Consider the following 57,671-nt stretch of genomic DNA (forward strand, 5'->3'; position numbering starts at 1 on the left):
CCCAAAAGATACAAAAAAAAGAGTAGAAAACTTTTAGCTTCTACTCCTTTAATTAACAATTATTCCTGAAAAGGACTTTTTCAGTGCCCTCATTTATTTAGTCCGGCTTTTTTTGTTTTAATATTTTCTTGTCCTCACTTAGATTTACAAGATCACTCAAGAATTTATATTTAAAGCTTATACCAGAAGAGTGTGTTTTTTTTTAAGTTCATTTGCATATTTTGTCATCTCGACAAAGGAGAGATCACAAAAGAAACTAGACAAAGATTGGCGAATATTTGAACGGAAATACTACCGTGATCTCTCCTTCGTCGAGATGACAAAGAATGTGGTTACTTTCTGTAAAATAAAGACACTATAAGTCTTTTTAATCCTTAAAATCTGTAACTAAAAACTCAGCTCTAAACTTCATAAAAAAAATCCCCGAATAATTATATTATCCGGGGATTTCAATAAAAATCTAATTTTACTATTTTTTATTTATAATAGGAAAGTTTCTTGCGCGCATTAAAGCGTCAGACTTAGGAGCTCTTCCTCTAAAGTTTTCATAAGCTTTCTCCTGATCAATAGTATTTCCTACACTAAAAATATCATCATAAAGTCGTTTTGCAACTTCTTTATCATAAGGTCCTTTTCCTTCTGTAAAAGCCTCATAAGCATCTGCATTAATAACATCTGCCCATAAATAGCTATAGTATCCGGCAGCATATCCATCTCCAGAGAAAATATGTCCGAATTGAGGAATTCTATGACGCATTACAATTTCTGATGGCATATGAAGCGCATCTAAAGTCTCTTTTTCGAATTTATGAGGATCAATAGTTTCTGTTGCCAAGTGAAGTTTCATATCAATTAATGAACTTGAAATTGTTTCTACAGTTGAGAAACCTTCATTAAAATTAGCCGCTTTTTCAATTCTGTCTACCAAAGATTGTGGCAAAGGTTGATTTGTTTTGTAATGCAAAGCAAACTTATTCAATACCTCAGGAGTAGCCAACCAGTGCTCTAACAATTGTGACGGAAACTCTACATAATCTCTCGCAACATTAGTTCCTGATAAACTAGGATACGTTACATTAGAACATAAACCATGAAGCGCATGTCCAAATTCATGAAACAAAGTTGTAGCGTCTTCCCAGGAAATTAAAACTGGCTCATTTGCAGTACCTTTTATAAAATTACAGTTATTAGATACGATAGTAAGAACTTCGCCATCCATTTTTTGCTGATCACGGTAAGCATTCATCCATGCACCAGAACGCTTTCCTGCGCGTGCATAAGGATCAAAATACCACAATCCTACAACTTTACCTGTAATCTTATTACTTACCTCCCAAACACGTACATCTGGATGATATACAGGAACGTTTGTAATTTGTTTGAAACTTAAATTAAACAATTCACCGGCAACCCAAAACATACCTTCACGTAAGTTTTCTAATTGCAAATAAGGCTTCACTTCGTTTTGATCTAAATCGTATTTTGCTTTTCTAACTTTTTCAGCATAGAAACGATAATCCCAAGGCTGAATTTTAAATTTACCACCTTCAGCATCTACAATTTTCTGCATTTCGGCAACATCCTGATGCACTTTTTCTACAGCAGGCTCCCATACTGACAACATTAAATCTAATGTTTTCTTAGGATCTTTTGCCATTTTGTTAGACAAACTCCAATCAGCAAAAGTAGGAAAACCTAATAATTTTGCTTTTTCAGTACGCAATTGCAAAATAGTAACAAGAGTTGAATTGTTATCATTTGCATTACCATTATCACCACGTTTCACGAAAATATCAAATGCTTTTTCTCTTAAATCCCTACGAGTAGAAAAAGTCAAAAATGGCTCAATAGACGAACGTGTATTTGCAACACATCCCATAACATCTAATTTTCTGCTTTTTGCCTCAGCAATTGCTGCATTTTTTACTTCAGCCGGCAAACCATCAAAATCACTTTCTACGTTTAATGCTACATATTGATTGTGCTCTTCTGCTAATAAATTTTGACTAAATTTCGTAAAAAGACTTGCCAGTTCCTGATTGATCTTAGCAACTTTTTCTTTGTCTTTTTCATTCAATTTAGCACCTTCACGAACAAAATCAGTATAATACAACCAAATTAAACGTTGCTGCTCGCTCGTTAGTTTCTTGCTTTCTTTTGAGTTGTACAAAGTTTCTATTCTGGTAAATAGTTTTTTGTTTTGTAAAACTTTGTCATTGAACGCAGATAATTTTGGAGACATTTCTGTTTCTACAGCATCGAATTCCGGAGTGCTTAATGTAGAACCATAAATCCCGTAAACAGTATAAATTCGAGACATTGTTTTACCTGAGCGCTCTAAAGCCGCAATCGTATTATCAAAAGTTGGTGCTTTTGTACTATTTGCAATAGCATCAACCTCGTTTAGTTTTTCCTGAATCGCAAATTGAAGCGCAGGCTTAAAATCCGATACTTTGTACTCATTAAATGCAGGAACTCCTCCGTAAGGTCCTGTCCATTTTTTAAGCAATGGATTGTTGGAATTAGTTTGTGCGTTTGCCGCAAATAAAGTTGTTCCCATGAGAAAAATTGTCATTAATTTTTTCATTATCATTAATTTGATTTTTAATAGAATATTGTTCCAAATGTAACTAAAAATCAGCATTCGAAAGAAAATTTTAACTTTCAAATCAACCTCAAATCCAAGTTTAATTTAAAGCTATCCTTTAGAAGTTATATAGAAATAGTTTAAATTTGGCACATCATTTACCACTCACATGTTTAAAACCCGAAAAGAAATTGTTTTTGTAGTTCTGGCAGGCATCTTTATCACTAATGCTGTTGTCGCTGAACTTATTGGCGGAAAATTAATTCAAGTTGGCCCGTTTGTAATGAGTATTGGTATTTTGCCCTGGCCGGTAGTTTTTTTAACTACGGATTTGATCAATGAATATTTTGGAGAAAAAGGTGTTAAAAAATTATCTTTTATAACAGCCTGTTTAATAGCATACGCTTTTTTAATATTGTTTATGGCTATTGTAATTCCAGCCGCAAAAGGAATTAGTCCTGTAAATGACGAACAATTTCAAGCCGTATTCGGACAAAGTATGTGGATCATTATTGGTAGTTTGATTGCATTTATGGTATCTCAGCTAATCGATGTCTGGATATTTTGGTTCTTTAAACGACGTACCGGAGAAAGAAAAATATGGCTTAGAACCACAGGATCAACTGTAATCTCGCAATTATTTGATTCTTTTATTGTTCTTGGTATTGCATTTTGGTTACCGGGAAAAATTAATTTTGACACCTTTCTTTCGTCAGCTTTAATTGGATATATTTTTAAATTATCAATAGCCATCTTATTGACTCCGCTAATTTATGCAGGACATCATATGATTAAAAAATATCTCGAAAAAGACAATGTTTCAGAGCAAAAAGAAGATGTTAACGAATGAAAAAAGAAAATATAATCTTACTATCAATTTTACTATCATTAAGCATTTTTAGCTGTAATAAAAATGATCGGGAGAAATTACTAAAATCTACCAGCACAATTTCCGAAAAGATAAAAGACATATCAAAAAATACAGTAGAAACGATAACGGCAGTTAAAGATTCTATTGCAAAAACGATATTGCCAAACAAAATAAAAAATGATAAAAGTATTACCGGAGAAGCCAGCATTACAAAAGACAGTACAGAAATAGGAACATTAAACAATGAAAAGATAAGAGGCTTTAGCTACTTTAGAAAACTACTTTCGACTTGTAAAACAGGTGAAACATTAACCCAAAAAGAATTAATCGAAAATCATAACATTCCAAAAGAAGGTGTTAAACTGATAAAAAGCATTACGAAAACTGCTGAAGATGAAATTGACATCAAATGGAAATCTACCTGGTTCATTGAAAAAGTATCAGACGCCAAGTTCACGGATGCCAGAATGAAAATCAAATTCGAAGCTAATAAAATGTATACATCAGGAAAAGCAATCGGAATTAAATACAATAAAAAGATCTATAATGATCTAATCATCATAGGAACTTCGGCATATATTCCTTCTGTAAAAGGGTATCATTGGAAAATAGGAAAATAATGGAAAAGGAAAATTTAATTCGATGCGGCTGGTGTTCTTCCAGCGATTTATACAAAAAATACCATGACGAAGAATGGGGCATTCCTGTTTATGATGATGCATCTTTATTCGAATTTCTAATTCTGGAAACTTTTCAAGCCGGATTAAGCTGGATCACTATTTTAAACAAAAGGGAAAATTTCAGGGTAGCTTTTGATCGTTTCGATTATAAAAAAATAGCCAATTATACTGAAGAAAAAATCGAGTCCTTATTGCAAGACTCCGGGATTATTCGAAATAAACTTAAAATTCGTGCAACCATTTCAAATGCACATGCTTTTATGAAAGTGCAAGACGAATTTGGGAGTTTCTCTGATTATATTTGGAAATTCACGAACGGAAAACCTATCAATAACAATCCAAAATCCCTAAAAGACGTTCCGGCCACTACTCCACTTTCAGACGAGATCAGTAAAGATTTAAAAAAACGAGGTTTTAAATTCGTAGGTTCAACCGTGATTTACGCACATATGCAAGCCACCGGAATGGTCAATGATCATATTGAAGATTGCTTTACCCGAAAGGAAAAATAGCCTCATTCACAGTCTCCATTTTTAGTTTTTCAAAAACTTGAAACCTGAAAATTGAAACTTTTAAACAAAATTACATATATTTGCTTCAGACTTTAGGGGTGTCTACAACTTGTAGGCTGAGATTTTACCCTCTGAACCTGATCTAGTTCATACTAGCGTAGGGAAAAGTAAGATGACTTCTGCGCGCATTTTTATGCGTAATTGTAGCCATTCCTAAGGTACCTATTCACTGTAGTGAATTTTTACGGTAACCTAAAAACTTAAGGAATGGAACTAAAAATCAACCAACAAATCAAACAATTCAATGCTGAATCGTTAAGCGTTCAGTCATTGCTCGATCTCGAAATTCCACACAAACAAAACGGAATCGCCGTTGCCATTAATAATACCGTTGTTCCAAAAACCAATTGGAACCAACATCTTGTACGCGAAACTGACGAAATTCTTATTATTTCAGCAACGCAGGGAGGATAAAATTAAAATCCCAATTCAATTCCGATAACCATCGGGACCAAATTCCAAATTCCAATTGACATACATAACGTAGACGCACTGCTGTGCGCCTCTACGGAAAACCTGAAACCTTAAACAAGAAAAACTTTTAAACTTCTCCATATGACTAACGAAGAAAAAATTTCCAGAACTCCTTTTCCAAACTCCAAAAAAATATATGTAAAAGGTGAAATTCACCCAATAGAAGTTGCCATGCGCGAAGTTATTCTTAGCGATACAAAACTCTCTAATGGCGGAATCGAAAAAAATCCACCAGTAACTATTTACGATACTTCTGGCCCATACACAGATCCAAACATCGAAATTGATATTCGAAAAGGATTACCACGCTTACGCGAAAGTTGGATCCTGAATAGAAATGACGTAGAAATTCTAAATGAAATATCTTCAGATTACGGTCAAACCAGATTGAAAGATGAAAGTTTAGATCACCTTAGATTCGAATATTTACATCAGCCAAAAAAAGCAAAAAATGGCGCGAACGTTACCCAATTGTATTACGCAAAACAGGGCATTATAACTCCGGAAATGGAATATATCGCCATTCGCGAAAACCAACGCATCGAACTTTTGAACGAGCAGACTAAAGCGATGAAATGCCAACACAGCGGACATAGCTTTGGTGCAAATACTCCAAAAAGTAAAATCACTCCGGAATTTGTTCGCAGCGAAGTTGCTTGCGGAAGAGCGATTATCCCAAACAACATCAACCATCCCGAAAGTGAACCCATGATTGTTGGACGTAATTTTCTGGTAAAGATAAATGCCAATATCGGGAATAGTGCTGTAACTTCAAGCATCGAGGAAGAAGTCGAAAAAGCTGTTTGGGCTTGCCGTTGGGGCGCAGACACGATTATGGATTTATCTACGGGAAAAAATATTCATGAAACCCGAGAATGGATTATACGTAATTCACCGGTTCCAATTGGTACGGTTCCTATTTATCAAGCTTTAGAAAAAGTAAAAGGAATCGCCGAAGATTTAACCTGGGAAGTTTTCCGAGATACTTTAATCGAACAGGCAGAACAAGGCGTTTCGTATTTCACTATTCATGCCGGAGTTTTATTGCGCTATATACATTTAACTGCTGATCGTGTTACCGGAATCGTTTCTCGTGGCGGATCAATCATGGCAAAATGGTGTTTATTTCATCATAAAGAAAACTTTTTATATACCCATTTCGAAGAAATCTGCGAAATCATGAAACAATATGATGTCGCTTTTTCTTTGGGCGATGGTTTGCGTCCGGGCTCTATTGCAGATGCTAACGATGCTGCACAATTTGCCGAATTAGAAACATTGGGAGAACTGACAAAAATCGCATGGAAACATGATGTTCAGGTTTTTATTGAAGGTCCTGGTCACGTACCAATGCACATGATCAAAGAAAACATGGACAAACAATTAGAACATTGCCATGAAGCTCCGTTTTATACTTTAGGCCCTTTAACTACTGATATTGCCCCAGGTTACGATCATATTACATCTGCCATTGGAGCTGCAATGATTGGCTGGTATGGTTGCGCAATGTTGTGCTATGTCACGCCAAAAGAACATCTGGGCTTACCCAACAAAAAAGATGTAAAAGATGGCGTGATCACTTATAAAATATCTGCTCATGCTGCTGATTTAGCCAAAGGTCATCCGGGAGCACAATATCGTGATAACGCCTTGAGTAAAGCACGTTTCGAATTTCGTTGGGAAGATCAGTTTAATCTATCCTTAGATCCAGATACAGCCAGAGAATTTCATGATGAAACTCTTCCTGCTGATGGTGCAAAAGTGGCTCATTTCTGCTCAATGTGCGGACCTAAATTCTGTTCTATGAAAATATCTCAGGAAATACGCGATGTCGCTGCTGCCGAAAAAGGGATGCAGGAGAAATCAGAAGAGTTTATTGAGCAAGGGAAAGAAATTTATATTTAGGAAGAGAGAATTGATTAGAGAGAAAAGAATAAAGAAAATAGAACAAAGAGAATAGATTAGAGAGAATAGAACAAAGAGAAAAGAATAAAGACTATGATTGTAATTACAAATCCTTCTGCTATTGCAAATGAAATCAGCATTATAGATTCTTTGTTTGAAGAAGGATTGTCTTTGCTTCATGTTAGGAAACCTTATTTTTCTGAGATTGAGATGGCGGAATTTATCCATCAGATAAAACTTGACTTTCGTTCTAATCTAGTTTTGCACAATCATCACCAATTAGCTGAAAATTTTGAAATTTACAGGGTACACTTTTCTGAAAAAGAAAGGAAAAATAATTTAACAATGAGTCATAACAGAAGGACATCTTCGACATCAACACATTCCATAGAAGATTTCAATGCCTTGGAAGAGAATTTTGATTACGCTTTTCTAAGTCCTGTTTTTACAAGTATTTCTAAAGAGAACTACCATCCAGGAGAAAACCTTTTTGAAGCTTTAAAATCACGAAAAAATCATCAAACTAAAGTTGTCGCTTTAGGCGGAATTGATTCTGAAAATATTCAAAAAACACTTGAAAATGGTTTTGATGATGTTGCACTTTTAGGAAGTATCTGGAATAACGAAAATCCAATAAAACAATTCAAATTATGTCAAAAAATCGCCCATTCGTAGTCAGTATAGCAGGTTTTGACCCAACTGGTGGCGCAGGTGTTTTGGCAGATATCAAAACATTTGAACAGCATGAGGTTACTGGATTTGCCATTATAACAGGCAATACCATCCAGACTGAAAATGAATTTCATGCTATTGAATGGACAGATTTAAACTTTGTAATTCGTTCGATTGATACTTTATTTCAAAACTATAAAATTGCAACTGTAAAAATTGGGATTGTTCCCTCATTACATTATCTGAACCAAATTCTTTCGAGAATAAAAACACTTTCTCCCGACGTTAAAATTGTTTGGGATCCGGTTTTAAAATCGACTACAAAATTCGAATTCATGAATATGGAAGATCAACTGGATTTAAATACAATTTTATCCAAAATAGATTTGATCACTCCTAATTATAATGAAATCGAAGTTTTATTTCCAGGTTTTATTCCAGATCATCTTGGATTGCAAAATGAAATTCAAACAAACATTTTATTAAAAGGCGGACACAATCTTTCTGAAATTGGAACTGACCGTTTATTCCTGAAAAATGAAGTTGTTGATTTACTGCCTTCTGACAATAACTGTTTTGAAAAACATGGTTCCGGTTGTGTATTATCATCAGCAATTTCCGCCAATCTGGCATTGAATCAAAATATAAAAGAGGCCTGCAAAAATGCCAAAACCTATATCGAAAAATACCTGAGTTCAACTTCAACTTTAATCGGATATCATTATGTACCATAAACTGCAATACATTTCACAAGGAAAAACAATCGAAGAACAATTGTATAATATTCATCAGGCACTTGACGCAGGATGCGATTGGATGCAAATGCGATTCAAAGATCAAACTGCCAAAGATACTTTTGCTTTAGCTGAAGCTGTAAAATTTTTATGCGACGAATATCTGGCGAATTTCATTGTAAACGACAATCTTTATCTCGCTCAGCAAATTGCCGCTGACGGGGTACATTTAGGATTATCAGACATGAAAATCGATGAAGCAAGAGCAATTTTAGGCAATACGAAAATTATTGGCGCAACTGCAAATACATTTGAAGACATTGAAAATCACGTCAAAAATGGTTGCGATTATATTGGATTGGGACCTTTTCGATTTACTAATACTAAAGAAAAATTAAGTCCAATTTTAGGTCTGTCAGGTTATCACGAAATTCTTCAAAGACTAATAACCAATAAAATACAGATTCCTGTTTATGCCATTGGAGGAATTACTTTAGAAGATATAAATCCCTTAATGGAAACCGGAATTCATGGTATTGCAGTATCAGGAATGATCACCAATAGCAATCAAAAAAAGAAATTAATTCAACAACTAAACGAAAAGTTATATGCAAACGTCATTGTTTAAAATTGGAGATAAAACCTTAACCTCCCGCCTGTTTTTAGGAACCGGGAAATTTGGTTCTAATCGTGAAATGGAAGAAGCCATTTTAGCATCAGGAAGTGAATTAGTTACCGTTGCTCTAAAACGCATCGATTTAGAAACTGAAACCGATGCTATTTTATCGCATCTACAACATCCAAACATTCATTTATTACCTAATACATCTGGTGCAAGAAATGCAAAAGAAGCTGTTTTTGCCGCTCAATTAGCCAGAGAAGCTTTAGAAACAAATTGGCTGAAACTAGAAATTCATCCGGATCCAAAATACTTAATGCCGGACCCAATTGAAACGCTGAAAGCAACAGAAGAATTGGCTAAACTTGGCTTTTTTGTTTTACCATACATACATGCTGATCCTGTTTTGTGCAAACACTTAGAGAACGCAGGAACTTCGGCCGTGATGCCGCTAGGTTCACCAATTGGAAGCAATAAAGGTTTGAAAACTATCGATTTTCTAGAAATTATTATCGAACAAAGCAATGTTCCTGTAATTATAGATGCCGGAATTGGTGCACCGTCTGATGCTGCAAAAGCAATGGAAATTGGTGCCGATGCTGTTTTGGTCAATACTGCAATTGCCGTCGCCGGAAATCCAAAATTAATGGCAGAAGCTTTTAAGGAGGCTGTCATTGCTGGTAGAAAAGCTTTTGAAGCTAAAATCGCTAATCAGCAGAATTATGCGGTTGCTTCTAGTCCTTTGATATCTTTTCTTTATGATTAAAATATTTAACCGCAAAGTTCGCAAGGTTTTTTCGCAAAGGCCGCCAAGCTTTGCGGACTTTTTAATCAGACGTAAAAAAGACAAAGCTTAGCGGCCTTTGCGTAATTCTTAGCGCTCTTTGCGGTAAAAAAAATCAATCCAATGAATACCTTTAAAGCCATTTTTCAGCAATACGATTGGGATTCCATTCAATCAAAAATATACCAGACTACATCAAAAGATGTAGAACGTTCTTTGTCTAAAACCAAACGCAATCTCAATGATTTTCTAGTTTTAATTTCTCCTGCTGCTCAAAATTATTTGGAGCAAATGGCTCAAGAATGCCATGAAATTACTAAAAAACGTTTCGGCAGAACCATTCAAATGTATGCGCCACTTTATCTAAGCAATGAATGCCAGAACATTTGCACATATTGCGGTTTTAGTTTAGACAATAAAATCAAACGAAAAACACTTTTAGATTCTGAAATAAAACTCGAAGTCGAAGCTTTAAAAAGTCTTGGCTTTGATCATGTTTTATTGGTAACCGGCGAAGCAAATTACACCGTAAATATTAATTATTTTCTGAATGCAATTGCCTTAATAAGAGAGCAATTTTCGATTATTTCGGTTGAAGTTCAGCCACTTTCAACCGAAGATTATGAACGTTTGCATGACGCCGGCGTGTATTCGGTTTTAGTGTATCAGGAAACCTATCATCAGGAAGTATACAAAAAATACCATACTAAAGGCAAAAAATCAAATTTCGATTATAGATTAGAAACTCCTGATAGAATTGGAACTGCAGGAATTCATAAAATAGGTTTAGGTGTTTTATTAGGTTTGGAAGACTGGCGTACCGATAGTTTCTTTAATGCTTTACATCTCGATTATCTTCAAAAGAAATATTGGCAGACCAAATATTCGGTTTCTTTTCCGAGACTTCGTCCGGCTGAAGGCATTATTGAACCTAACTTTATTATGGATGATAAAGATCTAACACAGCTTATTTGTGCGTATCGTTTGTGGAATGAAGATCTTGAAATTTCAATTTCGACAAGAGAAAATGAGAAATTCAGAAACAACATTATTCCAATTGGGGTAACGAGTATGAGCGCAGGATCTAAAACAAATCCAGGTGGTTATGTGGTTGATCAGCAATCTCTGGAACAATTTGAAATCAGCGATGAACGTTCCGCCAGAGAAATTGCACAAATTATAACAAACACAGGTTACGAACCTGTTTGGAAAGATTGGGACAAAATATACAGTCATAAAGTCGAAAGTTATAAAGTCTTAGAGTAAAATACTTTACTTTGATTCCGGCCTTTCTCTTGGACTTTTGATCTTCGACTTTACACTTTAAGACTTAAATTAAATGAGCATTATACAAGAATTTTTACGTTACAACAGACAAACAATCTTACCTGAAATTGGAGACGAAGGCCAGGAAAAACTGAAAAAAGCAAAAGTTTTGGTTATTGGCGCCGGTGGTTTGGGTTGTCCCATCTTGCAATATATAGCCACAGCTGGTGTCGGTTTTATTGGAATTATGGATTATGATACAATTGAAATTCACAATTTACACCGACAGATTTTATATACTGAAAAAGAAATTGGTCAGCAAAAAACTCTTGTTGCTACAGAAGTGGTTTCAAAACTAAATCCCTTAATAGAAGTACTCGCAATAACTGAAAAACTAACGATTGAAAATGCCAATCAAATTATTCAACAGTATGATATTGTTGTAGACGGTTCAGATAATTTTGCAACACGTTATTTAGTAAACGATACTTGTGTTACTTTGCAAAAACCATTGGTTTACGGGAGTATTTTAAAATTTGAAGGTCAGATTGCCGTTTTTAATCATAACGGAAGTAAAAATCTGCGTGACATATTTCCTGAAATGCCGGATCCAAAGGATGTTCCAAATTGCAATTTAAATGGTGTTTTGGGTACTTTGCCGGGAATTATAGGAACAATGATGGCGCACGAAACCCTAAAGTTAATTTTGGATCTACCTACTTTAAAAAATGAATTAGTACTTTTTAATACGCTGAATTATAGTTTTACAAAATTGAATTTTTAAAAAAAAATATATTTACAATAGAGTATAAATTACACTCCTTTATTTTTCTAAAATAGACATAAACTCTTCACGATCGATTTCCCGACAACCTAAACTCTCTAAATGTGGATTATAAACCTGACAATCTAAAAGTTTATAATTCTCTTTTTTTAAATAATTTGCCAAAGCTATAAAAGCAACTTTCGAAGCATTTGATACTTTCGAGAACATACTTTCGCCACAAAATACATGACCCAGATCGATTCCGTACAAACCTCCTACCAAAACCTCATCTTGCCAAACCTCAACAGATTTTGCAATTCCCTGCTGATTCAGTTTACAATAAGCATCGATCATTTCGTTTGAAATCCATGTTCCGTCCTGACCATCACGTTTTATGTTTTGGCAATTTGAAATCACAGCTTCAAAGTTTTGATTAAAAGTAATTTTAAACTGATTTCGATTCAGGATATTACGCATGCTTTTAGACACAATTAATTCATCTAAAAATAAAACCATTCTGGGATCCGGAGACCACCAAAGTATTGGATCTCCTTCATTAAACCAGGGGAAAATTCCACTTTTGTAAGCTAACTTCAATCGTTCCGGATCTAAATCGCCGCCAATGGCAAGAATACCTTCTTCATCGGCTTCTGAAACCGGGGGAAAAAACAAATCGTTTAATACGTAATACATCTTTTAAAATAAAAATTCCAATCCTGAGGCTTCGGGATAAATTCCAAATTACAAACACCTGACTTCTACAATCTTGTCATTTCGACGAAGGAGAAATCACACTAGCTGGTCAACAACAATTGTCTGTATTCTTTGACGAGTTTTGTGTGTGATTTCTCCCTTCGGTCGAAATGACATAAAATGCGTTGAGTTTCTAATACAAAAAATTCCAAACTCCAATTGCATATTTATGAATTGGAATTTGGAATTTGACTTTCTGACTTTAAACCTTTTTAGAAAGGTAAATCGTCCGGTTCGTCTTCGTTTAAGTTTGTAGCCGGAGCAAAAGTCTCTGCTGTAGGCATTGCCGGAGTCTGTCCAGGACCTTCTGGCGCTACTCTTTCGATTCTCCAACCTTGAATACTATTGAAATATCTGGTTTCTCCTTGTGGATTAACCCATTCTCTTCCTCTTAAATTGATAGAAACTTTTACTGCCTCACCTTGTTTGTAGCTACTTAATAAATCGCATTTATCTTGTGTAAATTCGATCAAAATATGCTGTGGATACTGCTCATCTGTGGTAACAACCAACTCTCTTTTTTTGAATGCAGCACTAACTTGTTGCTCTGGGTTCACCACTTTTACTTTTCCTGTAACTTCCATCTTCTTCTATATTAATTATTGTTTCTTTTCTATTTTTTTTGCTAAAAGCACTTTCCATGCCGATGAAATATCATCGTTATTCAAATATTTTTTAGCTTCTAAATGTAGCTTTTCCTGATCGTCGGAACTTAATACTCCTTTGACCGAAAAGTTTTCTTTCACAAATATACTAACTTCTTCTGTTGTAGGCAAGGCTTCAATGTTACCTAATTTCCCGAGATCATTTCCGTCAAAAACGGTGCTTTTCCTGATATAATTCGGGATTACATCTACTCCAACGCCTAATGTTGTCAAGGGTTTTGGGACTTCAAAAAGTCCCGCATTAGATCTTGAATACCAATTACTTCCTAATCTCGAAACCAGGTCTATTTTATGTTGATCGATAGCACCATTTTCATCTAAAACAGCTTCGTGAATATGAATTTTCACCACTTCACAAAGAATCAAATTCCCTGCTCCGCCCTGATCTCCTAACGGAATAATCTGCGTGACTTTGCACTCAAACTGCACGGGAGACTCTTTTACACGATACGGTTTTACAAAATCTGACGGAATTTGTGTTAATCCGGCTTTGATAAATTCGTTTACTCCTTCTCCATATTCAGTACTGGCTAATGATGTTTGCTGTACCATATCATAATTGACTACATTGATTACCACTTCGCGAGTTGCTTCGGCATTGATCAAAGTATGTTTTATGGTATTATCACGAACACGACGCGCTGGCGAAAAAACCAAAATTGGCGGATTGGCACTGAACACATTAAAAAAACTAAAAGGCGACAAATTCGGGATTCCTTTTGTACTTATTGTACTTGCAAAAGCAATAGGCCTTGGCCCAACTGCACTTTGCAGATAACCTTGCAGTTTTACCGTTGTAATTTCTTTAGGATCGATGCTAATCATAGAATTTTTCTTTTTAACCGAATCTCATTTCCGCAACTGCAAAAGTATAGAAATCGTTTCTGCCAAAGAAATAGTTTTAGATTTAAAAACAAAAAATCTTTAGAGGCTTACAAAATATTAAATGTGTTTATTTCGTTATATTTATACCTCAAAAAATATTTTATGTCTTTTTCCGAAAGAAGAAATACAACCCGGTGGATTATTGTTTTCATTTCCTTTTTAATCATTTCTTTGATTCTCTGGAACACTTATACTTTTTTTCAAATTTTTAAAAACGAAGAAAGACTTAAGATGAACCTTTGGGCCAATGCTCAAAAAACATTAGTGAATGCGGATGAGAATACTGATCTGGATTTACCTCTTGATATTTTAAACAACAATACATCTGTTCCTGTTATGCTCACGATGTACGACAAGGTGATTAGTTCTGTGAATGTTCCTGAAGAAATCCTTGCAGACAAAAAGAAATCTATGTCGTATTTAAAAAATCTAAAGAATGAAAACGAACCTATCATTATTGAATATGCTCCCGGAAAACATCAGCGAGTTTATTATGGAAATTCGGCTTTAATCAATAAGCTTAAATATTATCCGGTTGCGTTATTGCTGATTATATTTTTATTTGGTGCTTTAATTTATAACTTTTATAAAAGCACTAAAATGGCCACTCAAAACAAACTTTGGGCAGGAATGGCAAAAGAAACAGCGCACCAGATTGGGACGCCTTTATCTTCTTTAATAGGCTGGGTTGAGATTTTAAAGACTGAAGACATTGATCCATCCATAACAACAGAGATCGAAAAAGATATTGAACGTTTGCAGACTATCACAGATCGTTTTTCTAAAATTGGTTCTGTTCCTGTCTTAGAAGAACATGATATTATTGCCGAAACCCTGAATACTTATGAATATTTGCAATCTCGTTTTTCTAAACAAGTTGCTTTTTCTTATCACGGTTCAAAAGAACCAATATTAGTGATGATAAATCCAACATTGCACAGTTGGACGATCGAAAATTTAGTAAAAAATGCCATTGATGCCATGAAGGGAAAGGGAACCCTGGATCTTCAAATCGAACAGGATGCGCATCATGTAAAAATAAATGTAAAAGATTCCGGAACCGGAATTCCGAAGAGTCAATTCAAATCGATTTTTGAACCTGGTTTTACCACTAAAAAACGCGGCTGGGGATTAGGGCTTTCCTTAACCAAACGAATTGTTGAAGAATACCATGCCGGAAAAATAAAAGTGCTACATTCTGAAATTGGAAAAGGAACTACTTTTCAAATTTCATTAAATAAAAAAGTGCAGTAAAACAATTTACTGCACTTTTCCTATTTTTACTTTGTCAAATCAAGTAGATCCGAAACCCTTTATGTTCAATCAGGACTTGGCTTCGACTTCGCTCAGCCTGACATCCGTCAAAACAAAAATCTTACACTTACAAATTTGCCTGAATACTTTTAGCCAAAGCTTCAAATTCTTCTTTAGAAAGTGATACTTTATTATGAAAACGCATTTCATCCATTTCGTTTAACGGAATCAAATGAACGTGCGCATGGGGAACTTCTAATCCTACAACTGCCATACCTACTCTTTTGCAAGGAACGGTTTTCTCTATAGCAATTGCAATTTTCTTAGAAAACTTCATTAATCCTAAATACAACTCATCATCCATATCAAAAATCTTATCGATTTCTTGTTTTGGAATGCACAGCGTATGTCCTTTAGCATTTGGGTTTACATCTAAAAAAGCCAAATAATTATCGTCTTCAGCAATTTTATATGCAGGAATTTCTCCGTTTACTATTTTGGTAAATATGCTCATTGCGTAATCGTTAATTTGGTAAATCGTTTAATCGGTTAACCAATTAAACAAATAGACGGTTAAACTATTTAGTCTCTTGTAATTTCTAATATTTCAAATTTCAAAACTCCGTTTGGAACTGTGATTTCTGCTACTTCTCCAACAGATTTCCCTAGTAAACCTTTTCCAATAGGAGAAGTTACAGAGATTTTTCCCGTTTTCAAATCGGCTTCACTTTCCGCAACAAGCGTGTACTTCATTTCCATTCCGTTGCTTTGGTTCTTAATTTTCACATTAGAGAGTACCAATGCTTTCGAAACATCAAGTTGTGATTCGTCTATTAATCTTGCATTAGAATACACTTCTTCCATTTTAGAAATTCTCATTTCTAATAAACCTTGTGCTTCTTTTGCTGCATCATATTCGGCGTTTTCAGATAAATCACCTTTGTCTCTTGCTTCTGCTATATCTTGAGATGCCTTTGGTCGCATTACACTTTTTAAATGCTCCAACTCATCTTTTAATTTTTTTAATCCTTCTGCTGTATAATAAGATACTTTACTCATAACTTCGTCGTTTATATAAATACAAAAAATCCCATCGGGACGGGATTTTGTATTACAAATATACTATTATTTTTAATAGTACATAATTATATGTTAATCATATAAAAATCAAATCTAAATAAATTATTTTTGTTTCACTAATTCTTATTAAAATAATGAAAAAATTCTGGCTCTTAACCCTGTTTATTTCTGTGCTTTTCTCTTGTAGCGATAATAACTTAAGCAACAAAAATCCTAACATACCCAGTTATCCGGTTAACTTATCAATTGATATGAATCTACCTGCTTACTCTAATCTTAAGTTTGTGAGCAATGGTATTATAATTCCTAATTATGGTGCAAAAGGAATTATTATTTTTAATGCCGGAAGTGGTTATAATGCCTTTGATGCTGCGTGTCCTAATCAAGCCGTAAATTCATGCGTTGCAATGACAATAAACGGAATAAATGCTTTATGTTCTTGCGACAAATCAGAATATAGCTTGTTTACCGGACTTGGAGGTAAGGAATATCCATTGAAACAATATCGTGTCGAAGTAAGCGGAACCGTGATTCACGTTTATAATTAATATAAAAAAAGCCTGAAAAATTTAATTTTCAGGCTTTTTTTATATCACATATCCTTAAAACTTCAAAGTCAATCCTGCCAGGAAATTAATTCCTGCCTGCGGATAATAGGACGGATAAATATCCCACATTGCTCCGTTTGAAACATATTTTTTATCCAGAATATTATTTACTAAACCGGTAATCATAATTGATTTAAAAATAGATTTTGGTTTTATTTCGTAAGATATATTCAAATCGTTTACAAAGTAATCTGCTAGTTTAGCTGCAGGCAATTCGATATTGTTCATGTATTGTTCTCCAACATATTTTTGTAATAAAGAAATATGAAAATTCTCCATTGGACTATACACAATAATATTTCCGGCAATAACATTTGGCGAATAAGCAATATCCGTTGTTCCGTAGTATTGTCCTTCGACAGCAAGATCAACATTTTTATTACTGCTTAAAGTGAAGTTTGGTCTAAGAAGGAATTTTTCAGAAAGTTTTATTGTCGCATCAACTTCAAATCCTAAACGGTAACTTTTTTCAGTATTAGCACGTATTGGAGCTCCAACATCATCTAATCTTCCGGTTAAAATCAACTGATCTTTATAGCCCATATAGTAGAAATTAGAATTCAATTGAAATTTCTCTGAATTGAATCTCCAGCCTAATTCAAAATCATTTAATTTTTCAGGTTTCACATTTCCGCCTTCATAATCGGTTCTGTTAGGTTCACGATTAGCACGTGCGTAAGAAAAGTAAAGTGTGTTCTTTTGATTGATTTCGTAATTTAAACCTGCTTTTGGATTAAAGAAATTGAATGTATCATCAACTATTCCTGTTTCTTTACTATTGGCTTTATATTGTACTCTTCTGTATTGCAAATCACCGTAAAAACTTAATTTTTCAGTAAACTGATAATTTGCTTTTGCAAAAATATTTCCATCTGTTTTTGTCGAATAATCATCGTAATAATGATCTCCTAATTCAGACTGAGAAGCATATCTGGCCCAGATTACTTTTCCGTAATGATCGCCTTCGTATTTATTCCAGCCTCCGCCTAAGATAACGTCTAGTTTTTCGTCTTTATACTTTACTGAAAAAGTCGTTCCGTAGAAATCATTGTCTAACCATTTCTGACGAATTAAATCTGTTTCTGAAATAGTTCCAACCGGAGCTAAATTGTACTCAGACATAACAGCATCTTCTTTGTAGTTTTCAAAGTAACCTTTTCCTTTTGTATAATGAAGGGCTAAATTTGTGCTCCATTTATCAGAAAATGATTCGCTCCAATGCAACTGATAATGGTTCTGATCATAATTATCCGTTTCATTATCATAATAACGAATATTTCCTGCTTCGTCTGTATATTCTCCTGCAGAATTATAAGTACGATCTGAATTTAGTTTTTCAGCATCAATTCCGTTCCAGGATTGATATGTTTTTTGTGTTCCGCCAAAAACCAAGGCTTTAATTAAGGTAGTTTTTCCAACATAAGTTCCTTGCAGAAAATAGGATTTCAGGTCTGAACTGGCGCGATCTACATAACCATCAGACTTAATGGTAGACAAACGTCCTGCCAACTCAAAATGATCGTTTAATAAACCTGTACTGAATTTTACCGTATTTTTATTTGAATTGAAACTACCATAAGAACTGGAAATTTCTCCTGTTGGTTTTGAAGCATAACTATCTGTAAGCATATTTAAACTCGCACCAAACGCTCCGGAACCATTTGTCGAAGTTCCTACACCGCGCTGTAACTGCAGACTTTCTACAGATGAGGCAAAATCCGGCATATTTACCCAAAATGTTCCCTGACTTTCAGAATCGTTATAAGGAATTCCGTTGATCGTTACGTTTACTCTTGTAGCATCACTACCACGAACTCTGATCCCGGTATACCCTATTCCGCCTCCCGCATCAGAAGTAGTAACAACAGATGGTAAATAATTCATTAGAACAGGGATATCCTGTCCGAGATTTCTAAATTTAATTTCTTTTTTATCCATATTACTAAATGTAACCGGAGTTTTTGCAGTAACACGAACTGCTGAAACTAACACATCATCAAGTTTATTGACTTTGGTTGAATCTTGTTCCTGTGAAATAGAAGAAAGAGAATAGAGGAAAGAAAATAGAATAAAGAAAATAGATTTGGTTCTGTCCATTTTTTGAACCTTAGAACCTTTGCAACTTAGTACCTCAGTACCTTTAATAATAGTTTTCATTCGTAAAGAATTACGAATAAAAGGGGGAATTATTCTTTGTTAAATTAATAAATGTTTCACGACAAAATATAGTGTGCACGCTAAAATTGTCGTTTATTTCCCTTAGCGACATTACTCGCTCAGGTTCGTTGGGTATGATCTCAGCTCGTTATTTAGAGCACCCCTTTGAGACAGTGCAAATGTAGTGTTAAAAAACAAATTCCAAAAATTAAATTCAAAATTCCAAAACTTCATTCTAAATACCTTATAATTAGAACTTTAACTTAAATCAGGTTTCTTACGAGATTGTTTTCTATCAGAAATATTCTTTTTGTCTTTGATTCGTTTTTTGATAACTGATTTGGGAATCTTAGTTGCTTTACGGACTTTAGGAACAAATAATCCTTTTTTGATTATTTCCAGAAAACGCTTTATGACAATATCTTTGTTTTTTAGCTGGCTCCTGTCTTCATCACAATTTAAGATAAGGATATTTTCCGTTGTCAAACGCGATGCAATATTAGTTAGCAAAAGCAATTTTTCTTCTTCAGATAAAGCTTGCGAAGTATTTAGATCAAAAGTCAAGACTACTTTTGACGAAACCTTGTTTACGTTTTGTCCGCCTGCACCACTACTTCTAACGGCTTTAAAACTTAGCTCTGATATGATTTTTTCGATATCCATTATTGTGGTTGATGTGCTGCTTTTAATAAATCGTTTACTGTTTTCACCGGATTAAAAGTAATCAATGGTACTGCCACAAAAATGGTTAACCAATTTGCCATTGCACCATTCCATAATCCAGGCAATTCATAGCTTTTTACTATTTCTCCGTCAACACTTTTCTCCACTATAAAACCTGCTTTCTGATCTACAAATTGCAGTAAATCAAACTTCTCATTTTTATAATTTTTAATACCGCAAACCAAATCAACCGGATTAAAATGGGTTGCTTCGGCTAAAATGTCCTGCTGCTTTTTATTTGATAAATCGACCTGGGAAGTTTCTACTATCTGCAAGGAAACTCCGCCTTTAGAATTCCTTACCCAAAATGGGCCTCCCCCGGGTTCCCCTTCATTTTTTACCATTCCGCAAACCCTGATTGGTCTGTCTAACAATTCTTTTATCTTACTGATTTTGTTTTCAACAGTAAACTTATTAAAATCACTATTTAATTCAATGTTGAGCTTCTGCATTAAAAAAGCAACAATTTCTTCGATATTTTTTTCTTTTATTTCCTGCTTTTCAATAGCATTCAAATAACTAAAAACCTGTTGCTGTACTTCAAGCAAAACTCCTGCTAAAGCTTTTTTATATAACTCGATTTTATCAATATGATTTTGAATTACATTGTCTATATTTTTTATAAAAATAATATCTGAATCGAGTTCTTTCAAATTCTCAATTAGCGCTCCATGACCTCCGGGCCTAAATACCAAATTATTATTTTTATCTCTAATTGGTTTGTTTTTTTCATCTACAGAAATAGAATCTGTACTTTTATTTTGATAGGAATAACTAATATTTATCTGACTCCCTGATGCTTTTTCTACTTTTTTCTTAAGTACCTCAACTTCATTTTCAAATAGACTCTGATGTGCTTCTGAGACTGTAAAATGCAAATTAGAAACTTGATTTGATGTTGCATAATGCACACATTCATTCAAATGTTCTTCGATTGGGTTTGCTATATGTGTTTTATATTTATGAAATGGCAATACTGCTTTTGGCTTATTTGCAAAATCAAAATAATCTGGTGACAATAAAGTTTTTATAAAATAATAGTTTTTATAATCTCTGTCTAAAGTTTCAAAATCGGGATAAATTTCTCTAAGCTTTTTATCTATACTTTCAAAAAACGGAAATTTATCGAGCGCTACGATAAAAATAGACAGATTGCTGTCTTTTTTTCTATTGATATAAGCGTTTATTGTTTCTTTTTCAATGTCGAAATCCTTCAGAAAAGCAGTTAAAAACTTAAACATTCTACTTGCTGCACCAGAGGCCGGCACAAACTTTTTTAGTTTAAGTTTCTCTTTCTGAAGATCAAAAAAATGAGCCTTTTCTTTGAATTCAGCTTCTGACAAACTCAAAATTCCGTTATTAATAGTTGCCGGACTTATTAAATTAGCTTTTGCAATTCCGTTTTTAAAAATTTCTAACTGACTCACTATTTTATCATAAGGAATTCCATGATTGTATATCTGAACAAAATCAGCTGACGAAATACCATGCTGTTTTGCAATCGACAAATTATCGATAATTGCTGTCGCTTTTGCCAAACGGCTTTCTTTATTACCTGAAAGTGTTATAAATGGCTTTTTTGCATCAATTAAAGATTGTTTAAAAACTGAAAAAACAGTTTCCCTGCCATCCGAAGTATCTCTGATATCGTCTTTTTCCCAAGGAACATCTATATCTGTAAGGAAAAACAAATCGTAATCATGTTCTAGTGCGGCTTCGTTTAAAAGTGGATCACAGAAACCATAATACATCTCAGAAAAAACTTTGGTAACCATTAAATTAGTATCAGAAAACAAATATTTTTTTGCTGAAGCAAGTTTTCTGTTTTCTAATGCAACCTGACCATAGGCAATAGGCATCATATCATCAGCAACACAAATATGCTGATTCTCTTCCCATTTTTCCTGCAAATAATCACGTGCAAATTCAGGAACCCATTCCGTCACATAATATTCTGCAAGTTGTTTTGCCAATGTCGTTTTTCCTGTACTTTCAGGACCAAACAAAGCAATTTTTATGATAGCTGTTTTTTGCTGTCTAAGATTTTTCTCCATTCTAAATAAGCTGAAATAGCCAAAATTGTAAAAATTAAATATTGTAGCGACAACATCCCTAAGCCGCGATACGCATAAAGAGGCACTACAATAATATCGCCAATAATCCAAAGTGTCCAGTTTTCGATTTTTTTCTTGGCCATGTACCACATTCCTGCAAAAAATATTCCTGACGAAATCATGTCTACATAATTGTCTTTGTGGATCTCGTAATCAAAATATTTATAAATTCCGAAAACTACAAAAACGGTTACAAAGAACAGTAAAATTCCGATTATTTTTTCATTAAAATTAGTTCTCGTAATCGGTAAATTATCTTCTAGAGCTCCTCCTTTTGACCACATATACCAACCGTAAATACTCATAATCGAGAAGTATCCATTAATAATCATATCACCAATATAACCCGCAATATATAATAGATAAACAGATATTACCGTGGCAATTAAACCTGTTGGATATACCCAAATATTTTCTTTTTTAGCAAACCAGACACTCAAAATTCCACAAACAAAAACTAAGAACTCTAAAGCAATATGCCATAAAGGAGCATTTTTGTAACTTTCAAGAAAAAAATCTATCATTGGATTTCGTCGTTTTTGGTTTGTTCTTATAGTGGCCGTAAAAGTAAAAGTTTTTTAATCCCGAAGAACTATTTTGAATAAATTATATTTGTACTAACGCTAAAACCAAATTATGATTGCAATTGAGGTGTTGGAAAAATATGGAGCCCTGAAAAAATCTTTCGATAAAAGTGAGATTATTTTTGAAGAAGGCAATCTTCCAACGCACTATTACCAAATTATTTCCGGCGAAATCAAAATGAGTAATTATAATGATGATGGCCGTGAATTTATTCAGGGTATTTTTTATAAAGACCAGTCTTTTGGTGAACCACCATTATTCTTAAATCAAAATTATCCGGCCAATGCTATTGCTGTTGAAAATTCAGAGGTTCTTTTATTGCCCAAAAATAAGTTCATGAAATTGCTGGAAGAAAATCCAAAAGTCAGCATTAAGATAATAGAGAATTTAGCGCAGCGATTGTATTATAAATCAGTTATGGCCGCCGAAATGTCTACGCAAGAACCGGAGCATCGGGTTTTAAAATTAATTGACCACGGAATTGCTTATTTTAATTTTAAAAAAGAGGAAAACGGTTACCTCATCAATTTTACCAGACAACAAATTGGAGACTTAACGGGTTTACGTGTTGAAACGGTGATCAGAACGATTAAATCTTTAGAAAAAAAGGGTGTTCTTAAAATTATAAACAGAAAAGTATACCGATAAAAAAGTTCTTGTTTTATGATTTTAATCATAAATAGGAGCTCTAAAGTGCTTGTACCTTTGTTACTCTAAAAACAAATATTATGACACTTTATCAAACAACATTCGAAAATTTCAATAAAAACTATATGGGTTCTGCAGCAATGGCTGTTATTGGTCAAAGCTGTTTAGGTGGCGCCGCTGCAATGTATATCCTTTCTCATGGAACCTCTATTGGACAAATGATTCAATTGGCAATTATCGTATTGGCTTGTGTTTTTGCCAACACTTCAATTTTAGCACAGATGAAACACAAAGTGGTTTTTAACCTTATTATTTTAAGTGCTTTATTAAGTGTTTTACTTATATTTCTGAATAGTTTTGTACTATGAGAAAACAAATAGAAAACAGAGCTGATATCTCATTTTTAGTCCATCAGTTTTATGCTAAAATAAGAGCCGATGAAGAAATTGGCTTTTATTTTAATACCATGATTAAGGATTGGGATGCCCATCTTGAAAAGCTGACTGATTTTTGGGAAACTAATCTATTTGCAGTAAAAAAATACAAAGGCAATCCGCATGCGGTACACAATGAAGTTGATGCTCATTTTGAGAGCAAAATTACCTCTAACGAATTTGGGATATGGCTGAACTATTGGTTCCAGACTCTTAACGAACATTTTGAAGGTGAGAATGTAGAAACGCTAAAACGTCGTGCCAGAAAAATGGGAACTTTTTTGTTTATGAGTATGTTTGAACACAGAAAGAAGATCGCGGAAGCCTCAACGGAATAAAACATTAACAAACTGTTTGTCATTTCGACGCAAGGAGAAATCACACTAGAAATTCGACAAAGATTAGTAAATTTAGGTACAGAATTACACGTGTGATTTCTCCCTTCGATCGAAATGACAAGATTGTGTTTTACCTAACTCGTCGAGTAATTTGGAATTTATTTATTGGGATTTAAAAAACCTGTTTTTCAAAAGCATACACTAAAGTAAAGTCCTGTCCTGAAGTATCTGATTTAATCTCTTTGTAATGCACATCAAAATCTACTACCAAATCATTAAAATGCAAACTTGCTTCTGTTTGATTTTTATCTAACGAAAAAGCATTTACTCTGATATGATCCTTGAAACTGATTCCTTTTTCGTTTCTGATTTTAAAGATCGCTTCTTTTGCTCCCCAAATTACAGTAAGCTCCTTAATATAATTGGTTGTGTTTTGAGTATTGAGATAACTATTTTCAGTATCTACAAATTTATCAGCGATTCTTAAGATTTTCTCACGTTGCAATTCCATGTCGATTCCTACGGTTTCGTCACTAATTATAATTGCTGCAAAATCGTGGGAATGTGTAATCGAAATATGATTGTGACAATTAAAATAAGGTTTCCCAAATTCGTCATAATGCATTTCGTGGTCTGTAAAACCCATTTCCTGTATCAACATACGAACGCTCAAAAAAGCACGCTGGTGCATTTGAGACTTCATTCCGTTAAGTCTTTGCTGCGTTTTTTCTTTTAACACTACTTTGCCCAATAACTCCTCAAATGATTCTGTTATGTGCCAAACTAAGATTTTGGTAGTTGCGTTGAATTGTATGGTTTGAAATAAAGGCATTCTTTTTTAATTATGAATTATGAGTTTTAAGTTATGAATTATTTTCCGGATTTGAAAACTGAACTTCTTATTTAACGTCTGGTGTTTCTAGCCCTGATGGGAGCGGCATCCTTTTTCTTCCGCGGCAGCGGAAGGAAAAGATATAGCGGACAGCAGGAAATAGCTCCTAACTTTTAATATCATCTTATAATAAGTAAATTATTTAGCTAAAGTTCAAAAGATTAAGAAATTAAACATTTCACAAATCTTATGGAAAGTAGTCAGAATTAAAAACCTATTCCGTAAATTTGCAAAAATTTTACAATTACAAATATACTATAAATGAGTACTACAACTACGCCTTTTGTGGCTTTCAAAGTAAAAGACATCTCTCTAGCGGCTTGGGGAAGAAAAGAAATTGAATTAGCTGAAGCTGAAATGCCAGGTTTAATGGCTCTTCGCGCTGAATATAAAGACGAACAACCTCTTGCAGGTGCTCGTATCGCAGGATGTTTGCACATGACTATCCAGACTGCAGTTTTGATCGAAACTTTAATCGCTCTTGGTGCAGAGGTTACTTGGTCTTCTTGTAACATTTTCTCTACTCAGGATCAGGCTGCTGCTGCTATTGCTGCTGCAGGAATTCAGGTTTATGCATGGAAAGGTCTTGATGAGCAATCATTTGACTGGTGTATTGAGCAAACTTTATTCTTTGGTGAAGACAGAAAACCATTGAACATGATCTTAGATGATGGTGGAGATTTAACAAACATGGTTATTGATCGTTTCCCGGAATTGGTTCCTGGAATCAAAGGATTGTCTGAAGAAACTACAACTGGAGTTCACAGACTTTACGAAAGAGTAAAAGCCGGAACTTTGCCAATGCCTGCAATCAACATTAATGACTCTGTTACTAAATCTAAATTTGATAACAAATACGGTTGTAAAGAATCTGCTGTAGATGCTGTTCGTCGTGCAACTGACTTAATGTTAGCTGGAAAAAGAGTTATCGTTTGTGGATACGGTGATGTTGGAAAAGGAACCGCTGCTTCTTTCAGAGGTGCAGGATCTATTGTAACAGTTACTGAAATTGACCCAATTTGTGCTTTACAAGCTGCAATGGACGGTTATGAAGTTAAAAAATTAAACACTGTTGTTGCTAATGCTGATATCATCATTACAACTACAGGAAATAAAGATATCGTTCTTGGATCTCATTTCGAACAAATGAAAGACAAAACTGTTGTTTGTAACATTGGGCACTTTGATAACGAAATTGATATGGCTTGGTTGAACAAAACTCACGGTGCATCTAAAATCGAAATCAAACCACAAGTTGACAAATATACTATCGCTGGAAAAGACATCATCATTCTTGCTGAAGGTCGTTTGGTAAACCTTGGTTGTGCTACAGGTCACCCAAGTTTTGTAATGAGTAACTCATTTACCAACCAAACTCTTGCTCAAATCGAATTATGGAAAAACAGTGCGGCTTACAACAATGACGTTTATATGTTACCTAAACATTTAGATGAAAAAGTTGCTGCTTTGCACCTTGCTAAATTAGGAGTTGAATTGGAAACTTTACGTGACGATCAGGCTGCTTATATTGGTGTTCCGGTTGAAGGTCCATTCAAACCAGAGTATTACAGATACTAATCTATTTTAGATTGTAGATAAACGATCTAAGATTTTAGATTTATAGAAACCCTTGCAGAAATGTGAGGGTTTTTTATTTCAACTCTGTCTTGTCCAGAATCAACAAATCGTTTATTTTTACAAATAAACACATTTCTTACAAAAAAATATATTTTTAAAAAATAAGTTCTTAATTTTAAAAATAAAAACAAGTCCCTATTTATCAAACACATAAACCTTGTAATCTTGAAAAAAACATCTTATTTGTTCCTCTTCTTGTTTTTATTTAGCCTCCCGCAAATTATTTTTTCTCAGGAAAAGAAACCCAAAGTCGTTTTAGTTTTAAGTGGCGGCGGGGCGAAAGGAATTGCACATATTCCGCTTTTACAAAAACTAGATTCTTTGCACATTGTTCCTGATCTTATTGTTGGCAATAGTATGGGCAGTATTATAGGTGGCTTGTATGCGATGGGATATTCTGGTGATAGCATCGAAAAATTAACCAAAAACATTATCTGGGATAAATTGCTTGGCGGAGGTCAATCATTAAAATCTGCCAGTGTAGAAGAAAAAAGAGAATTTCAGAGATACTTAGTCGGAATAGGTGTTAAGGACAAAAAACTAAACAGCGTTGGCTCTCTTTTGAATGATCAAAATTTAAGAGAACTTCTTTCTGAATTAACTTATCCTGTATACAATATTAAAGATTTTGACAGCCTGCCAATACCATTTAGAGCCATGGCTACCGATTTGTCTGAAGGAAAAGAGGTCATTTTAAGCAAAGGCAGTCTTGCTTATGCCATGAGAGCGAGTATGTCGTTGCCCGCTATTTTCAAGCCCATGGCCTACGAAAAAACAGTATTGGTTGATGGCGGTGTTATGAATAATTTCCCTACAGATGTTGCCAAACAAATGGGCGCGGATATTATCATTGGCAGTGATGTTGGGGGCGGATTGGAACCAATAGATAAACTGAACAATCTTGTGACTATATTGACGCAAACCAGTATGTTTCCTAGTAATATCAAAAATCCTGAAAACCGAAAACTCTGCACGATCTTGGTCGATCATTTGCCAAACTTGCGTTTTTCTACTGCTGATTTTGCAGATAGCGAAGAAATCTACAAAGACGGTAAAATTGCCACAACAGAAAACCTTCCGGCTTTAATCGCATTATCAGAACAATTGAAAGGATTTAAGCAACGAACTCATCGATTGCCTAACATACCCGGAGATTTTACTCTTGACACAATTGTTTACAAAAGAATCAGTCCGGAAAATCTTGCTCTGGTATTGGGAAGAATAAATCTTAAAACAAATATAAAATATACCACCAAAGATTTAATAGCGGGCATTAACAGAGCCATGGGTACGAATCTTTTTGACGAGATCTCGCACAGTTTTTTCATCAAAGATGGCGACAAACTTGGGGTAACAATAATTGGATATGAGCGCGCCAAAAACCAACTCAACACATCATTACATTACGATACTTACAGAGGTGTTGGAATCATTTTTAATTATACCGCCAGAAATGTTCTTGCCAGAGCATCCCGGCTTCTTGCAACAATAGATATTGCAGAGCAGCCAAAAGCAAGAATTAATTTTCAGAAAAATTTTGGAAAAAACAGAGACTGGTGGTGGGCATCTGAAATGTACGGGGCTTTTTTAAGGCAAGAAATTTATATCAATGGCAAAGCCTCAGATAACATTCTTTATAACTCTTTTGAGTTCAATAATGAAATCAATAGAAACATAAATTCCCTTAAAAGTTATTTTGGTTATGGCTTAAATTATCACTACACCAATTTAAAGCCTAAATACAACAGAGAATACAATCCTAACTCAATCAATATCAAGGATTACTCTTTAAACAGCATAGAGGTAAACATGCATTATTCATATAATAATATGGATAAAGTTTTCTTTGCTGAACATGGAACAATTATAAAGGCAAATGTAACCCGATCATTGTTATCAGATGTCTACACTTCTTTTAATGATCCAGATAAAACAACTACCTCAGGCGCAACTAATGGATATACAAAACTTGGTTTTAGTTTTGAAAAAAGAGCGCTCATAAATAAGAAGATTACAGGAATCATTGGTTTTGATTCTTATTTTATTTTTCAGGACAGACTTAAGGACAGTCAAATCTCATTTTCGGAACTTGGGTATGCTTCAAAATATTTCTTAGGAGGAATTATACCGAGTTCTGGCAGTAATCGTTTTTCTTTTCCCGGCCTGAAAGAAGACGAACTCAATGTTACACAATATATAGGCTTAAATCTTGCCTCTCAAATAAATCTTATGGGAAAAATATATATGACTCCTCATTTTAATATTGCAACTGTAGGTTTTGACGCTTTTGACGAATACATTAAGGATGCATTTAGTCCTAAAGGAAAGTGGGACAATAACATTGAACCAAGCCTTGTATTATCCGGAGGAGCCGCTATTTCTTATCAGTCCATTTTAGGCCCAATTCATTTTGATACTTCCTGGATTAATAATATAGACAAAGTGAGATTATTTTTTAGTGTCGGATTCTCATTGAATCCTTAAAAACGATAAGCCTCAAAAAATCGACAAATTTAGTTATTCATCACGCCAAATCAGAAATCTTTGATTGTTAATCTTCAATCTAAAATCTCCTGACTTAATGACATTGGCTCCTATGCCTCGTACTAGCGCAAACCAATAACATCATTTTAATCAGATATTATATATGTTTCTTAAGTTTAAGTTTTACTTTTGAAATTCAAATTCCCAATATCTAAAACCTAATTATGAGAACACGCCTATTTTTAATGTTAATAATATTGTTGCCTTTTTTTACTAATGCTCAATCTAGTCTGCAAAGGCAAATGCAAGCATCAAATTCAATGGTGCGACAACAAAATCAAATGTTTTTGCAACAACAGCAACAACAACGTATGATGGCAAGCATGATGAACAACATCGAAACAAAAGAATCCAAATTAGCCAAGGAAGAAAAAAAATTCAAAAAAATTCAGGAAAAAATAAAACAAAAAGAAGCTGACTTAACGACAAAAAACGATGAATTAAAAAGTCTTGAAATTAACTCACAAAACAATAATTCTGACATTATAAGAGATATTGAAAAAGCTAAAAAAGAAGTTGCAAAGTCTGAAGAAAAAATAAGTAAATCTAAAACAGCTATTGAAAAAAGTTCGAATAAAATTCAGGATTTGCAAAACCAGATACTAGCCGATAAAATCAAAAAAGCAGAATTAGAGAAACAACACGAAGAAGAGAAGAAATTAAAAGAAGAGGAAAAAAGATTAAAGGAAGAGGAAAAAGCAAAAAAACAACAAGAAAAGCAAGACAAGAAAAAATAAAAATCTCTTTCTATAATTCACACAATAAAAATATGATCGAAAAAATTTTATGTGACCTACATGGTTCAAAAGATATGTCTTTTGCCTGCATTCATATTGCAATGGCAATAGACAAAAAAGAAAAAGTTGGCTTTTTTTATTCAGAAGCCGAAGAAGATCTTCCTGAAATTGCCTGGTGTGGCGCATGCGAGCAATGGTTATTGGATAACGGAGAAGAATGGACTGACGTTTTTCAGGCTAATGCCGATTTTAAAATATTATGTTCAGATTGTTTTGAAGAAGCAAAAAACAATGAACCAGAGATTCATCTAAGATAAATATGATTTCTACAAAAAACTTTACATCATTACCCAATAGAAATTCATTACAAAGCATCTGTAAAGCAATCTCAGTTCTAGATGCTATTATTTGTCCCGAATGGGAATATCGATATTATTCGTACAACTCTAAATGGGGAGAAGGTGAAGAATATTGCGAAATGAGGTATGGATCCGGAGATTTAATGAATATTCTATTTCTTGAAAACAATTGTGTAATAAATGGTTTTGCTCACGAATTTCAACACAATCAAAAAAGTGACCTGACTAAAAACTTACCTGAAATTTATAATGATTTTATTTTTGGTGAACCTGTTGCTTCTTTCGGTACTACATTTTGTTTGTGGACAAATCAAACGGGAAATTGGGAAACCGGAATAATCGAAGATTATAATGACAATTCAGAAGAATTGCTTTCTGTTTTTGACAACACCCCACAAACTTATATTGACTGGGCAACCGAATATTTTGAAGATTCTTATAAGGAAACCGGAATTCCGTTAGAAACTGTTACCAAAATTTATCAAGGTCAAATCTTGACAAAAGAAATGGTATTATCTATTGTTGACGAAATTGAAGATTGGCAATTGCTGGAAGACGATTTAAAGGAAATAGATTATGAATACGATTTTAAATAAAATTCTTTTAAGTAATAAATGTCTTGGTAAGCAAAGAAAAATTAAAGTAAAATCCGAAATTATACAATTACGCTTTAGTTCTTTATAATAAAATAGCAGACTTTAATTATGACAAAAGAAGATTTTAAAATCAATCTGGAAAAAGCTCTTAAAGGACTTCTTGATTTTACTCAGGAAATGGTAACGAACAAATTACCTCACGATTATAAATTCATAATTAAAACCAATTGTTCTTACGATGGGAATGAATTAGAAAATGATGAAGAAATTTATCCTGATGATAAAATCAATGAAACAAATTCAATTAATCCTGCTACAAAATCTACTGCAATTGATTATCTATGGCGCAATGGCAAAGTTCCGCAATGGATCAATGTTCAGGTTAGTAGTTGTGATGCTAATTTTAGTTACATAACATTAGAATGCTGCGGAAGATATTCGGCTTTTCTAAATCACAAAGATGGTCCTTTTCGTGGTTCAGGCCCTAGTATTCCCTATCGTTATTATGATTCAAATACTGAAAAACTTCTTCATAAAGTAGATTTCAATACGATTAATAAATCTTAAACCATGTGGTACGATAAATATACTTTCTACAAAAAACAAAAAAGATTAATAGATGAATATCCTGAAATAAACCTTCAGCAAATATGGAATAATAAACTTCCAACTGACTTTTTCTTGCCTGATGAATTACTTGAATTATTACAATTTTCTAACGGAGGAGGAATAATAAACGGAAACCGCGACTTTGGCTATTTCTCATTAATTGATATGAGAAACTATTATTTTGATTACAAACTTTCAAAATATACACCATTATTTTTACCTGTTGCATTTAATGGAGGTGGGATATTTTATGCCTATGATTTTAGAGATCCAAAAAACATACGTATTGTTGCTGCAGACGCAGGAGATTTAGAATATGAAAGTTCAATCGTTATTGGAGAGACGCTGGATGAAGTTTTAAGCAAAACAAATGATATTGTTGAAGAATTGGACAAAATTCGCACCCCGATTTTATTTACAGAAGATGAAAAACAAATAATTGAACTTCGTAAACAGCTTGCTTATTTAAACGCAAATCGAAATAGTATTGACACCAAAAGTTATTTATTAGCAAAACGAAAACTCGAAAGCCAAATTAAACAATTAAAGTTTTTCATATAAAGTTTATAATGCTAATTTCTAATAACACCCCCATTCTCTTGATTTCATCTCAATAAAACTAACTTTGTAAAAACGCTAACCATGAAAAACTTTTTCTTTTTAGGTATTGCCATTATGTTCGAAATTATTGCCACTTCGGCCTTAAAGAAATCAGAGCAATTTACACAGCTGATCCCAAGTATAATAACAATTGTGGGATATTTTGCTGCATTTTACTTTTTGAGTTTTGCTATTAGAACCATTCCGGTTGGGATTGCTTATGCCATTTGGTCCGGCGTTGGAATTGTTTTAATTACTATTATTGGTGCTGTTTTCTTTAAGCAAATACCAGATTTACCTGCTATTATAGGACTAGCTTTGATTATGGCTGGTGTTATTGTAATTAATGTTTTTTCTAAAACTACAGCGCATTAAACTGTAAATAAATCGTTCCAAATTTTAAGTTTCAAGCCAAAGCAACCTGAAAAAATAAGACATCAATTCTCAACTTATTCATTTCAAATATAAAACAATGGATTTCAAAAAAGCTACTATTTCAGACTTAAAAGAAATGCAGGAAATGTATATCGAAACCATTCAATGGATTTGCAAAAACGATTACAATCCGTTGCAAATTAATGCCTGGGTTTCCGGACTTAATGACACTGAACGCTGGCTGAAGGTTATACACAGTCAATATGTTTTACTGGCTCTTGTCGATGATAAAATTGTGGGGTACGGAACTTTGAAAGATGGAAATTATATTGATTTTTTCTGTGTTCACAAAGATTTTCAACGACAGGGAATTGCGGATAAAATATTCAGCGAATTAGAAATTGAAGCCAAAAAAGAAAACGCAAAAACAATCTCTGCAGACGTAAGCATAACGGCAAAACCATTTTTTGAGAAAAAAGGTTTTAATACAAAAGCCGAACAAAAAAACATACGATTGGGCGTTGAGCTTATCAACTATAAAATGGAAAAGGAACTCAAAAAGTAAAAACAGGTTCAGTTTCAGGGTTCAAGTTGTTGGAGAACCTGAAACCTGAAATAAAAAAACTAATCAAAAAACTTCCGCAAGTTTCGGATTTTATCCTCGCAAAACCCTGTCGATATTTGCATTATAAAAATGAATGAAAATGAACACACAGGAAAACATCAATTATAATCGCATTGCCGATGCGATCGATTATATCAAAGCCAACTTTAAGGATCAGCCTAACTTAGATGAGGTTGCCGAAAAAGTGCATTTAAGTCCGTTTCACTTTCAGCGCTTGTTTACGGAATGGGCAGGAACAAGTCCGAAGAAATTTTTGCAATATATAAGTGTCGAACACGCCAAAAAAATCCTCAAAGAAAATAATAAAACTACATTGTCTGATGCCGCTTTTGATACCGGACTATCGGGAACAAGCCGTTTGCATGATTTATTTGTAAATATCGAAGGCATGACGCCGGCTGAATATAAAAATGGCGGTAAAAACTTAGCCATTAATTTCAGTTTTGCCGAAAGTCCGTTTGGTAATATTATAGTGGCTTCGACCAATAAGGGGGTTTGTTTTATGGCTTTCGCAGAAGATGAAGAAACAGGATTTCAAGATCTGAAAAACAAATTTCCAAATGCAGCATTCTTACGAAAACTAGACTTATTGCAGCAAAACGCTTTATTTATTTTTCAGAATGACTGGAGCAAATTATCTGAAATTAAATTGCACTTAAAAGGAACTGACTTTCAATTGAAAGTTTGGGAAACACTGCTTAAGATTCCAATGGGACAACTTTCTACTTATGGATCAATCGCACACCAAATCGAGAAACCAAATGCTTCCCGTGCTGTTGGAACTGCCATTGGGAGTAATCCTGTAGCATTTCTGATTCCGTGTCATCGTGTGATTCAATCTTCCGGAACCTTTGGCGGTTATATGTGGGGAAACACCCGTAAAACAGCTATTATTGGCTGGGAAGGTGTTCAAACTAATTCAGATCTCTAAAACTAATCTCATGCAAAATATACAATCAAAAATTGCTTCTCAAAACTGGGAAAGCATCACTGAATCTATGCACGAAAGCGGATTTGTCATTATTCCAAATCTGCTGGATAACGAACAATGCGAAGATTTAAAATTCGATTATGATAACCCGGCTTTATACCGAAAAACGGTTGTAATGGAGCGTTATCGTTTTGGTCTGGGCGAATATAAATATTTTAATTATCCGTTGCCTGATTTAATCCAGACGATCCGGACTTCTATCTATCCTAAACTGTCTCTTATTGCAAATGCGTGGATGAAAGCGCTGAATATAAATACTATTTTTCCTGAAACGCATGAAAAATTACTCGAACAATGTCACGCCAATAATCAGTTTAAAGCAACTGTTTTAATCTTAAAATATGGTAAAAGTGGCTTTAATACTTTACATCAGGATTTATATGGCGATGTTTATTTCCCCATTCAGATCGTGCTTTTTCTAAATGAACCTGACGAGGATTTTGCCGGTGGCGAATTTGTTTTAACAGAACAAACGCCCAGAGCACAATCTAAAGCGATTGTTTTGAAACCTAAAAAAGGAGATGTTCTGATTTTTACCACCAATTTCAGACCTGTAAAAGGTACAAAAGGGTATTATCGGGTAAATATGAAACATGGTGTGAGCGAAATTCATTCCGGCGAACGACATACGTTGGGAATTATTTTTCATGATGCGTTAAGTTAAGGCACAAAGGTGCTGAGGTACTAAGGCACAAAGGTTTTAACACACAGTATATCTGTAGAGACGCACCGCAGTGCGTCTAACGTCACGTAATTAATCTATGAGAACAATCTTTGCGTAGACGCACTGCGGTGCGTCTCTACAGGATAAAAATTACGGTAAAATATAATACATAATTTTTTTCACGCAGATTTAGCAGATATGGCAGATTTTTTAATCATTTTAATCCTTTTAATCGGTGGCAAAAAAACTTTACAAACATTATGATTGAGCACAATAAGATTTCCGATTCAGATCTCCGAATTAAAATTAAAAATTCGGAAATTTGTTTTGGGGGAAACCGAAAACTAAAAATTTACGGAACACTAAAATGTTCTTCGGGTAAAAGAATGAAACGTGAAAATCGTGTCTTCTTTTTATCTGAAAATGAAGCCAGACAAAATGGTTTCAGACCTTGCGGACATTGTATGAAAACCGAATATCAAAACTGGAAAAATGGACTTATTTAATCCCGAAACTGACGAGACGACTAATCTGCTTCCTAAAGACGGAACTGTAAATTATTACGGTAAACTTTTTTCAAGAGAAAATGCCAATCACTATTTGGATGTATTATTAAATAATATTGAATGGAAAAACGATGAAGCTATCATCTTTGGAAAATTAATTATTACGAAACGAAAAGTAGCATGGTATGGCGATTCAGGTTTTGAATATACGTATTCGAATACGACAAAAAAAGCGCTTCCGTGGACGAAGGAATTATTAGAACTAAAAGCTGTTATTGAAGAAAAAACAGGAGAAACCTTCAACTCTTGTTTACTTAATCTGTATCATTCCGGTGATGAAGGAATGGCCTGGCACAGCGATGCCGAAAAAGACCTAAAAAAGAATGGTGCTATTGGTTCTGTAAGTTTTGGTGCTGAAAGAAAGTTTGCTTTTAAACATAAAGACTCTAAAGAAACTGTTGCGTTAATATTAGAACACGGCAGTTTATTGGTTATGAAAGATACTACTCAAACACATTGGTTACATCGCTTACCGCCAACAAAAACAACTTCTAAACCAAGAGTAAATTTGACTTTTAGAACGATTGTTTCTCAATAAAAATTTTATTTAACCATTAAGAGATTAAGGAAGATTAAGAATTCTGACTTCAATGAATCTGAATATCTTAATGGTAAATTTAAAAAACTCTAATAAGTTTTACCATCCCTGATTCAAACCATTTTTAAGGACTTCTTCATATTTATCTTTATCAAAGACATATAAGTTTGGAGCTTTATGTGCGACGTTGCTTTTCTTTTCTTCCAATTTATTGAGAATTCCAATGTTGTTAATCTTGCGCAAAAAGTTTCTTCTGTCCAATTTTTTATCCAAAATGGTCTCATACAATTTCTGAAGTTCAGGCATGGTAAATTTTTCGGGTAATAAATTGTAACCAATTGGCATTAAATTCAATTCGATTCGGAGCGTATGCAGCGCTTTATCCAAAATTTCTTTGTGATCTAAAATAAGTTCAGGAACTTCTTTATGGTCAATCCATTCAATGCTTCCCTTATTATTTTCCTTTTGTGGAATCGCTTTTAGAAAATCAACCAAGGCATAATACCCAATAGTTACAAAACGCTGTGTAAACCATTTTCTGGCTTTTTCCGGAATTTTAAGATGTTCTAAAATTTTATTTTCAAAATGCTTATCATTTCGTTTTACACGTCCAAACGTAGCAAATTGTCTTAGAAAAATTCCTTCAATTCCTGTACGTTTATTTAAAACAGTAACCGCCGCGGTATCAATATCCTGATCAATGGGAACAAAACCGCCTGGTAATGACCACTTGTCTTCATAAGGAGTTTTAATTAATAAAACTTTCAGCTGATTATCATGAAAACCAAAAATGACACAATCTATAGAAAGTCCGGGTTGGTAATTTTCGTTATTTTCTAGTATTCCTTTCGCCATTCAATTTTTATTAATTACAATTTCTTATCTCAGGGATCACGCAATTTAATTCATTTTAATAAAATTGAGACTCTTTTTTAAAATTCGCATGCAATATTATTGAAAAACAAAAAACCAACAGCAGAAGTGTGTAAATCACAATTTTTACTTAAAATTAAAATCGAATTAAAAAAATAAGTACATTGCGTCATAATAACACATTAAGCGCTTAACTTGTTGTTTCTACAACAAAAAAGCATCTTCAAAAAGAAACTTTAAAGAAGATAACAAACTCAAAAACAGCTTAATATTGTAATTACTGTAACAAAAAATAAAGAAAGACGTCTATTCTTATATAGCACATATAAATTGATTTAAACATGAGAATTCCTAATCCAGAAAAACGAAACAAGGGGCTTATTAAAAAAATATGTTTCTCTTTTGGATTTGTTTCTAAAACTGACCTTTTAGAAGCTTCTTTAAAATATAGTGAAGAACAGGAAAGGATTTTCAATGAAATGATTACTATAAGTGAAGCGAAAGATAAAAAAATAAAACGCGAAGCATTTGATAAAGCATTATTTGCATCCTATAAAGGAATTGGCGCTATGGATTTTATAAATACTGTTCTGAAATAATTCTTAAAATATCCTTCTACAACATACTGAACCTTGCTACAAAGCGAGGTTTTTTTATTTGGTCTCATTTTTAAATTTTCAATTGTCAATAAAATAATACCATTTTAATAAGAATATTAAATTTAATATCGGTAAAGTATTGTCAAAATTCTATATTTTTGCCCATTGACAAATATAAGATTATACTTATGTTAATTATTTAAAATATTAAAAACACAGCGATGGAAAATCTAATTCAATCAGAGAATTATAAAATTCAAAAGCCTGCCGAATGGGCTTCCAATACAAATGACGGTCAACTTATTGAATACATTAAAGAATCAGATTTTGCAACTAAGCAAATAGACGAAGGGCGTGATTATTGCTATTTTTTAGATAAAATCTATTACACCAGTGATGAAGAAAATAGTGAATATGCCTGCGTAGCTTATACTCTAAACGAACCTGCAAATCTGGAAAATGCCTCTGTAATGGATGTCGTGGTCGAAGAAAATGAAACTTATATCATACATAGAATAAGCGTTTTGAGAGAAGGTGTTTTGATTAATAAAATTCCTGATACTAAAATTAAAGTTCTTGATAGCGAAAACCAAAGTGATGGCGGGGTTTTGAGCAGTAATAAAAAAATCAATATTACCATAAAAGATTTACGCCTTTATGATGTTTTGATCATGGAGGATTCGAGAGTGAAGGTCTTTACGGAACGTGACTTTTTACGCAAGGAATTTTCTAAGTTTGTTTGGGTAAGTCCAAGTACTTATTGGGCTTACGGAAGTTATAATTATACTTTTATCAATGACCGTAAAAACAGGATTGCTTACAAAAAAACTTTTTTCAGAGATGAGGATGGGAATGTATTGGCTCCGGAAATCAACTATTTAGAGAAAGGTGAAAAGTTTACTATTGAAAAAGAAAACTATATCAACTTTGTAGATACTAATCGCGAGATTGCTCCTTTTATAGATTTTGCTACTGATAGTAACTGGGCCGATTTGTCTAATTATATTTCTCCGTTATATGAAGAGGTTTATAATAAATCATTTTTACAGGAATTTGCCCCAAACTTGGTTGAAAAAATAGATGCTATTACTAACAAAGATGAGCAATTGCAATTTGCCATTGATTATGTACAAAATCATGTTTACTATGTTTTTAATGCGGATGAGATGAACGGTCATAAACCGCAGGAACCATCTGTAACATATCAGAATAAACAGGGAGATTGTAAAGCAAAATGCGTTTTACTGAAGGTAATCCTGGATTATATCAAGGTTGATTCGTCTGTGGTTTTGGTGAATTTTAATACTGATCATTACCTGAAATATTATTTGCCCTCTTTACTTACTTTTAATCATGTAATAGTAAAAATCGATTATAAAGAGCAAACGTATTTTATTGATGCAACGAGTCGCGATGAATTTGGATTGATAGAAAATCGTGGGTTCATTTATTTCATGCACTATCTTGAGGTTAAACCAAATCAGGATTTGCAAATAAAAAGTTCTCATCGATTCCCATATTATGGTATCAATGAAAAAGCTGATTTTAACATTGAAAAAAACATCGGTAAACTTACCTTAACGACGACTTACAAAGGAAATCGTGCTAATTATATGCGCAAGTATTTTAAGAACACCAACAAAAGAGAAATCATAGACAGCTGGAATAATTTCTTTTTTTATACATTGAATTACAACAATGACAGGAACGGAACTGACGTTCGAAATATATTCAAAGATACAACGATCGAAACGTTAAGCGATGACAAAAAACTGAACGAGTATACGATTCAATACAAAGCTACGATTGAAGATCCGTATTTTGCAGACGCACAAAAAAATCGTTTTGTCATGTATTTTGACCGCAATGTGATTAAAAATAATGCAAGGGACTTTTTGCACACAGATATCACGTTCTGGCATAATTTTGATAATGAAAAATATGAAATCAATCTTTATACAGACCAAAGAATCGATGTAGAAGAAAAATTTACGGTTCAGGAAAGCACAATCAAAAATCCATACTTTGATTATACAAGCCGCAAAAAAATCACAAAAAATGGCGCATCGGTTTACATCGATTTTAAACCATTGGTAAATTTAGAAATTCCGCCAGCTGATTTTGAAGAATTCAGAAATGCACATCACGAAGTTGCAGATAGTAATTTTGGACTGGGAATCGATATTATAGAACAGGGTTTTATGAATTTAATGAAGTTTAATTTCAAGAAACTGGTAAAGTAACTACAATAAAAAATCGACAGTCTGGACGTAAATATTGTTACTTAATTTTGAACACGAATTTCACTAATTGACACTAAATAGTTTGTGAAATTCGTGTTTTGTTTTGCACTTTGTCTGCACTATATAATAAAAAACGGGGCTAAAATTTAGCCCCGTTTTTGTTATTGTGAATTGTTGTTGAGATAATTTTCAACATATAGAAACATCGATTTGTATTATTTAAAAAAAAGTTTCTACTAGTTTAAAAAAATTTAAAGCAATTCAAAATCAGATTTCAATTTGATATCTGCTGATGATGCTCCAATCATTACTTCGAAGTCTCCTGCTTCTGCAATAAATTCTAATTTATCATTGTAGAAAGAAAGTTTCTCTTTGTCGATTGTAAATTCGATTGTTTTAGATTCTCCCACATTTAATTTAACCTTTTGGAAATCTCTTAATTCTAAAACTGGTCTTACAACAGATCCAAATTTATCTTTTAAGTACAATTGCACTACTTCTTCTCCGGCTACTTTTCCAACATTTGATAATTGGAAAGAAACTTTGATTGTTTCATTATTTTTCATCTTAGTCGAAGACAGTTTCAAATCAGAATAATTGAATTTGGTATAACTCAAACCATATCCGAAAGGAAATTTAGGGGAGTTTTTCAGATCAATATAAGCTGAAACATAATTTTTTGAATCCTCATCTTTAGCTGGTCTTCCTGTACTGTAATGATTGTAATAAATTGGCACTTGCCCTACTTCTCTAGGAAAAGTCATTGGCAATTTTCCAGAAGGATTATAATCTCCAAATAATACATTTGCGATTGCATTTCCTGCTTCTGTACCCAACCACCAGGTATATACAATTGCCGGAACATTATCAGCCGTCCAGTTAAAAATTAAAGGTCTTCCGGCATTTACCAAAACTACAACCGGTTTTCCGGTAGCCTGAATTGCTTTTACCAAATCTTCCTGAACACCCGGCAAATGCAGGTTGCTTCGGCTTTTTGCTTCACCGCTCATGTCGCGGCTTTCGCCAATACTCAAAATAACAACATCCGCTTGTTTCGCAGTAGCGACTGCTTCAGCAAAACCATCTTTGTTATCTCCATCGACTTCACAACCTTTGGCGTAAAGCAACTTGGTATTTTTACCTACTTTATTTTGTAAACCGTCCCATTGCGAAACTACCCATTTATTGTAGTCTACCTCTGGTAATTCTACAGACCAAAATCCCATGTTTTCTTTATACTCCTTTACCATTGGACCAATGAAAGCAATTGTTTTCAGGTTTTTAGAAAGTGGTAAAGTTTCATTTTCATTCTTTAATAAAACGATACTTTTTTGTGCTACATCTAGAGCTGCTTTTCTATGCTCAGGATTATTCAACGCTTTATCGGCTCTCTTTTGATCTGAATATCGGTAAGGATCATCAAATAAACCCAATTCAAATTTCTTGCGAAGAATTCTTTTTACTGCATCATCAATCAAATCAACAGAAACTTTTCCTTCTTTAACCAATTCGGCTAAATGATATCTGTAGGCATTACTTTCCATATCCATATCACTTCCGGCTGTAATGGCAGAAAGCGCAGCAGCTTTAAGATCTTTTGAATATCCGTGTGCTACCATTTCTCCTATCGAACCCCAATCTGACACTACAAATCCCTGAAAGTCCCATTTTCCTTTCAAAATATCACGTTGTAAATGTGCATTTCCTGTCGCCGGAATTCCGTTTAAGTCATTAAATGAATTCATAAAAGTAGCTGCACCGGCATCAAGAGCCGCTTTGAATGGTGGCAAATAGGTTTCCCACAACATTCTTTCGCTCATGTCTACAGAGTTGTAATCTCTTCCGCCAACAGCTGCACCATAAGCTGCAAAGTGTTTGACGCAAGCCATAACTGAGTTTAAATCGCCCAGTTTGTTTCCCTGAAATCCTTTTACTCTTGCATACGCAATTTTAGATCCCAGATATGTATCTTCTCCGGCACCTTCCATAACTCTTCCCCAACGCGGGTCACGGCCAATATCTACCATTGGTGCAAATGTCCAGTGTATTCCGCTTGCAGAAGCTTCTGTAGCAGCAACTCTGGCTGCCAGTTCAATTGCTGTTAAATCCCAACTTGCAGCTTCGGCTAACGGAATTGGAAAAGTGGTTTTGTAACCGTGAATAACATCCTGACCAAATAACAACGGGATTTTTAGTCGGGATTGCATCGCCAATTCCTGATATTGTCTGGTGTATTTTGTTCCAATAATATTTAACATCGAACCTACAATTCCTGCCTTTATCTCGGCTTGTTTGTTTGGATTAATGGTAATTGGTCCTGTTGCAGAATTATCTCCTGTGTACTGATTAAGCTGACCTATTTTTTCTTCTATGGTCATTTTCTTCAATAGAGCATTTACTTTCTGGTCTATTGTTTCTTGTTGGGCGACGGCAAAAAAAGACACCATCAACAAGGTAAATGTGGTTAGTTTTTTCATTCTCATTTAATTAATTTCTATATAAACTGGTAAGTGATCTGATGGATATTTTAAATCCTTGGAGTCACTTAAAACTGCATGCTTTTGTACCGTAAGCCCGCTATTTTTAGAAATAAAAATATAATCTAATAATAAGGTTACTGGTTCATTATGTTTAAAATCATTGAATGTCCCTGATGGTCCAAAAGGTTTTTCTTTAGAAACATCTTTGGTATCATCCATTACTTTTTTTATGGTTGAAATTTGTTTTGTATCCGGTTCTGAATTAAAATCTCCCATCAGAAAAACAGGATATTTTTTTTTGTTTATTTCGGCTATTTTCGAAAGAACCAGTTCTACTCCTTTTACTCTTGCTACTTCGCCCATGTGATCGAGGTGAAGATTAAAAACCCAAAACGTTTTTTTTGTTTTCACATCTTTAAACAATGCATAAGTACAAATTCTATTACAGGCTGCATCCCAACCTCTTGAAACTACGTTGGGTGTTTCTGACAACCAAAACGTATTGGATTGTTCTACCTGAAAACGGTCTTTTTTATAGTAAATCGTACAGGCTTCTCCTTTTCCGTCTTCTTCTCTGCCTATCCCGAATTTGTTATAATTTGGCAAAGCCAAAGCGATGTCTGTAACCTGATTGGGAGTTGCTTCCTGGACTCCAAAAATATCGGGACTGTAAAATTGAATTTGCGATGCAAAATAATCTTTTCTGTTTGGCCAGGCATTTTCTCCATCTGAAGCAACATCTAAACGAATGTTGTAGGACATAATTTTTACATTCTGACCATAAAATGACGCATTGACAAAAAGCAGCATTACTACTAAAAAAAATGAATTTCTCTTTTTCATGTTAAAAATTTTAATCCGGTAAAGCTAGCATTTCACTAGCCTTAATGAAAAAAAAGAATGTTAATTATGTACTCTTCGACAATCAATATTAGATATATCATAAAAATTTGTTTTTAGTGCTGCCATGTTGCCACAAGTACAAGATAAACACGAATCTTACTAATTTTCACTAATTAGTTTGTGAAATTCGTGTTCATAATTAGTACTATTTGTTTCCACACGTTAGACTTTTGTAACGTATTTATTTTTTTGATTTTGATTTTTTAGCTTCTGAAAAATCCAAATAATTAAGATTAAAACCTCCTTTTTCAAACACTACCTTGATTTTGTTTGTGCCTGCATTCAAATCAATACCTGACAAGACAACAGTTTTCCATTTTTCATTTCCTCCTGTTGTAGGAAGTGTAATTGTTTCAGATCTCTTTCCGCTTTCAGTTTCCAGATAAAGTTTCCCTTCTGAATTTTCACTTGAGTAACGAATGGCAACTTTGTATCTGTTTTGTTTAGCAACTTCGGTAGTAAACTGTAACCATTCTCCATCTTCGATAAATGAAACCTGGTAATCATTTGATCCGGTATCTTTGCAGGATAAAATATCAACACCATCATTTCTCATGGTATTTCCTTTATTCCACTCATCAAATTTTCCGGTTTCTACTCTGTAATTGATAAAATCTTTATCCAGATATGCGTAACCATTTGTTCCGAGATCATATTGAGTTGCGGCAATTTTTCCCGGAATCAAATGTTTCTTGTAAGGTTTAGTATCGTTAGTTTGTACTTGTCTGAACATTGCATCGATTACATCCGGTTTAACGGTTAGGTTTTCCATTTTATAATTGTCTGCCATTTTCATCAATGTTTTTTTCGCAAAATCAGCAGTCGGTTTTTGTCCGCCATCTTTCCAATACTTTAATAAAACATCATATTCCGGAATTTTAGTTACTGAAGTTACACCGGCAATATTTTCGATTTTTTTCATTGGCCAGAATGCCCATCCAATATTATTGCTTTCTACTAATGTCAATGCATCTTTGAACCAGACATTTGAGTTTTCTCCACTTTCTCCCAACCAAATCGGCACATTGTATTGTGTTCTGTAATCCAGCATTTTCTGGATTGATTCTTTGGTATTATAGTTCCAGTATTTATGAAAGCTCAACGCCATATTTTCATCCCATAACGGGAAAATTCCGTTGTAATTATTTCCCCAGCAATTTCCTTCAATAAAAATTAAATGGTTCGTATCGACTTCGCGAATTGCTTTTGTAACCTGTACCAGTAATTCCCTCAATGGTCCGTTTGAGTTTTCATCACAACCATTTTTATTGGTTCCGGTAAAATTCCAGTTGGGTTCATTGATGATATCATAGGCACCAATCCAGGGATTGTCTCTGTAACGAGAAGCTAATTTTTTCCATAATGCAATCATTTTTTTCTGATTGGCTTCGCTTTCCCAAAGAGATGGTTTTGTATTATCGTAATCAGAGATTGCAGCATCATTTCCTTGCCCGCCCGGAGCAGCATGCAAATCTAAAATCAGATAGATCTTATTTTCAGCACACCATTTCAAAAGATTATCTGTCATTGTAAAACCTTCTTCGATCCAGGTTATTTCGCCATTCTTTTCTTCCTGAATAGATGGCGTGTACAAATTATAATGCATTGGCAAACGAATCGAATTGAAACCCCATGCTGCAAGCGAATCAACATCACGCTTTGTGAGTCCGTTTGCTTTATAAGCGGCATAAAACTCTTTTGTCCCTTGTGCTCCAATAACTTCTTCTATCTTTTGTTTGATGACATATTGCGGACTTGCAAAAGGTTGTGTCTGCATCATATAACCCTCCTGCACCATCCAGCCGCCAATTCCAAGACCTCTTAGTATTATATTTTTGCCGTTGCCATCCACAATATTTTGTCCGTCCCTGTGCAGGAATCCCTGCCCAAAAGCGGTAATTGGAAGCAATAATTGTAATGTGATAATTAATTTTTTCATGCTGCTTTTTAAACTTAAATATTTATTTCAAGAGAAAATCTATTTTTAAAATCTGCAAGTTCAATGATTATTTACAAGTTCATTTTAAAATTTCAACGTCTTATTTCATTAATCTTAACTCTAATATTCCAGAGTTTGCATAGCATGCGCCGGTATTCTGATAGTTGTTTTTGCAGTTCCGCTTGTTATGCTGTAAACCACTTCTTTATCTGATGAATTCATTATAATTGTAGCAATTTTTCCGTCTGTATTTTTAAACGATGTACTTAGCAGGTTTTTATCGCTAAGGGTTGCTTCGATTCGTTTTGCATTTGGTCTGATAAATTTAGATAAGTGACCTATATAATAATACATTGGCGTAAATATCAATTCATCTTTTTCAGTGTCTCCGTGAATTGGGGCAAAACAAAAATTCCCCACATGATTTGGTCCTCCGTTTTGATCTAGCAGGATATTCCAATCTGTCCACGCGACAGTTCCATTGTTGAAATCATTGATCATATTAAGTCCGTAACGTTCTGCATTTCCCCAAAACTGAAACTTGGTGGCATCAAATTTTTCGATACAGCCTTCAGTAAAGATTAAATTTTTGTCAGGAAAAGCTTTGTGTACTTCTGCTACTGATTCGAATTTTGGTGTTCCGCCATTCCAGGTTTCATACCAGTGAAATCCAATTCCCCAGGCATATTTTGAAACTTCAGGATCTGAGAAAACAAGATTCGCTCTTGTTACTAACATGTCTCCGCGATTATGATCCCAGATAATTATTTTTTTAGCTCCCAGATTTTCTTTTTCTAAAGTTGGTCCCAAAAAGTTTTTCAAAAAATCTCTTTCTGCTTCGGGTGTATAAATACAGGATTCCCATCTTTGAGTCGCCATTGGCTCATTTTGAATGGTTAATCCCCAAATTGGAATTCCTTCTTTTTCATATGCTTTTATAAATTTAGCATAATAGTTTGCCCACGACTGAGCAAATTCAGGCAATAAAACGCCGCCGTGCAAAATATCATTATTGTCTTTCATGAAAGCTGGGGGACTCCATGGACTAACAAATAAGGTTAATTTTCCGCCGGCTGTTTCAATTGCTTTTTTGATTAATGGAATTCTATATTTTCTATCATGATCAATATTGAAGGTTTTCAGCTCTTTGTCTCCTTCCTGAACATAGGTATAACTTTCGCTGCTAAAATCGCAACTGTGAATATTGGTTCTGGCTAAAGAATAGCCAATACCTTTCTTTTTATCATAGTATGCGGTTAGAAATTTTTGTTGATTTTTTGGAGATAATTTGGCAAAAACTTCGGCACTTGCGTCTGTAATTGCTCCGCCAATTCCCAAAAAAGTCTGGTACGTTTTTGCCGGATCTACAATAATAGAAACTGTTGAGTTTGTTTGTTGTGAAGTTGAGATTAAATCATTTGATAATGATAATCTTAAATTGGTGTTTTCAGCAGTAGTATAAACGTTAATTTTTGAATTCGATTTGGATTTTCCAACACCGGATTGGGCTATAGCTGATGAAAAACAACTTAATTGCAGAATTAATATTGGAATTATTAAGTTTTTATGGGTTGATTTCATTGTGTTTTAGATACTATTAAAAAAAATAAGGGCTAAATAAATAGCCCTTAACTACTAAACAAAATATTAATAAACTAAAGTTTGTATGGCGTGTGCCGGTATTTTCACTACTGTTTTTTGAGTAGCAATTATTAAATTATAAGTTATTTCATTGTCTGTATGATTCATGACAACTGTTGACATTGTACCATCTGTATTCAAAAATGAAGTACTTTGCAAATAGCTTCTGCTTACTGCAGTACTTACACGAACAGCATTTGGACGTATGAATTTTGAAAAATGTCCGATATAATAATAAGACGGTGTATAGATTAATTCTCCCGTTGTGGTGTCTGCGTGTATTGGGGCAAAACAGAAATTACCAACGTGATTAGGACCTCCGTATTGGTCTAAAAGGATGTTCCAATCTGTCCAGCCAACGGTTCCGTTATTAAAATCATTGATCATCGAAGTTCCGTATCTTTCGGCATTTGGCCAAAATTGATATCTGGCAGCATCAAATTTCTCTACACATCCTTCTGTAAACATTAGTTTTTTATCCGGATATGCTTCGTGAACTCTTGCTACATTTTCAAACAATGGCTGCGCGCCTGTCCAGGTTTCATACCAGTGAAATCCAATTCCCCAAACATATTTTGAAGCCTCCGGATCTGAGAATATAACATTTGCTCTTTGTACCATTAAATCACGATTGTGATCCCAGGCAATAATTTTTATTCTTTCTAAACCTTCTTTTTTAAGAGTTGGTCCTAAATAATTTTTAAGAAAATCTCTTTCCTCTTCTGCTGTATACAAACAAGATTCCCAGGTTTGCGTTGCCATTGGTTCATTTTGTACTGAAGTTCCCCACATTGGAATTCCTTCTTTTTCATATGCCTTAATAAATTTGACATACATATTTGCCCAAGGCTGATAAAACTCAGGAAGCAGTGTACCGCCCTTTAGTACATTTTTATTGCTTTTCATAAAAGCATTTGGTGACCATGGAGTTGCATAAGTAACTAATTTTCCTCCGGCAGTTTTGATGGCTTGCTTTATTAACGGAATGCGATATTGCCTATCATGTTCAATCGAGAAAGTTTTTAAATCCTTATCGCCTTCTTCAATATAAGAATAACTCGCACTACTAAAATCTGAACTTTGAATCGTGGTTCTTAGTAATGAGTAGCCAATTCCTTTTTGAGTATCGTAATAAGCATTTAAAAATTCTGTTTGTTTTTCTTTTGATAGTTTAGCAAAAATTTCGGCACTTGCGTCAGTAACAGCTCCTCCAATTCCCATAAAAGTCTGGAATCTTTTTGATGGCTCAACAAAAACAGAAACCTCAGTTTCTACTGGTTGTTTTGATGCTGTAAAAGATAAATTATCTGTAGGGGTTAACCTTAATTTTGTATTATCAGCAGTGGTATACACTGTGATCTTTTTATTGGTTGTAGTAAATGCTTGTTGTTGCTTCTGATTTTTCTGCTGTGCAAAAACAGCTAGAGAAAAACACAAACAAGTAATAATAAAGCCGTTTTTTTTCATTGTATCTGTTTTAATAATTAAAACTTTTTTGCAAATAATTGATTTAAAAAATAGCCCAATATCCTGGTGAACATGGGCTATTTGGCAACCAAACTTAACTTAACTTAAACTTCCTTTTGTATTTCTGTTTTTAGAAAGACCGGGACTGTAATCCCAGCCTTAAAAAACAAAAACTATTTTTTATTCTTATAGATTAATTGTAACCTGGATTTTGAACCATTTTAGTGTTATTGAATTCACTGTAAGGTATTGGCCAAAGTTCATTTTTATTAGCAGTAAATCCTTTAAAAGCAAGCTTAGATGCTGCTTCTCCAGTTCTTACTAAGTCATACCAACGGTGTCCTTCTCCTGCAAGTTCTAATCTTCTTTCAGCCAGAATAGCCGGAATTGAAACTGGTACAGATGGCAAACCAACTCTGTTTCTAACAGCATCTAAAAGTGCCTGAGCTCTTGCTCCTGTTCCTCCTAAAGCTTCTGCTTCCATTAAATATGTATCAGCTAAACGAATGATGTAAGTATTAATTCCAAAGTTCAATGCTCCCTCAGAAGTTCCTATATCACTATTAACCGGTGAGTATTTGATAAAATGGTATCCTGTTTCCTGGTAACTTGGATCATATGTCATGTTACCTGCTGCTTGTTGCGCCGCTGCATCAAAAATTGTAGATGCAAAACGAGGATCTGTTTTTAAAGTATTCCCCAAATCACTTGTAATAACCATAAATCCCCATCCGTTGATATAATCAGGAATTCCTGCTGCTATACCTGCTGGTGTTCTTTTAAAGTTACGCATTCCGCTTAACTGGCTTACAAGGTTCCCTTCGTCATCACCTCTTTCAAAATTATCCCATTTTGTGTTTCCTTCACTTGAATAACTAATTTCGAAAATTGATTCTGTATTGAACTCATTTTTGTGATTCCATAAATCCGAAAACTTATCCAACAATTTATATCCGTAGCTGCTTGTTGATCCTGGTGTACCATTCACTTTAGCTAATTCTGCAGCAGCTTCTGTTTTTTTGTTATCATATAAATATACCTTTCCTAAAAGTGCCGTTGCAGCACCTTTTGAAAAACGACCTAACTCATCAGGAGCTAAAGTAATTGGTAAATCTGCAATTGCTTCTGTCAAATCTTTTTCGATTTGTGCATAAACCATTGCTGGAGTTGCTTGTACTGTTACTGAAATTTCTTCTCTTGTATATGGCGTTAATTTTAACGGAACATGTCCAAAAAGTCTCACTAAATCAAAATAGTAATAAGCGCGTAATGCTTTAACCTCTGCCATGAAACGTGCTTTTTTAGCAGCATCCATATCAATTTCCGGTAATTTTACGACCATGATGTTACATCTTGCAACTCCCTGAAAATAATTTGACCATACTGCCGGCGGAATGTTAGTAGGACTTACTGTATAATTATTCATAACCTGAAGTCCTGGCTGATCTGCATTATTACCACCTCCTGCATAAAAATCATCAGATGCAGAATTAAGTAATAACAATGGTGCATTTTCCATCGCTCCGGCATATTTTCCTAATTTATCATAAGCAGCTATTAATCCGGAGTAAGCATCTTTTTCAGTTTTATAAAAATCTTTTTCCAGAACAACTCCATCTCCTTTTACTTCCAGCTTTTCATCGTTATCACACGATGCAAGTGACAACACTGTCGCCAATGCTATAAATGAATGTTTAAAACTTATAAGTTTCATAATATTTTATTTTTTAATTAAAATTGTAAATTAACTCCCAACATGTATGTCTTAGCCTGAGGATAGAAACCTCTATCTACACCTTGCACATTGTTTACACCTGCAGTAGTCGCTCCTCCAATTTCAGGATCAAAACCAGTATATTTTGTAATTGTAAACAAGTTTTCACCTGTTACATAAAGTCTAACTTTTTGTAATGAAATACTTTCTATCCATTCTTTTGGGAATGAATATCCAAACTGAATTGTTTTGAATCTAAAGAAATCACCATTTTGTAAATGAAAAGTTGACGGGTTGTTAAAGTTATTATTTGTATCAGCATTAGTAACTCTAGGATATGTATTTGAAGTTCCTTCTCCTGTCCAACGTCCTAAAACTTCTGTTTGATAGTTAGCATTCAAAACATCTAACCTTCTTAATCCCTGATAAATTTTATTTCCACCTGCTCCCTGACCAAAAACTAATAAGTCAAATCCACGGTAATCTAAGTTCAATGTTAAACCGTAAGTAAATTTAGGTAATGAACTTCCTAAGAACGTTCTGTCATCTGCTGTAATTTTACCATCACCATTAAGGTCTTCCCAACGGAAATCTCCTGGTTTAGCATTTGGCTGAATTATCGCGCCTGTCGAACTTTTGTAAGAATCAATTTCTGCCTGATTCTGAAAGATACCAGCTGTTTTAAATCCGTAGAATGAGTTGTAAGCATGACCTACCTGAGTTCTGTTGATTTCATAAGTTGTAGATTGAACTTTTTCAGTACCTACTACAAAGTCAACTCCTTTGTCGATGTATGTCACTTCGTTTTGGATATAAGAGAAGTTACCATTTACAGAAAGGTTCAATGCTCCAATTTTTTTACGGTATCCCAGTTCAATATCAAAACCTTTGTTTTGCATATCAGCTAAGTTTGCATAAGTATCTCCTGTAACTCCTACAAATCCAGGAATTGGCACTTTCATAATAATACCAGATGTTTTTTTGTTGAAAAAATCCACGCTTAAATTAAAGTCATGAAATAAAGTAGTTTCAAAACCAATATTTGCTTGTTTTGTTTCTTCCCATTTTAAGTCAGGATTAGGAATTGCATTTGGACTTTGTCCAGGAATTGGCAATCCATCAGCACCAACAGTATAATTTCTTTGGATTCCGATAGTAGACAAGTATAAGAAATCTGGTGAAGAGTCATTACCAGTTACACCATAACCTCCTCTAATTTTCAATGTGTTTACAACATTGTTATCTTTCCAGAATTCTTCTTTTGATGGTACCCAACCTAACGAAGCAGAAGGGAAAGTTCCGTATTTATGCGTTGGTCCAAATCTTGTAGAACCATCACGGCGAATAATACCTGAAACAATATATTTTTCTTTGTAATCATAGTTTACTCTTGAAAACACTGATTGTACTCTGTGTTCTACAGCTTGGCTATTATAAGCATTTGCAATTTTGTCTTTAATTGGAATATCAACATTAAAAGATGCATCTTTATGATTTGTAGCAGGAACGCCTCTGTAAGTAATATCGTTACCAGAAGTAATATTGTCTACATAAGTACCAACTCCTAATAAAACATTGAAATGGTGTTCTCCAATTTTTTTATCATAGTTTAATGTGTTTTCCCAGTTCCAGCTAAATGATCTTTTGTAAGATCTGAAAAGCTCATTAGTATTTTTTACTGTAGCATTATTCAAGTAAGATACCGGAGTAAAATTGTCAGATCCGTAAAAAGCTAATTTTCCACCAGCCACTGATTTAAATTTTAATCCTTTTAATACTTCTGCTTCAACATAAATGTTTCCAACAAAATTATCAGCAAAATCATTATTACCTAATCTTGTTTGTGCATAAGCAAGAGGGTTTGTATTCTCCTGAATAACATTAGTAGAAATACCATAATAATTACCATTTGCATCTTTAAGAGCATTTGCAGGAAATGTTTTGTAAACATCAGGATTAGTCTCAATAACCGGAGTTAATGGATCTAAGTTGATTGCTGAAGCTAATGGCCCGCCAAATTCATTATTTGTATTACCAATACCAATAGTTTTTTCGTGAGAATAACCTAAAGTTTGTCCAACTTTAATATAATTTCCAATTTTATGAGTAGAGTTTAATCGGATATTTTTTCTGTTGTAATTAGAAATTTCCGGTGTAACGATACCTTCCTGGTCGATTAAACCAAAAGACATATAAAAAGTAGATACATCATTACCTCCACTAAGACTTAATTCCTGAGAAGTACGTTGAGCATGTTTATCAAAAATAACATCTTGCCAATCTGTTCCTTTTCCAAATCCTGCAACCTGAGCAGGAGTATATTTTGGAGCTTGTCCAGCATTTACAGCAGACTCGTTCATAATCATTGCATACTGAGAGCCATTAAGTAAATCTAATTTTTTTGCTGGAGCCGAAGTTCCTGAAAAACCATTATAATTTACATTGATCTTTCCTGCTTTTCCTTTTTTGGTAGTAACAAGGATTACCCCAGCCGCAGCACGAGAACCGTAAATAGCACCCGAAGCACCATCTTTTAATACCTCGATAGACTCAATATCAGACTGGTTCAAATAACCTATACCTCCATTGTCTACTACTACACCATCAACAACCCATAAAGGATCATTATTATTCAAGGTAGTAAAACCACGAACACGTATTGTAGAAGCAGATCCCGGTTGTCCTGCATTTGAAGCAATAGATACCCCTGAAACTCTACCTTGTAAAGCTTGCTCTACTCTTGTAATAGGAAGGTTTTCTAAATCCTTTGCTTTAACGCTGGAAATAGCACCTGTTACTACACTTCTTTTTTGAGTACCGTATCCTACCACTACAACCTCATTTAAACTTTGAGATTCAGGTCTCAATTTGATTTCAAGTTTTGTTCTTCCGCTTATTGCTTCTTGTACAGTAACGTATCCAACAAAGCTGATGCTTAAAGTTCCATTAGAAGGAGCAGTAATCTGAAATTTACCATCAAAGTCAGAAGCTGTCGCTTTGCTCGTGCCTTTAATTAAAATTGTAGCCCCAGGGACGGGCATTCCACTTTCATCATTAATTGTCCCGGTTACCGTAACATCTTGAGCCATTGCGATAACTGAAAACAGTAGAGACGAAACACAAAAAATAAGTAATTTTGTTAATTTCATTTTTCTAAAAATTTTGGTTAATTAATTAGTAATTTGATGCAATAATAAAGTTAAATTTTTACTATCAACAATAAAAATTCATTACAAAAACACATCAAAGCGTAATTTAATACTCTACAAAAACACATCAAATTATTTTTAATACCTCTAATTATCAATAGTTTATACAAAATAATATATTGTTATAAAAATGTTAAGTAAAAAAATAAACACTACATTTATAAAATAATACCAAATTGATCATTTATTCAAAATAATTGCATGAAAACACAACATTGCAAATAATTAATTAAAAATTAAAACCCTTTATAAAACATTTCTAATAAAAATACATTCCAAATTTTATGAAATTCATAAATTCAATTTTAATACCATTTATATACATTTTCTTACATACACCTGTTTGTGCCCAGGTTAAAGGCATAGGAATACCAAGTATCAAAAACTATAAAAGGTCTGATTATCGAGGCGGAACCCAAAATTGGAGCATTGATCAGGATAAAAATGGCAATATGTACTTTGCCAACAATAATGGACTTATACAATTTGATGGCACAAGCTGGCACAAATATTCTCTTCCATCCCAAAATGAAATAAGGAGTTTAAAAATAGATTCGTCAGGTAAAATCTTTGTGGGAGGAAATAATGAATTTGGTTATTTTCAAAATGATACAAAAGGAATTTTAAAGTACCATTCCTTATCCGATATGATAGATAAGAAGGACAAACAAAATATAAACTTAATATGGAGAATTCATCTTTTTAATGGAGAAGTGATTTTTCAATCTTTTACAAAAGTATTTTTCCTCAAAAATAATAAGCTGCGATTTATAAATGCGCCTTCAAAATTTCAGTTTTCTTTTTTAGTAAATAACCGCCTTTATTTTCAGGATAAATCATTGGGAATTCTGGAATATAAAAACAAAAAACTCAAACAAATACAGGGAACAACATTTTTTAATGATAAAGAAATTTGGTCCGTATTCCCGCTTCCTAACAACAAAATGCTTTTAGCAACCTTAGAGAAAGGTCTTTTTATATCTGACAATACTACTGTAAAACCATGGGAAACTGAAGCAAATGCTTTTATTAAGAAAAACACATCCCTTGGCGGCTCTATGATAAAAGGTAAATTTATTGTGCTTAATTCTGTTTTAGACGGCGTTATAGTCTGTGATCTCAATGGTAAAATAATTCAACATTTAAATCGTCAAAAAGGCCTTCAGAACAATACTATACTTACCTCTTTTATTGATAATAAGGACAACATCTGGTTGGGGCTTGACAACGGAATTACCTTTGTTAATGAGAATTCTCCTTTTTCTTATTTTGACTATAGTTATAATATAGGTACTGTATATGCATCGACAGTTTTTAATGGAAATTTGTATGTAGCAACAAATCAGGGATTATTTTATCATTCCTGGAATACACCATTTAAAGACAGTCCGTTTACCAGAGTCGAAGGAACGATTTCGCAAGCATGGAATATTCAGGTAATAAACAACGTACTTATTTGTGCCAGCAACAGCGGGGCGTTAGTTATTGATCATAATAAGGTATCTAAAAAACTGGATTCAAGAGGATATTTTGGATTTAAGACAATACCTAATCACGAAGGCTATATTATAGGAGAAAGCTATAATGGTTTTAGTATTTTTAAAAAATCAGCAGACGGATTCGAATATTCACATCAGGTTGCAGGGTTTGATGAAACAACAAATACTTTTTCGATCGAACTGGACCAAGACTATTTATGGCTTAAGAAAGACCCTTTTTTATACCAAATGAAATTATCCGGAGATTTAAAAAAGTTTGATTATATAAAAAAGCATAAAAACATTTCAGGAGCCTATACCGGAATCGGAAGCTTGCAGAACATCAATAATATAGTTTATTTTCAAACAAAAAACCATTTTTTCAGGTTCTCCAGAGAGCAGGGAACATTTTTTGAAGACAAAAAAATAACAGCTCTTTTTAATGGAATACCAGCCATAACAACTCTGATCGAAGATTCTCAGGGAAATTTATGGTATGCCCACAACGAATCTTTAGGTGTTTTAACGAAAAATCAAAACGGAACCTTTACCAAAAAACAGGCGCCGTTTTCAAATTTATCCGGTAATCTGGTCAATAACTATATTTCTGTAAACACGATAGATCCTGAAAATATTTTTATAGGACAAACGGACGGATTAACACATTACGACTCTAAATTTCCGAACTCATTTATAACAAAACCTAAAGTATTTATAGAAAGTTTTACTTTTCCGGGAGATACCATCTTAACAGGTAACATACCTGAAAATCATCAGATATACACGGTTCCTTACAGCTCGAACCATGTTAAGTTTACTTTTTCATCACCTACATATGAAAATCAGGAAAACGTGACGTACTCCTATAAACTGGAACCTTTTGAAGAAAATTGGCGTGCCTGGTCGACGCTATCAATAAAAGAATACACCAACTTAAGGGAAGGTACTTATGCAATGAAACTCAAAGCCAAAAATAGTTATGGTGTCGAATCTAATATTTCAGAAATCACCTTTACAGTTTCACCTCCGTGGTACAGGCATTTTTTAGCGTACCTTGTTTACTTCATTTTACTTATTACAGCGATATATATCATTTCGAATAGAATTAAGCTCAAAATCAGAAAAAACAGGTATTACGAAACGATTGAACAAAGAAGATTATATCTTGAAAAAGAATCGAAAATACGCCATGAACAACATGAACTTGAAAAGGAGATTGAAAAACTAAAGAATGATAAACTGCAGATAAAAATTCTGGCAAAAGACAAAGAATTGGTAAACAACTCTTTGCAAGTCGTAAAGAAAAACAAAATTCTAAACGGTATCATTTACAAATTGAAAGATATTGATACGAATATTTTAGATGATTCTACCAAATTCGAATTCAACAAATTACATAAAAGTATTGTAAAGGAAGTCAACACAGATAAGAGCTGGAAAGATCTGGAGAAACACATCAAAAACGTACATTTTGAATTCTTAAAACGATTAAAAGAAAAGTACCCTACAATTTCGCCACGAGAACTCGATTTATCCACTTACTTATTAATGAATATGTCTACAAAAGAAATAGCCGAAATTATGAATATTTCAACCGGAGGTGTTGAACTGGCGCGTTATCGATTAAGGAAAAAACTAGGCTTAAACAAAAAAGAAAACCTTATTGGTTTCCTGATGAGTATTTAAATTAAAAAGCCATTCGCTAACGAATGGCTTTTTGTTATTTTATGTATTGCAATATTCTTTCCAGGGCCATTCCTCTGGAACCTTTTATTAGAATTGTATTTTCATTAAAGTGAATTGTTTCTAAATATTCTGTAAAAGAATCAAACGTTTCAAAAAACTGGAGATTCTTTTTAGAAATTCTATTTTCATAAAATGATTTCCCGATCAGATAACAAATAGAATTATCCTGAGCAGCTAAAGAATCAACAAGTATTTTATGCTCCTGATGACTTTCATTTCCCAATTCAAACATGTCGCCCAAAATCATGATTTTATTCTGATTTTCTAATTGCAAAAAATTAGTTATTGCCACGGCCATACTGCTTGGATTTGCATTATAGGCGTCTAAAATAATTTGATTCGATTCAATTCTTAACAATTGCGACCTGTTATTCTCCGGTATATAGTTTTCGATCGCATGTTTAATGTCATTTTCATCAACTTTAAAATAATGTCCTATTGCAACTGCTGCATTGATATTATTAGCATTGTAAAGACCAATTAAATGCGATTCTATACTAAAATTATCATATTCTATAACTACAAAAGGATTTGCCTGAATTTTTCTGATATTTGTATTGGCTTCATTATTATTTACTCCGAAAGTAAATAGTTTAATACCCGCAGATTTCTCCATCTGAATGGGATCTTCAAGGTTTACAAAGGCTATTTTATCATTGTTTACCAGAAATCGGTACATCTCGCTTTTCCCTTCAATTACACCTTCAACACCGCCAAAACCTTCTAAATGCGCTTTACCAAAATTGGTGATATAGCCATAATCAGGCTGGGCAATTTCGCATAAAAATTCAATTTCTTTTTTATGATTGGCCCCCATTTCAACAATTCCAATTTCCGTTTCCTCCGTAAAAGACAACAAAGTCAACGGCACGCCAATATGATTGTTTAGATTTCCTATGGTAGCCTTAGTATTGTATTTTTTGGCCAAAACAACATTAATAAGTTCTTTGGTTGTTGTTTTTCCGTTACTTCCTGTCAAAGCTATTATAGGTAATTTTAAATAGGAACGATGAAATTTTGCTAATGCCTGCAACGTTTCCAAACTATTTTCAACAAGAATGGTTCTTTCATCAATAGCATAAGACGCATTATCAATAATAACAAATGAAGCCCCTAATTCCAGCGCAGAAACAGCAAAGGTATTGGCATCGAAATTTTCGCCTTTAATAGCAAAAAACATAGAATCCTTTTCAATTTTTCTTGTATCAATTGAAACTGATTTGCACTTCAAAAATAAGTTATGAATGTCCTGAATATTCATTTAAAAAAATATTTACATTTTATAAAATTAACCATAAAAAAATTCCAAATTCCAAAATCTGAATGTTTTCAGTATGGAATTTGGAATTTTTTTTTTGGTTTTCTGAAATTTAGTTTCTAGGTGATCTTCTTTTTTCAGTTTTAGCACCTACTCTAGACATCGCACATCTAAATCCGATGTAGTCTGTTGCCATATCCTGAGGGAAATATC

53 protein-coding genes and 1 riboswitch (1 of these 54 running past the window's edge) are annotated in these 57,671 nt (G+C 33.8%); of the genes, 32 read left to right on the plus strand and 21 right to left on the minus strand.

Annotated elements, in window-relative coordinates; all coding sequences use genetic code 11:
• Positions 1-469: 469 nt before the first annotated feature.
• The gene (locus NJT12_RS16350; protein ID WP_414655399.1) at positions 470-2,587 is read right to left on the minus strand and encodes a M3 family metallopeptidase; all 2,118 of its coding nucleotides are present in this window, start codon (positions 2,585-2,587) and stop codon (positions 470-472) included.
• A 169-nt stretch (positions 2,588-2,756) separates the two neighbouring features.
• On the opposite strand from NJT12_RS16350, the gene NJT12_RS16355 reads away from it, so the two are divergent.
• From NJT12_RS16355 to NJT12_RS16405, 11 genes are all read left to right on the plus strand, one after another.
• Entirely contained in the window at positions 2,757-3,437 is a 681-nt protein-coding gene (locus NJT12_RS16355) for a queuosine precursor transporter (protein ID WP_271337004.1), read from the plus strand.
• Positions 3,434-4,078, plus strand: coding sequence for a hypothetical protein (locus NJT12_RS16360; RefSeq protein ID WP_271337005.1), 645 nt, complete (start codon positions 3,434-3,436; stop codon positions 4,076-4,078). Before NJT12_RS16355 ends, NJT12_RS16360 begins: the two co-directional genes overlap by 4 nt.
• A complete protein-coding gene (locus NJT12_RS16365; RefSeq protein ID WP_271337006.1) occupies positions 4,078-4,650 on the plus strand; it encodes a DNA-3-methyladenine glycosylase I in 573 nt (190 codons plus the stop codon). Before NJT12_RS16360 ends, NJT12_RS16365 begins: the two co-directional genes overlap by 1 nt.
• Before the next feature lie 84 nt (positions 4,651-4,734).
• A riboswitch (TPP riboswitch) is annotated at positions 4,735-4,831 on the plus strand.
• A gap of 86 nt (positions 4,832-4,917) precedes the next feature.
• Positions 4,918-5,124 carry a sulfur carrier protein ThiS gene (gene thiS / locus NJT12_RS16370; RefSeq protein ID WP_271337007.1) on the plus strand — a complete coding sequence of 69 codons (207 nt, stop codon included), beginning with the start codon at positions 4,918-4,920 and terminating at the stop codon, positions 5,122-5,124.
• Positions 5,125-5,265: 141 nt separating this feature from the next.
• A complete protein-coding gene (gene thiC, locus NJT12_RS16375) occupies positions 5,266-7,089 on the plus strand; it encodes a phosphomethylpyrimidine synthase ThiC (protein WP_271337008.1) in 1,824 nt (607 codons plus the stop codon).
• A gap of 93 nt (positions 7,090-7,182) precedes the next feature.
• Positions 7,183-7,764 (plus strand): thiamine phosphate synthase, encoded by a 582-nt coding sequence (locus NJT12_RS16380; protein WP_271337009.1) that lies wholly within the window; start codon positions 7,183-7,185, stop codon positions 7,762-7,764.
• Positions 7,740-8,495, plus strand: coding sequence for a hydroxymethylpyrimidine/phosphomethylpyrimidine kinase (locus NJT12_RS16385; protein WP_271337010.1), 756 nt, complete (start codon positions 7,740-7,742; stop codon positions 8,493-8,495). Before NJT12_RS16380 ends, NJT12_RS16385 begins: the two co-directional genes overlap by 25 nt.
• Positions 8,485-9,123: a thiamine phosphate synthase gene (locus tag NJT12_RS16390; RefSeq protein ID WP_271337011.1), complete on the plus strand. Its 639-nt coding sequence runs from the start codon at positions 8,485-8,487 to the stop codon at positions 9,121-9,123. The genes NJT12_RS16385 and NJT12_RS16390 overlap by 11 nt, the downstream gene beginning before the upstream one ends.
• The gene (locus NJT12_RS16395; RefSeq protein WP_271337012.1) at positions 9,104-9,880 is read left to right on the plus strand and encodes a thiazole synthase; all 777 of its coding nucleotides are present in this window, start codon (positions 9,104-9,106) and stop codon (positions 9,878-9,880) included. The genes NJT12_RS16390 and NJT12_RS16395 overlap by 20 nt, the downstream gene beginning before the upstream one ends.
• Before the next feature lie 141 nt (positions 9,881-10,021).
• Entirely contained in the window at positions 10,022-11,164 is a 1,143-nt protein-coding gene (gene thiH / locus NJT12_RS16400) for a 2-iminoacetate synthase ThiH (RefSeq protein ID WP_271337013.1), read from the plus strand.
• A 73-nt stretch (positions 11,165-11,237) separates the two neighbouring features.
• A complete protein-coding gene (locus NJT12_RS16405; RefSeq protein ID WP_271337014.1) occupies positions 11,238-11,948 on the plus strand; it encodes a HesA/MoeB/ThiF family protein in 711 nt (236 codons plus the stop codon).
• 39 nt (positions 11,949-11,987) lie between these two features.
• Here NJT12_RS16405 and aat read toward each other — a convergent pair whose 3' ends face one another.
• The 3 genes from aat to NJT12_RS16420 all read right to left on the minus strand — a co-directional run bounded on the left by aat (position 11,988) and on the right by NJT12_RS16420 (position 14,173).
• A complete protein-coding gene (gene aat / locus NJT12_RS16410; protein WP_271337015.1) occupies positions 11,988-12,623 on the minus strand; it encodes a leucyl/phenylalanyl-tRNA--protein transferase in 636 nt (211 codons plus the stop codon).
• 272 nt (positions 12,624-12,895) lie between these two features.
• Positions 12,896-13,267, minus strand: coding sequence for a DUF3127 domain-containing protein (locus tag NJT12_RS16415; RefSeq protein ID WP_271337016.1), 372 nt, complete (start codon positions 13,265-13,267; stop codon positions 12,896-12,898).
• 15 nt (positions 13,268-13,282) lie between these two features.
• The gene (locus NJT12_RS16420; protein ID WP_271337017.1) at positions 13,283-14,173 is read right to left on the minus strand and encodes a flavin reductase family protein; all 891 of its coding nucleotides are present in this window, start codon (positions 14,171-14,173) and stop codon (positions 13,283-13,285) included.
• A 162-nt stretch (positions 14,174-14,335) separates the two neighbouring features.
• On the opposite strand from NJT12_RS16420, the gene NJT12_RS16425 reads away from it, so the two are divergent.
• Entirely contained in the window at positions 14,336-15,487 is a 1,152-nt protein-coding gene (locus NJT12_RS16425) for a sensor histidine kinase (RefSeq protein ID WP_271337018.1), read from the plus strand.
• A 127-nt stretch (positions 15,488-15,614) separates the two neighbouring features.
• Here the strand turns inward: NJT12_RS16425 and NJT12_RS16430 are convergent, their stop codons facing one another.
• Positions 15,615-16,001, minus strand: coding sequence for an HIT family protein (locus tag NJT12_RS16430; RefSeq protein ID WP_271337019.1), 387 nt, complete (start codon positions 15,999-16,001; stop codon positions 15,615-15,617).
• Between the two features lie 68 nt (positions 16,002-16,069).
• Positions 16,070-16,546 (minus strand): transcription elongation factor GreA, encoded by a 477-nt coding sequence (greA, locus tag NJT12_RS16435; RefSeq protein ID WP_039111852.1) that lies wholly within the window; start codon positions 16,544-16,546, stop codon positions 16,070-16,072.
• A 155-nt stretch (positions 16,547-16,701) separates the two neighbouring features.
• Between greA and NJT12_RS16440 the strand changes: the two genes are divergently transcribed.
• Positions 16,702-17,115: a Rieske (2Fe-2S) protein gene (locus NJT12_RS16440; RefSeq protein WP_271337020.1), complete on the plus strand. Its 414-nt coding sequence runs from the start codon at positions 16,702-16,704 to the stop codon at positions 17,113-17,115.
• Between the two features lie 54 nt (positions 17,116-17,169).
• Here the strand turns inward: NJT12_RS16440 and NJT12_RS16445 are convergent, their stop codons facing one another.
• From NJT12_RS16445 to pnuC, 4 genes are all read right to left on the minus strand, one after another.
• Complete coding sequence (locus NJT12_RS16445) at positions 17,170-19,332, minus strand: TonB-dependent receptor (protein WP_271337021.1); 2,163 nt, start codon at positions 19,330-19,332, stop codon at positions 17,170-17,172.
• 258 nt (positions 19,333-19,590) lie between these two features.
• Complete coding sequence (gene arfB / locus NJT12_RS16450) at positions 19,591-19,995, minus strand: alternative ribosome rescue aminoacyl-tRNA hydrolase ArfB (protein ID WP_271337022.1); 405 nt, start codon at positions 19,993-19,995, stop codon at positions 19,591-19,593.
• Entirely contained in the window at positions 19,995-22,109 is a 2,115-nt protein-coding gene (locus NJT12_RS16455; protein WP_271337023.1) for a DUF4301 family protein, read from the minus strand. The genes arfB and NJT12_RS16455 overlap by 1 nt, the downstream gene beginning before the upstream one ends.
• Positions 22,070-22,693, minus strand: coding sequence for a nicotinamide riboside transporter PnuC (gene pnuC, locus NJT12_RS16460; protein ID WP_271337024.1), 624 nt, complete (start codon positions 22,691-22,693; stop codon positions 22,070-22,072). The genes NJT12_RS16455 and pnuC overlap by 40 nt, the downstream gene beginning before the upstream one ends.
• Before the next feature lie 112 nt (positions 22,694-22,805).
• Here pnuC and NJT12_RS16465 point away from each other — a divergent pair, with 112 nt between their 5' ends.
• The 3 genes from NJT12_RS16465 to NJT12_RS16475 all read left to right on the plus strand — a co-directional run bounded on the left by NJT12_RS16465 (position 22,806) and on the right by NJT12_RS16475 (position 24,174).
• On the plus strand, positions 22,806-23,402 hold the full coding sequence (locus tag NJT12_RS16465) for a Crp/Fnr family transcriptional regulator (RefSeq protein ID WP_271337025.1): 597 nt from the start codon (positions 22,806-22,808) through the stop codon (positions 23,400-23,402).
• An 80-nt stretch (positions 23,403-23,482) separates the two neighbouring features.
• Positions 23,483-23,770: a hypothetical protein gene (locus tag NJT12_RS16470; protein ID WP_133523218.1), complete on the plus strand. Its 288-nt coding sequence runs from the start codon at positions 23,483-23,485 to the stop codon at positions 23,768-23,770.
• Positions 23,767-24,174, plus strand: coding sequence for a group III truncated hemoglobin (locus tag NJT12_RS16475; RefSeq protein ID WP_271337026.1), 408 nt, complete (start codon positions 23,767-23,769; stop codon positions 24,172-24,174). The genes NJT12_RS16470 and NJT12_RS16475 overlap by 4 nt, the downstream gene beginning before the upstream one ends.
• Before the next feature lie 172 nt (positions 24,175-24,346).
• Here the strand turns inward: NJT12_RS16475 and NJT12_RS16480 are convergent, their stop codons facing one another.
• A complete protein-coding gene (locus tag NJT12_RS16480) occupies positions 24,347-25,006 on the minus strand; it encodes a 4'-phosphopantetheinyl transferase family protein (protein WP_271337027.1) in 660 nt (219 codons plus the stop codon).
• Positions 25,007-25,327: 321 nt separating this feature from the next.
• Between NJT12_RS16480 and ahcY the strand changes: the two genes are divergently transcribed.
• The 13 genes from ahcY to NJT12_RS16545 all read left to right on the plus strand — a co-directional run bounded on the left by ahcY (position 25,328) and on the right by NJT12_RS16545 (position 35,908).
• Positions 25,328-26,644 carry an adenosylhomocysteinase gene (gene ahcY, locus NJT12_RS16485; protein ID WP_271337028.1) on the plus strand — a complete coding sequence of 439 codons (1,317 nt, stop codon included), beginning with the start codon at positions 25,328-25,330 and terminating at the stop codon, positions 26,642-26,644.
• Positions 26,645-26,869: 225 nt separating this feature from the next.
• Positions 26,870-29,188 (plus strand): patatin-like phospholipase family protein, encoded by a 2,319-nt coding sequence (locus NJT12_RS16490; protein WP_271337029.1) that lies wholly within the window; start codon positions 26,870-26,872, stop codon positions 29,186-29,188.
• A 245-nt stretch (positions 29,189-29,433) separates the two neighbouring features.
• Positions 29,434-29,985 (plus strand): hypothetical protein, encoded by a 552-nt coding sequence (locus tag NJT12_RS16495; protein ID WP_271337030.1) that lies wholly within the window; start codon positions 29,434-29,436, stop codon positions 29,983-29,985.
• A gap of 32 nt (positions 29,986-30,017) precedes the next feature.
• On the plus strand, positions 30,018-30,302 hold the full coding sequence (locus NJT12_RS16500) for a hypothetical protein (protein ID WP_271337031.1): 285 nt from the start codon (positions 30,018-30,020) through the stop codon (positions 30,300-30,302).
• 2 nt (positions 30,303-30,304) lie between these two features.
• Positions 30,305-30,940 (plus strand): hypothetical protein, encoded by a 636-nt coding sequence (locus NJT12_RS16505; protein WP_271337032.1) that lies wholly within the window; start codon positions 30,305-30,307, stop codon positions 30,938-30,940.
• A gap of 108 nt (positions 30,941-31,048) precedes the next feature.
• Positions 31,049-31,507, plus strand: coding sequence for a hypothetical protein (locus tag NJT12_RS16510; RefSeq protein WP_271337033.1), 459 nt, complete (start codon positions 31,049-31,051; stop codon positions 31,505-31,507).
• Positions 31,508-31,510: 3 nt separating this feature from the next.
• Positions 31,511-32,110, plus strand: coding sequence for an SMI1/KNR4 family protein (locus NJT12_RS16515; RefSeq protein ID WP_271337034.1), 600 nt, complete (start codon positions 31,511-31,513; stop codon positions 32,108-32,110).
• An 81-nt stretch (positions 32,111-32,191) separates the two neighbouring features.
• Positions 32,192-32,524 carry a DMT family transporter gene (locus NJT12_RS16520; RefSeq protein WP_271337035.1) on the plus strand — a complete coding sequence of 111 codons (333 nt, stop codon included), beginning with the start codon at positions 32,192-32,194 and terminating at the stop codon, positions 32,522-32,524.
• A gap of 97 nt (positions 32,525-32,621) precedes the next feature.
• Positions 32,622-33,089, plus strand: a complete 468-nt coding sequence (locus NJT12_RS16525) for a GNAT family N-acetyltransferase (RefSeq protein ID WP_271337036.1) — start codon at positions 32,622-32,624, stop codon at positions 33,087-33,089.
• 139 nt (positions 33,090-33,228) lie between these two features.
• Complete coding sequence (locus NJT12_RS16530; protein ID WP_271337056.1) at positions 33,229-34,080, plus strand: bifunctional helix-turn-helix domain-containing protein/methylated-DNA--[protein]-cysteine S-methyltransferase; 852 nt, start codon at positions 33,229-33,231, stop codon at positions 34,078-34,080.
• A gap of 10 nt (positions 34,081-34,090) precedes the next feature.
• Positions 34,091-34,804: a 2OG-Fe(II) oxygenase gene (locus NJT12_RS16535; RefSeq protein WP_271337037.1), complete on the plus strand. Its 714-nt coding sequence runs from the start codon at positions 34,091-34,093 to the stop codon at positions 34,802-34,804.
• Positions 34,805-35,064: 260 nt separating this feature from the next.
• Positions 35,065-35,310: an Ada metal-binding domain-containing protein gene (locus NJT12_RS16540; RefSeq protein WP_271337038.1), complete on the plus strand. Its 246-nt coding sequence runs from the start codon at positions 35,065-35,067 to the stop codon at positions 35,308-35,310.
• Complete coding sequence (locus tag NJT12_RS16545) at positions 35,297-35,908, plus strand: alpha-ketoglutarate-dependent dioxygenase AlkB family protein (RefSeq protein WP_271337039.1); 612 nt, start codon at positions 35,297-35,299, stop codon at positions 35,906-35,908. Before NJT12_RS16540 ends, NJT12_RS16545 begins: the two co-directional genes overlap by 14 nt.
• Positions 35,909-36,007: 99 nt before the next feature.
• Here the strand turns inward: NJT12_RS16545 and NJT12_RS16550 are convergent, their stop codons facing one another.
• Positions 36,008-36,763 (minus strand): NUDIX hydrolase, encoded by a 756-nt coding sequence (locus NJT12_RS16550; protein WP_271337040.1) that lies wholly within the window; start codon positions 36,761-36,763, stop codon positions 36,008-36,010.
• Positions 36,764-37,122: 359 nt separating this feature from the next.
• Between NJT12_RS16550 and NJT12_RS16555 the strand changes: the two genes are divergently transcribed.
• Both NJT12_RS16555 and NJT12_RS16560 read left to right on the plus strand, forming a co-directional pair.
• The gene (locus tag NJT12_RS16555; RefSeq protein ID WP_271337041.1) at positions 37,123-37,380 is read left to right on the plus strand and encodes a hypothetical protein; all 258 of its coding nucleotides are present in this window, start codon (positions 37,123-37,125) and stop codon (positions 37,378-37,380) included.
• Between the two features lie 221 nt (positions 37,381-37,601).
• The gene (locus NJT12_RS16560; protein ID WP_271337042.1) at positions 37,602-39,623 is read left to right on the plus strand and encodes a DUF3857 domain-containing protein; all 2,022 of its coding nucleotides are present in this window, start codon (positions 37,602-37,604) and stop codon (positions 39,621-39,623) included.
• 251 nt (positions 39,624-39,874) lie between these two features.
• On the opposite strand, the gene NJT12_RS16565 is transcribed toward NJT12_RS16560, so the two are convergent.
• The 7 genes from NJT12_RS16565 to NJT12_RS16595 all read right to left on the minus strand — a co-directional run bounded on the left by NJT12_RS16565 (position 39,875) and on the right by NJT12_RS16595 (position 52,916).
• Positions 39,875-42,100, minus strand: coding sequence for a glycoside hydrolase family 3 N-terminal domain-containing protein (locus tag NJT12_RS16565; RefSeq protein ID WP_271337043.1), 2,226 nt, complete (start codon positions 42,098-42,100; stop codon positions 39,875-39,877).
• A 6-nt stretch (positions 42,101-42,106) separates the two neighbouring features.
• Positions 42,107-42,946 (minus strand): endonuclease/exonuclease/phosphatase family protein, encoded by an 840-nt coding sequence (locus NJT12_RS16570; RefSeq protein ID WP_271337044.1) that lies wholly within the window; start codon positions 42,944-42,946, stop codon positions 42,107-42,109.
• 241 nt (positions 42,947-43,187) lie between these two features.
• Entirely contained in the window at positions 43,188-44,945 is a 1,758-nt protein-coding gene (locus NJT12_RS16575; RefSeq protein ID WP_271337045.1) for a cellulase family glycosylhydrolase, read from the minus strand.
• Positions 44,946-45,065: 120 nt separating this feature from the next.
• The gene (locus NJT12_RS16580; protein WP_271337046.1) at positions 45,066-46,526 is read right to left on the minus strand and encodes a glycoside hydrolase family 30 protein; all 1,461 of its coding nucleotides are present in this window, start codon (positions 46,524-46,526) and stop codon (positions 45,066-45,068) included.
• A 66-nt stretch (positions 46,527-46,592) separates the two neighbouring features.
• Positions 46,593-48,053, minus strand: coding sequence for a glycoside hydrolase family 30 protein (locus NJT12_RS16585; RefSeq protein ID WP_271337047.1), 1,461 nt, complete (start codon positions 48,051-48,053; stop codon positions 46,593-46,595).
• Positions 48,054-48,246: 193 nt separating this feature from the next.
• Positions 48,247-49,767, minus strand: a complete 1,521-nt coding sequence (locus NJT12_RS16590) for a RagB/SusD family nutrient uptake outer membrane protein (protein ID WP_271337048.1) — start codon at positions 49,765-49,767, stop codon at positions 48,247-48,249.
• A gap of 17 nt (positions 49,768-49,784) precedes the next feature.
• Entirely contained in the window at positions 49,785-52,916 is a 3,132-nt protein-coding gene (locus NJT12_RS16595) for a SusC/RagA family TonB-linked outer membrane protein (RefSeq protein ID WP_271337049.1), read from the minus strand.
• A gap of 344 nt (positions 52,917-53,260) precedes the next feature.
• Between NJT12_RS16595 and NJT12_RS16600 the strand changes: the two genes are divergently transcribed.
• Positions 53,261-56,140 (plus strand): helix-turn-helix and ligand-binding sensor domain-containing protein, encoded by a 2,880-nt coding sequence (locus tag NJT12_RS16600; RefSeq protein ID WP_271337050.1) that lies wholly within the window; start codon positions 53,261-53,263, stop codon positions 56,138-56,140.
• Between the two features lie 34 nt (positions 56,141-56,174).
• Here NJT12_RS16600 and NJT12_RS16605 read toward each other — a convergent pair whose 3' ends face one another.
• Together NJT12_RS16605 and gldJ are read right to left on the minus strand one after the other, a co-directional pair.
• Positions 56,175-57,461, minus strand: a complete 1,287-nt coding sequence (locus NJT12_RS16605) for a UDP-N-acetylmuramoyl-tripeptide--D-alanyl-D-alanine ligase (RefSeq protein ID WP_271337051.1) — start codon at positions 57,459-57,461, stop codon at positions 56,175-56,177.
• Between the two features lie 109 nt (positions 57,462-57,570).
• Positions 57,571-57,671 carry the 3' portion of a gliding motility lipoprotein GldJ gene (gene gldJ / locus NJT12_RS16610; RefSeq protein ID WP_271337057.1) on the minus strand. Its footprint extends 1,585 nt past the window's final position, so the window shows 101 of its 1,686 coding nt (coding positions 1,586-1,686); its start codon lies beyond the right edge, outside the window; it ends in the stop codon at positions 57,571-57,573.

The sequence above is a fragment of the Flavobacterium azizsancarii genome, from assembly GCF_027980145.1.
GTDB classification, from domain to species: Bacteria; Bacteroidota; Bacteroidia; order Flavobacteriales; family Flavobacteriaceae; genus Flavobacterium; species Flavobacterium azizsancarii.

Coding starts and splice junctions, on each gene's coding strand:
- arfB (WP_271337022.1), bottom strand. CDS start 19,995: ATGGATATCGAAAAAATCATATCAGAGCTAAGTTTTAAAGCCGTTAGA.
- NJT12_RS16505 (WP_271337032.1), top strand. CDS start 30,305: ATGATTTCTACAAAAAACTTTACATCATTACCCAATAGAAATTCATTA.
- NJT12_RS16575 (WP_271337045.1), bottom strand. CDS start 44,945: ATGAAAAAATTAATTATCACATTACAATTATTGCTTCCAATTACCGCT.
- NJT12_RS16360 (WP_271337005.1), top strand. CDS start 3,434: ATGAAAAAAGAAAATATAATCTTACTATCAATTTTACTATCATTAAGC.
- NJT12_RS16405 (WP_271337014.1), top strand. CDS start 11,238: ATGAGCATTATACAAGAATTTTTACGTTACAACAGACAAACAATCTTA.
- NJT12_RS16440 (WP_271337020.1), top strand. CDS start 16,702: ATGAAAAAATTCTGGCTCTTAACCCTGTTTATTTCTGTGCTTTTCTCT.
- NJT12_RS16455 (WP_271337023.1), bottom strand. CDS start 22,109: ATGGAGAAAAATCTTAGACAGCAAAAAACAGCTATCATAAAAATTGCT.
- NJT12_RS16425 (WP_271337018.1), top strand. CDS start 14,336: ATGTCTTTTTCCGAAAGAAGAAATACAACCCGGTGGATTATTGTTTTC.
- NJT12_RS16380 (WP_271337009.1), top strand. CDS start 7,183: ATGATTGTAATTACAAATCCTTCTGCTATTGCAAATGAAATCAGCATT.
- NJT12_RS16495 (WP_271337030.1), top strand. CDS start 29,434: ATGTTAATAATATTGTTGCCTTTTTTTACTAATGCTCAATCTAGTCTG.
- NJT12_RS16430 (WP_271337019.1), bottom strand. CDS start 16,001: ATGAGCATATTTACCAAAATAGTAAACGGAGAAATTCCTGCATATAAA.
- NJT12_RS16385 (WP_271337010.1), top strand. CDS start 7,740: ATGTCAAAAAATCGCCCATTCGTAGTCAGTATAGCAGGTTTTGACCCA.
- NJT12_RS16595 (WP_271337049.1), bottom strand. CDS start 52,916: ATGAAATTAACAAAATTACTTATTTTTTGTGTTTCGTCTCTACTGTTT.
- NJT12_RS16560 (WP_271337042.1), top strand. CDS start 37,602: ATGGAAAATCTAATTCAATCAGAGAATTATAAAATTCAAAAGCCTGCC.
- NJT12_RS16395 (WP_271337012.1), top strand. CDS start 9,104: ATGCAAACGTCATTGTTTAAAATTGGAGATAAAACCTTAACCTCCCGC.
- NJT12_RS16600 (WP_271337050.1), top strand. CDS start 53,261: ATGAAATTCATAAATTCAATTTTAATACCATTTATATACATTTTCTTA.
- NJT12_RS16535 (WP_271337037.1), top strand. CDS start 34,091: ATGCAAAATATACAATCAAAAATTGCTTCTCAAAACTGGGAAAGCATC.
- NJT12_RS16565 (WP_271337043.1), bottom strand. CDS start 42,100: ATGAAAAAACTAACCACATTTACCTTGTTGATGGTGTCTTTTTTTGCC.
- NJT12_RS16500 (WP_271337031.1), top strand. CDS start 30,018: ATGATCGAAAAAATTTTATGTGACCTACATGGTTCAAAAGATATGTCT.
- NJT12_RS16525 (WP_271337036.1), top strand. CDS start 32,622: ATGGATTTCAAAAAAGCTACTATTTCAGACTTAAAAGAAATGCAGGAA.
- greA (WP_039111852.1), bottom strand. CDS start 16,546: ATGAGTAAAGTATCTTATTATACAGCAGAAGGATTAAAAAAATTAAAA.
- NJT12_RS16475 (WP_271337026.1), top strand. CDS start 23,767: ATGAGAAAACAAATAGAAAACAGAGCTGATATCTCATTTTTAGTCCAT.
- NJT12_RS16445 (WP_271337021.1), bottom strand. CDS start 19,332: ATGAAAACTATTATTAAAGGTACTGAGGTACTAAGTTGCAAAGGTTCT.
- NJT12_RS16510 (WP_271337033.1), top strand. CDS start 31,049: ATGACAAAAGAAGATTTTAAAATCAATCTGGAAAAAGCTCTTAAAGGA.
- NJT12_RS16515 (WP_271337034.1), top strand. CDS start 31,511: ATGTGGTACGATAAATATACTTTCTACAAAAAACAAAAAAGATTAATA.
- NJT12_RS16350 (WP_414655399.1), bottom strand. CDS start 2,587: ATGAAAAAATTAATGACAATTTTTCTCATGGGAACAACTTTATTTGCG.
- NJT12_RS16555 (WP_271337041.1), top strand. CDS start 37,123: ATGAGAATTCCTAATCCAGAAAAACGAAACAAGGGGCTTATTAAAAAA.
- NJT12_RS16605 (WP_271337051.1), bottom strand. CDS start 57,461: ATGAATATTCAGGACATTCATAACTTATTTTTGAAGTGCAAATCAGTT.
- NJT12_RS16470 (WP_133523218.1), top strand. CDS start 23,483: ATGACACTTTATCAAACAACATTCGAAAATTTCAATAAAAACTATATG.
- NJT12_RS16540 (WP_271337038.1), top strand. CDS start 35,065: ATGATTGAGCACAATAAGATTTCCGATTCAGATCTCCGAATTAAAATT.
- NJT12_RS16545 (WP_271337039.1), top strand. CDS start 35,297: ATGGACTTATTTAATCCCGAAACTGACGAGACGACTAATCTGCTTCCT.
- NJT12_RS16585 (WP_271337047.1), bottom strand. CDS start 48,053: ATGAAAAAAAACGGCTTTATTATTACTTGTTTGTGTTTTTCTCTAGCT.
- NJT12_RS16415 (WP_271337016.1), bottom strand. CDS start 13,267: ATGGAAGTTACAGGAAAAGTAAAAGTGGTGAACCCAGAGCAACAAGTT.
- ahcY (WP_271337028.1), top strand. CDS start 25,328: ATGAGTACTACAACTACGCCTTTTGTGGCTTTCAAAGTAAAAGACATC.
- NJT12_RS16520 (WP_271337035.1), top strand. CDS start 32,192: ATGAAAAACTTTTTCTTTTTAGGTATTGCCATTATGTTCGAAATTATT.
- NJT12_RS16550 (WP_271337040.1), bottom strand. CDS start 36,763: ATGGCGAAAGGAATACTAGAAAATAACGAAAATTACCAACCCGGACTT.
- NJT12_RS16570 (WP_271337044.1), bottom strand. CDS start 42,946: ATGAAAAAGAGAAATTCATTTTTTTTAGTAGTAATGCTGCTTTTTGTC.
- thiC (WP_271337008.1), top strand. CDS start 5,266: ATGACTAACGAAGAAAAAATTTCCAGAACTCCTTTTCCAAACTCCAAA.
- NJT12_RS16465 (WP_271337025.1), top strand. CDS start 22,806: ATGATTGCAATTGAGGTGTTGGAAAAATATGGAGCCCTGAAAAAATCT.
- NJT12_RS16365 (WP_271337006.1), top strand. CDS start 4,078: ATGGAAAAGGAAAATTTAATTCGATGCGGCTGGTGTTCTTCCAGCGAT.
- pnuC (WP_271337024.1), bottom strand. CDS start 22,693: ATGATAGATTTTTTTCTTGAAAGTTACAAAAATGCTCCTTTATGGCAT.
- thiH (WP_271337013.1), top strand. CDS start 10,022: ATGAATACCTTTAAAGCCATTTTTCAGCAATACGATTGGGATTCCATT.
- NJT12_RS16580 (WP_271337046.1), bottom strand. CDS start 46,526: ATGAAATCAACCCATAAAAACTTAATAATTCCAATATTAATTCTGCAA.
- NJT12_RS16420 (WP_271337017.1), bottom strand. CDS start 14,173: ATGATTAGCATCGATCCTAAAGAAATTACAACGGTAAAACTGCAAGGT.
- thiS (WP_271337007.1), top strand. CDS start 4,918: ATGGAACTAAAAATCAACCAACAAATCAAACAATTCAATGCTGAATCG.
- NJT12_RS16390 (WP_271337011.1), top strand. CDS start 8,485: ATGTACCATAAACTGCAATACATTTCACAAGGAAAAACAATCGAAGAA.
- NJT12_RS16480 (WP_271337027.1), bottom strand. CDS start 25,006: ATGCCTTTATTTCAAACCATACAATTCAACGCAACTACCAAAATCTTA.
- NJT12_RS16590 (WP_271337048.1), bottom strand. CDS start 49,767: ATGAAACTTATAAGTTTTAAACATTCATTTATAGCATTGGCGACAGTG.
- aat (WP_271337015.1), bottom strand. CDS start 12,623: ATGTATTACGTATTAAACGATTTGTTTTTTCCCCCGGTTTCAGAAGCC.
- NJT12_RS16355 (WP_271337004.1), top strand. CDS start 2,757: ATGTTTAAAACCCGAAAAGAAATTGTTTTTGTAGTTCTGGCAGGCATC.
- NJT12_RS16530 (WP_271337056.1), top strand. CDS start 33,229: ATGAACACACAGGAAAACATCAATTATAATCGCATTGCCGATGCGATC.